This is a genomic window from Lelliottia amnigena (genome assembly GCF_019047465.1).
Classification (GTDB): Bacteria; Pseudomonadota; Gammaproteobacteria; order Enterobacterales; family Enterobacteriaceae; genus Enterobacter; species Enterobacter amnigenus.
The window spans coordinates 3,566,593-3,622,422 of the sequence record NZ_CP077236.1 but is presented as its reverse complement, the minus strand read 5'-3'; the positions used below and the strand labels follow the sequence as shown (position 1 = coordinate 3,622,422).

Here is a 55,830-nt window from a genome sequence, read left to right as displayed (position 1 = left end):
TATCTGAGATGAGTTTAATCAGCTCGTCGCGGGTCGGTGGCGTATCGAGATAGTAAATAATGGTCGGTTCGTTACCGCTGTTACGGATCATCTCCAGCGTGTTGCGCGAGGTGCCGCAGGCCGGGTTGTGGTAGAGAGTAATATTGCTCATATCAGTATCTCATTACAAAGTGACAGAGAGCCGCCACGTCAGCGCGGCCAGTGTGACAAACAGCACGGGTAGGGTCATGATAATCCCGGTGCGGAAGTAATATCCCCAGGTGATGGTCATGTTTTTCTGAGCCAGCACGTGAAGCCACAGCAGAGTGGCCAGACTGCCAATCGGGGTGATTTTTGGGCCTAAATCGCAACCAATCACATTGGCATAAATCATCCCCTCTTTGACGATGCCGGTCGCAGCACTCCCGTCAATCGACAGTGCGCCAATCAGCACCGTCGGCATGTTGTTCATCACCGACGACATAAACGCCGTCAGGAAGCCGGTGCCAAACGTGGCAGCCCATAGACCTCTCTCTGCCAGCCTATTAAGCACGTCAGAAAGAGACTCAGTGAGTCCGGCATTGCGCAGGCCGTAGACGACCAGGTACATCCCCAGCGAGAAAATAACGATCTGCCAGGGCGCACCGCGCAGCACTTTCCCGGTATTAATGGCATGGCCTCTCTTTGCCACCACGAACAGCACGGCTGCGCCAGCTGCCGCTATCGCACTGACGGGGATCCCCAGCGGCTCCAGAACAAAGAACCCGAGCAGCAGGAGCAGCAGAACAATCCAGCCGGCTCTGAACGTCGCCGGATCTTTAATCGCACTGGCAGGCACTTTCAGCAATGAAACATCATATGTCGCCGGAATATCCCGACGGAAGAAGAGATGCAGCATGAGCAGCGTGGCGGCAATGGCTGCCAGATTCACGGGGACCATCACGGAGGCGTACCGCGTAAAGCTCAGGCCAAAGAAATCCGCCGAGACAATATTCACCAGGTTAGAGACGATGAGCGGCAGACTGGCGGTATCGGCAATGAATCCCGCAGCCATGACAAAGGCCAGCGTCGTGCTCTGGCTGAACCCCAGCGCCAGCAGCATCGCAATCACAATTGGCGTCAGGATCAGCGCTGCACCGTCGTTAGCAAAGAGCGCAGCAACAGCGGCACCGAGCAGAATTATCCAGGTAAACAGCAGGCGTCCACGTCCGTTACCCCAGTGGGCGATATGCAGCGCGGCCCATTCAAAGAAACCGGACTCATCGAGCAGCAGGCTGATGATGATCACCGCAATGAATGCCGCTGTCGCATTCCAGACGATATTCCAGACCACGGGGATATCACCCATGTGGATGACCCCGGTTCCCAGCGCCAGTAAGGCCCCGATACTTGCACTCCAGCCAATATTGAGGCCTCCTGGCTGCCAAATGACCAGAACCAGCGTCAGTAAAAAGATACTCCCTGCCAGTAACATTTCAGACTCCAATATATATGTTTATATGTATGTGATTAAATCTGTCAACAGGAACTACAGGCAGATTTTTCCAGCCATTTACGGACATCTTCGCGCAGGCACTGCCATGACGTCGTAATCGTCTCAGCCGCCCATGCCGGCATGTGGGGTGACAGACGATAATAGACCCATTTGCCTTCCCGACGGTCCAGCACCAGTTCAGCCCCGCGCAGGATAGCCATGTGGCGAGAAATCTTGGGCTGCGATTCGGAGGTGGCCGCGCAGATATCGCACACACACAGTTCGCCGGACTCACGGAGAAGCATGATAATGGCGAGGCGGGTTTCATCCGACAGAATTTTAAAAAGCTGAACAGGCTTTAGCATTTATCACTCCATTCCTTTAGAATATACATATGCTATATCATATGTATTGAATTTAAAAATCATAAAAACCGCCCGGAGTAGAAAAATGGAAGAGTTCCCTGCCCTGAACACGGATTGCTTTGATCGGCAAATTGCTGAACGCCTGCCTTTACAGGAACCGCCGCGCATTCTGATTCTGTATGGCTCGGTAAGAGAGCGTTCTTACAGTCGTTTTGCAGCAGAAGAAGCGGGTCGCCTGCTGACGGCGATGGGAGCTGAGGTGAAATTTTTTAACCCTTCCGGTTTACCCCTGCCGGATGATGCTCCGGATACGCACCCAAAAGTCATCGCGCTGCGCGAGCTGGTCAGATGGTGCGACGGGATGGTGTGGAGCTCCCCTGAGCGGCACGGGGCAATGAGCGCAGTGATGAAGGCGCAGATAGACTGGATACCCTTAAGCGAAGGTGCCGTTCGTCCTTCGCAGGGCAAAACCCTTGCGGTGATGCAGGTCTGTGGCGGCTCTCAGTCCTTCAATGCCGTGAACCAGATGCGCATTCTGGGTAGGTGGATGCGGATGTTCACTATACCTAATCAGTCTTCAGTGGCCAAAGCCTGGCAGGAATTCGATGAGAATGGACGAATGAAACCCTCACCCTGGTATGATCGTATCGTCGATGTCGCCGAGGAGCTGTTTAAAATCACGCTACTGCTTAAGGGACAAAGCGGTTATCTGGCCGATCGCTACAGTGAAAGAAAGGAAAGCCATCAGGAACTGTCATCCCGTGTTAATCAGGAAAAAATATAGCGGTCCTCTCTTGATAACTTCAAACCGAGTTCAGTTAACAAGGTCCTCTGTTGGCACAGCGAGGACCAGGATATCCTGCAGCACTCATCGCTCCTAAGAAGATCAGCCTATAGTGTGGTACCGCGAGCGGGAGCATTTCACGCTTCATCTGCCAGTGTTGCTGTATGTCTTGTCCCGCGAAGTACAGCATCCCTTTCCTCTTTCGGTATTCTACTCATCCAGAATATGCATCAGCGACTCGCTGTCTTTACGCGGCGCGTTCTCATCGAATAATGACGAAAAAACAAAATTCACGACCTCAATCGTGTTCGAGGACGCTCGAATACCAAACCTGATATATACACGTTGCACCATTCACCTCTTCAGGATTATTTATGATGTGCATACGCGTTTTTTGTTTATTGTCTGTGTTCCTTTACGGGATACACGTGCAGGCATCGCCAGGCTTTCGTCAGATAACGTTATCAGACCCGACGCGTGACAATCTCAATGTGGCTGTGTGGTATCCAACGGCTTCTGAGGGAAAAGCAGTTGATGTGGGCAGTAATCCCGCTTTTGTTGGTGTGACGGTGATCCCCGATGCGCCGCCATTGCCTGGCGTTCACCCTCTCCTGGTTATTTCACACGGATACCACGGAAACTGGCGGAATCTCTCCTGGATTGCTACGGCGATGGCTGCAGAGGGGTATATTGTTGCCGCCCCGGATCATCCAGGCACGACGACGTTTGATCAGAATCCGAGAGAGGCTAAAAAGTTGTGGCGACGTCCGCAGGATATTTCTCGGGTTATTGATTTCGTCATAGCGTCCCCTACTCTGTTCGGGGCAACGGACAAGGGCCGTATTGCCGCTTTAGGGCATTCTCTTGGCGGGTGGACAGTCATGTCGCTAGCGGGTGCGCGATTTCAGCCTTCTTTGTTCATCCGTGATTGTCAAAACCATTCCAGACGGGGCGACTGCCGGTTAATAGAAAAACTTGGCATCAATGACACGCTTTCCCTGGAAAAAATATCCGCAAATCACCGTGATGCACGAATCCGGGCTGTCGTCTCTCTTGATACAGGATTAGCCCCTGGTTTTACGCCTCAGAGTCTGAATGCTATTAACATTCCAGTCCTGATTTTAGCGGCACAGGCGGACGGACCGGGAGAATTACCCGCGGATCAGGAGTCTGGATACATTGCTGCCGAAATGAATCCCGACTGGAGGCAATACGAGAGGGTTGAAGGCGCGACACATTTCAGTTTCATGCAGCTTTGTAAACCTGGCGCTGAAATTCTGCTAAACGAAGACTCACCTGGCGACGATATTGTTTGCCAGGATGGCCCCCGAGCAAAGCGAGTGGCTATTCATCAACGCCTGATTCGTAAAATCAGTGCATTTCTGAATTCCTCGCTTGATTACCCTGCATCTTCTGCCGGAACAAGGTAGGTGACACGCCGGAAATTCGCAGAAACTCACGGTTAAAATTGGATTTGGTGGTGAATCCAGACTCCAGCATGATATCCGTCACGGGCAACGGGGTGTTTGACAGCAGTTCCTTTGCCCGGTCAATTCTGAAGCCATTGATCCACTGCGATACATTGCACTGACTCACTGAATTCACTGCACCTGAAAGGTGTCGAGCTGGTATGCCGGTTTTTCTGGCCAGGATACTCAGTGTGAGGTCGGGATTAAGATAAATTTGTGTTTCACGAACGTGATTCTCGAGTCTGCGATAAATCCCCTCAAACTCTCCCGCGGGCACCACAACACACTCGGGAGGCGTTTCTTCACGGTGATCATTTCCTGATACCGTTGTCCGTCCCGCACTGACAATGGCCGCGGCGATGAGAGGAAGCAGTATCATCTGGAAAATGACAACCATATCCGGGGCTTGTTTCCCACCGCTGATGCTGAAGTCAAGCGTAACCGCAAGGTCTGTCAGTGCAGATAGACACAGAAAGCAGCCTGCGAAAAATGCCATTTTTACAGTATGTGTTGACTCTGCCAGTCGACTCAGCGTGAAGCTACGCTCTCCCTGCCATGCAAGACGAATGAGGCCACATCCGTATCCTGTAAACAGGATGAAGAGGATGAAATCCGTCGCAACCGGCCAAAACATCCGGGTAACTAATGCAATGGCTGGGGGTAAAGTGAGCAATAATGCGCGACGCTGCATATTAGCATCTGTCATCGTGATAAAACTGTGCCATGCGAGCGGGGGCAGAAGTATTGCTAAGACGGATTGAATATTCCTGAGCATGGCTGAATCGTATTCCCAGCGCAGCGTACCTAGCGTTAGCAGGACGGTGCAGGCGATGAGAAAACGCAGCGTCCCACTGTGGCGATTTTTTTCGGGGAATAGCGCCATGACGATTAAAACCAATAGCGCAAACAGAGTAATAACAGGAAAGGGAACAGAAAACATAACCGCAGAACCCTCATAAATATTTACGAGGAATAGTTGCACAGATGAAGGCAACCTGTCTTCTTAAACACAACAAAACAGTCTAACAATCCGTTAAGACACGATTTATCTCAACGCGACTCCCCCTCCCCTTTTTACCGTATCGTCTGGCCCTCGTGCTTAAGGGACAGCGGCCTGAGCCCGTTAATTAATACATCGTGGTATGAATCGTACCCCGTTGTGATACCCCTTGCGAACTTCCGCTCCTCACTCAGAGCAGACTGTATTCTGTCGCAGTCTGCTCCGTGCCAGAAGCGGAAATTGGCTTTACGAGCCGCCCTGCATACGGCGCTCATTTCGAGCTCATTTCTAAGAATCAAAGCGCCAGCCAGCGGCAGTTGACAGCGTCACAAACGGACCCGCCAGCGTCATATTGTGATGACCTATGATCTCTTTTGCTGACAAGTGTCCATTATCCATCGTTGTATGCGCATCAGAAATCAGTACGGTTCTGAATCCCAGTTCCGGTGCTGCGCGGCAGGTGGAGTCCACACAAAACTCAGTTTTCATCCCGGCAATAACCAGTTGCGTTATACCGCGTTTGATAAGTTGATGCCGCAGGTCGGTATCCCGAAAACAATTGGGATACTTTTTAATAAACACGATATCCCGCTGAGCGTTCACGTTTAGTTCAGACAGGAGTTGTGTTAACGGACTTTGCTCGGAGAATGGGGAATCATCAGGTCCGGTGTGGCGGGCAAAAAATACGGGCACATGAGCCTGCCTCGCTTTAGCAATCAGCTCGCAAACATTAGACAGAACGGCTTCTGCTGAATGTGGAGAGGCCGGGCCGCGGAAAAGACCTTCCTGCATATCAATGATTAACAGTGCGCTTTCAGGTAATGACATCAAATTTCTCCATTCAAATTATCATGAACGGAGAACAGGTCCCCGTCCGGTTTGGCGGGGAGCGTAGCGCTGTTTTGTCAGGTGCCGGTCACAGATACGCTCACGCCGCCGCAGAAAGCGGTGGTTGCACGTGTCGTGGTAGCAGGGACTGACATACGCATTTTATGACCTAGATTGTTTTTATCTGGAATCAAAATTAGCACACCTCCCGATAAAAAACCTTTTAAATTATACAGCTGTACACGGCCGAATACTGGCTTCGCACCCTTAAGATGGTGCATGAAAATGCACCGAGGGTTTAGCGCCCGGCCTTTAAGAGTAGCCAGATAAATACAGGTGCGCCCAGCGTCGCCGTCACGACGCCGATGGGCAACTCCGCTGCGGTCAGTGCAAGACGGGCAATAATGTCGGCGATGAGCAGCGTTGCGGCACCGGCAACAGCGGATGCGGGTAATAATGTACGGTGGTCGGTCATTCCGCCGAGGCGCAGCATATGCGGGATGACAAGGCCGATAAATCCAATCGCCCCCGCCAGGGCAACGCTTACGCCGACCATCCAGCCGAGTGCGATGACCAGTATTTTGCGCCATAAGTCGATCGACAGGCCCAGTTGACGGGCCGAGGTTTCGCCTAAGGCCAGCATGTTCAATGGCGCTGACTGACATGATGCCCAGACAATAATGGGCAACAGCAGCAGCATTAACCAGCCCTGACGCCAGTCTACGCCACCAAACCCTCCCATCATCCAGTACATCAGTTGGCGCAGATCAAACGATGTTGAGAAATACACCGCCCATGTCATCAGGGCGCTACAAATAATCCCCAGCGCGACGCCGGCCAGTAACAATCGGCTGGTCGACAGATTTCGTCTGGCAAAACGAAGCAAAATCACCGTGATCAGCAATGCCCCGGCGATAGCGCTGATGCTGACGATCCAGCCTGACAGCGCCCCTGCGCCAAGCATCACTGCCGCGATAAGCCCGACGCCTGCGCCATTCGAGACCCCAAGCAATCCCGGCTCTGCCAGTGGGTTCTCAAACAAAGCCTGCATCATCGTCCCGCACAAGGCCAGCGCGGCACCTACCAGTATCACCGCCACTGTGCGCGGCAAACGAATTTGCCAGACAAAAAGTTGGCCCTGCTCGCTCATCCAGTTTTCTGGCCCAATCCACTGGTCGCCCGCACAAAGGCTGACCGTCATAGCCACGACGAGTAATGCCAGGAGCACGAGTAACCCGCGCAGATCGGAGCGATGTTGACGAGAGGCATAATCATGCATGGGTATTGTTTTCATGTGGGAGATGTCATTGATTTTACGGCGGGTACGCGGGAGAGCAAAGAAAAAAGGCCGCATCAGCGGCCTTTTTAGGTAGTTCAATTACTCTGCTTTAGGCGTTGCGTTTTCGACACGGCTTTTTAACTTCTGTCCGGGTCTGAAGGTCACCACGCGGCGGGCTGTAATGGGAATATCTTCCCCCGTCTTCGGGTTACGGCCCGGACGTTGGTTTTTGTCTCGCAAATCAAAATTGCCGAAACCGGACAGTTTAACCTGCTCACCGTTTTCCAGAGCACGACGGATCTCTTCGAAAAACAGCTCTACCAGTTCTTTGGCATCCCGTTTGCTAAGCCCAAGCTTATCAAACAGATATTCTGACATTTCAGCTTTTGTAAGCGCCATAGGTTCAATCCCTCAATGATGCCTGGAATCGCTCTTTTAATGCCTCTACACATTTGGCGACGGTAGCGGCAATCTCCTCTTCTTCGAGTGTACGGCTGGTATCCTGAAGGATAAGGCTAATAGCGAGGCTCTTAAAACCTTCTGCTACGCCCTTGCCGCGGTACACGTCAAATAAGTTTACGCCAACTACCTGATTTACGCCAACTTTCTTACATTCGGCCAAAATATCTGCTGCGGGCACGTTTTCAGCCACCACAACGGCGATATCACGACGGTTCGCCGGGAAGCGAGAAACGTCCTGAGCCTGAGGAATGACGCGGTCTGCGACCTTGTTCCACTCCAGCTCGAACACCATAGTGCGGCCGTTCAGATCCAGTTTGCGTTCCAGCTCAGGGTGAACAACACCAATGAAACCAATGCGTTCACCTTGTAAATAAATGGCAGCACTTTGGCCCGGATGCAAGCCCTGGCAGGCTTCAGCACGGAATTCAATTTCAGATAATTTACCGGTCAGATCGAGAACGGACTCCAGATCGCCTTTCACATCGTAAAAATCAACGCTGTTTTTCGTCAGATCCCAATGCTCTTCGTAGCGATTGCCGCAGATAGCACCTGCCAGCATCAGATCCTGGCGAATCCCGAGATTAGCCTGCGTATCAGGAACAAAACGCAGACCGGTTTCGAAGATACGGACACGGCTCTGCTGACGGTTCTGATTATAAACGATAGTACCGAGCAGACCGGTCAACAGGGAAAGTCGCATCGCAGACATTTCGCTGGAGATCGGATTTGGCAGAATCAGGGCTTCATGACCCGGATGCACCAGCTGCTGCAGTTTGGGATCAACGAAGCTATAGGTAATCACTTCCTGATAGCCTTTGTCGTTAAGCATGGTTTTCACACGCTTCAACGACAGATCGGCTTCTCGGTGAGTCCCCATGATCAAACCTGCTTGCACTGGCTCATCGGGAATATTGTTGTAGCCGTATACACGCGCCACTTCTTCTACCAGATCTTCTTCGATTGAAATATCGAAACGCCAGCTCGGCGCAATGGCCTGCCACTGATCCTGACCTTCTGTGACGTCACAGCCCAGGCGACGCAGAATGTCGCTGACCTGCGCATCGGCAATATGATGACCAATCAGGCGATCCAGTTTACTGCGACGCAGCGTGATGGTTGCGCATTTTGGCAGCATTGCTTCGTTGGTCACATCGATGACCGGACCTGCTTCACCGCCGCAGATGTCGATCAGCAGGCGCGTTGCACGCTCCATCGCTTTGTACTGCAGAGCCGGATCAACACCGCGTTCATAACGGTGAGAGGCATCGGTATGCAAACCATGACGACGCGCGCGACCGGTGATAGACAGCGGGCTGAAGAATGCGCATTCCAGCAGCACATTCTGGGTTTCGTCATTTACGCCCGAATGTTCACCACCAAAGATGCCGCCCATTGCCAGCGCTTTGTTGTGATCGGCAATAACCAGAGTGTCTGCGCTGAGCTTCGCTTCGCTACCGTCGAGCAGAACCAGAGTTTCCCCCTCTTCCGCCATACGCACCACAATCCCGCCTTCGATACGATCTTTATCGAAAGCATGCATCGGCTGGCCCAGTTCGAGCAGCACGAAGTTGGTGACGTCAACAACCGCGTCGATTGAACGGATGCCACAGCGACGCAGCTTCTCTTTCATCCACAGCGGTGTAGGCGCTTTAACGTTGATGCCTTTCACTACGCGGCCCAGGTAACGCGGACACGCATCAGCGGCCTCAACCTGAATCGGCAGCGTGTCGGCAATGGTTGCCGCTACAGGCGCAATCTCTGGCGTGTTCAGCTCGGTTTGATTTATCACGGCCACATCGCGGGCCACGCCGATAATACCTAAGCAGTCGGCACGGTTCGGGGTGACGCTGATTTCAATCGTGTTGTCATCAAGCTTGAGGTACTCGCGAATATCGGTGCCAATCGGTGCATCGACAGGAAGTTCGATGATGCCGTTATGGTCGTCGGAAATCCCGAGTTCAGAGAAGGAGCACAGCATCCCCTCTGATGGCTCGCCACGCAGTTTGGCGGCTTTGATTTTGAAATCGCCCGGCAGAACCGCGCCCACAGTGGCTACGGCCACTTTCAGCCCTTGACGGCAATTTGGCGCACCGCAGACGATATCCAACAGGCGTTCGCCACCGACGTTAACCTTTGTGACGCGCAGCTTGTCAGCATTCGGGTGCTGGCCGCACTCGACCACTTCACCCACAACCACGCCGTTAAATGCGCCGGAAACGGGTTCCACGCCATCGACTTCCAGACCGGCCATAGTGATCTGGTTAGAAAGTGCTTCACTGTCGAGCGTCGTGTTTACCCATTCGCGTAACCACAGTTCACTGAATTTCATTGTTCTGTCCTGCCCTTATTTAAACTGTTTGAGGAAACGCAGATCGTTTTCGAAGAATGCGCGCAAATCGGTTACGCCATAACGCAGCATCGTCAGACGCTCCATGCCCATACCGAAGGCAAAGCCGGAATAAATTTCCGGATCAATACCCACGTTGCGCAGTACGTTCGGATGAACCATGCCGCAGCCCAGAACTTCGAGCCATTTGCCATTTTTACCCATCACGTCAACTTCCGCAGACGGTTCAGTGAACGGGAAATAGGACGGACGGAAACGAACCTGCAAATCTTCCTCAAAGAAGTTGTTCAGGAAGTCATGAAGCGTGCCTTTCAGATTGGTAAAGCTGATGTTTTTATCAACGATCAGGCCTTCCATTTGATGGAACATTGGCGTGTGGGTCTGATCGTAATCGTTACGGTACACGCGACCCGGCGCGATGATGCGGATCGGCGGCGCTTGTTCCTTCATGGTACGGATCTGCACGCCAGAGGTCTGGGTACGCAGCAAACGCGTGGCATCAAACCAGAACGTGTCGTGGTCAGCGCGTGCCGGATGATGGCCAGGAATATTGAGGGCATCGAAGTTATGGTAGTCATCTTCGATTTCCGGGCCAGTCGCCACGGTAAAGCCGAGCTCACCGAAGAAACTTTCAATGCGATCGATGGTGCGAGTCACCGGATGTAGACCGCCGTTCTCGATACGACGTCCCGGCAAGGAAACATCAATCGTTTCTTCAGCCAGCCGCGCGTTCAATGCGGCGCTTTCCAGGTCAGATTTACGCGCGTTTAACGCTTGCTGAACCTGTTCTTTCGCTTCGTTGATGACTGCACCTGCAGCCGGGCGCTCTTCAGGCGGCAGCTCCCGCAGGGTGGTCATTTGAAGGGTCAAATGCCCTTTTTTACCCAGATATTCGACGCGGACATTGTCTAGTGCGGCAACATCTGAGGCTTGATTAATGGCGGCCGTTGCATTGGCAACCAGCTCTGCGAGATGTGACATGTTTTTCCTCGTTATGTGGCGATATTCATCAGCGACAGAAACAAAAAAAGCCTCCATCAGGAGGCTTTCCGGCGCTGTTTTTCGTTTCATCTTTCACGCGCAAGCCTCCTGAAATCAGGTGCTAAAGTAAAAGAAGAAGCGGAAAATAGCAGCATTCATGCTTGCGTTACCTTGTGTGGTACATGCCGTAAGGCCTTATTGAAAAGGCTAGACGGAGAATTGTCAATTATTTGATAGCCTTGTGAAACAAAAGAGGGAGCAAAGCCCCCTCTTTCAACTGGCTTATGCCAGTGCTGCTTTCGCTTTTTCGACCAGAGCTGTGAACGCTAATTTGTCGAATACTGCGATGTCAGCCAGAATCTTACGGTCGATTTCAACAGAGGCTTTTTTCAGGCCGTTGATGAATTTGCTGTAAGAAATACCGTTCTGACGTGCTGCTGCGTTGATACGCGCAATCCACAGTTGACGGAACTGACGCTTACGTTGACGACGGTCACGGTAAGCATACTGACCAGCTTTGATAACAGCCTGGAAGGCAACGCGGTATACGCGTGAACGCGCACCGTAGTAGCCTTTGGCTTGTTTCAAAATTTTCTTGTGACGTGCACGGGCAACTACACCACGTTTTACGCGAGCCATATGTGCTCTCCTGTATCTATTCTAATTAAAAAGTTAAAAAAACGTTAACGACTTATGCGTACGGCAGGCACGCGATAACCAGACCCAAATCGCCTTTAGAAACCATGGCTTTTGGACGCAGGTGACGTTTACGCTTGGTAGCTTTTTTAGTCAGAATGTGACGCAGGTTAGCACGCTTGTGTTTAAATCCACCTTTACCGGTTTTTTTAAAACGCTTAGCAGCACCGCGTACGGTCTTAATTTTTGGCATTTTAATAACTTCCACTTCGCATTGTTAATAAACGAAACATAGGCGAACAAAATCTGCGAAGCCCGTAGGCTCCACAGATCTTGCTACTTGAAGGCCTTACTGTTTCTTCTTAGGAGCGAGCACCATGATCATCTGGCGGCCTTCGATCTTCGATGGGAAGGATTCGACCACTGCCAGTTCACTCAGATCGTCACGGACGCGATTAAGCACTTCCATACCGATCTGCTGGTGAGCCATCTCACGACCGCGGAAACGCAGCGTGATCTTAGCTTTATCACCCTCTTCCAGAAAGCGTACCAGGCTGCGGAGTTTTACCTGGTAATCGCCATCGTCTGTGCCAGGTCGGAATTTAATTTCCTTAACCTGAATAACTTTTTGCTTTTTCTTCTGTTCCTTAGAAGACTTGCTCTTTTCATAGAGGAACTTGCCGTAATCCATGATACGACAAACTGGCGGCTCGGCGTTAGGGCTGATTTCGACTAAGTCTACTCCGGACTCTTCTGCTTTTTCCAGAGCTTCTCTCAGACTCACAATACCAAGCTGCTCGCCTTCCAGACCTGTTAAGCGAACTTCTTGCGCGCGAATTTCGCTATTAATACGATTCGGGCGCGCCGTTTGAACTCGTTTTCCGCCTTTAATACCTTATACCTCCAGTTGTTGAAGACTGCGGCTGCGAATCTCTAGTCGCAGCTTCTCAATCACTTCATTTACGTCCAGGCTGCCCAAGTCTTTACCACGGCGGGTGCGAACGGCAACTTTGCCTGATTCCACCTCTTTATCACCGCAGACCAACATGTAAGGGACACGACGTAATGTGTGCTCACGGATTTTAAAGCCAATCTTCTCATTTCTCAAGTCCGCTTTTACGCGAATGCCCGCATTTTGTAGTTTCTGCGTCAATTCTTTAACGTAATCAGCCTGAGAATCGGTAATATTCATCACCACGACCTGCACTGGCGCAAGCCAGGTTGGGAAGAAGCCTGCGAATTCTTCGGTAAGAATACCGATAAAGCGTTCAATAGAACCCAGAATCGCACGGTGAATCATAACCGGAATCTGACGCTCGTTGTCTTCGCCAACATAAGAGGCGCTTAAACGCTGCGGCAGAGAGAAGTCCAGCTGCACCGTACCGCACTGCCAGGCGCGGTCGAGACAGTCATACAGTGTAAATTCGATTTTCGGACCGTAGAATGCGCCTTCACCCAGTTGATACTCAAATGGAATGTTATTTTCTTCAAGCGCAACTGCCAGATCCGCCTCAGCACGATCCCAGGTCTCGTCACTGCCGATACGTTTTTCCGGACGAGTTGAGAGTTTGACAACGATTTTCTCGAAGCCAAAAGTGCTATACATATCGTAGACCATACGAATACAGGCGTTAACTTCCTCTCGCACCTGACCTTCAGTACAGAAGATATGCGCGTCATCCTGAGTAAAGCCGCGTACACGCATCAGACCATGCAATGCACCTGATGGTTCATTACGATGACAGCTACCGAACTCCGCCATACGCAGCGGCAGATCGCGATAAGATTTCAGACCCTGATTAAAGATCTGAACGTGGCCAGGACAGTTCATCGGCTTGATGCAGTATTCGCGGTTCTCTGAAGACGTCGTGAACATCGCATCTTTATAGTTGTCCCAGTGGCCGGTTTTCTCCCACAGCACACGGTCCATCATGAACGGGCCTTTCACTTCCTGATACTGATATTCTTTCAACTTAGAGCGTACGAAAGTTTCCAGTTCACGGAAGATAGTCCAGCCATCGTTATGCCAGAAGACCATACCCGGCGCCTCTTCCTGCATATGATACAGGTCGAGTTGTTTACCGATTTTACGGTGGTCACGCTTCGCTGCTTCTTCCAGACGAACCAGATAAGCATTCAGGGCTTTTTTGTCTGCCCAAGCGGTACCATAAATACGCTGCAACATCTTATTGTTGCTGTCGCCACGCCAGTACGCACCGGCAATCTTCATCAATTTGAAGTGGTGACAGAAACGCATGTTCGGCACGTGCGGTCCACGACACATGTCGACATATTCTTCGTGATGATACAAGCCGGGCTTGTCATCATGCGAAATGTTTTCATCAAGAATAGAAACTTTGTAGTTTTCGCCACGCTTCACGAAGGTTTCACGCGCTTCGTGCCAGCTGACATTCTTCTTGATGACATCGTAGTTAGTTTCGGCGAGCTCGTGCATACGTTTTTCGAGCGCGTCGATGTCTTCCTGAGTCAGAGTATGGTCAAGATCAACGTCATAGTAGAAGCCGTTATCAATAACCGGGCCAATCGCCATTTTGGTATTCGGCCACAGCTGCTTAATAGCATGGCCCAACAGGTGCGCGCAGGAGTGACGAATGATCTCAAGACCTTCGGCATCCTTGGCGGTAATGATGGAAAGCTGTGCGTCGTTTTCAATCAGATCAGAAGCATCAACCAACTCACCGTTTACACGACCAGCGATGGTGGCTTTAGCCAGGCCAGGACCAATGTCCAGGGCAACATCCATCGGGCTTACGGCACGGTCAAAATGGCGTTGACTGCCATCAGGAAGAGTAATTACAGGCATTTTATATCCTTATTTGCAGTGATGCCCCACACATAAGAGCATATACAAAGAAAATAATCGTGTTTTGACAATGGATTACGACACCATCTGACCAACAATCGTCAAATTGGCTCGCCATCCGATACATAACCGTAATCAGACAAACTCCGATTTACGATCTGTTCCCAGATGGTAACACTAACAAAAGGGGGAATGCACTCCCTGCACCGAGATTACTGCATCTACAACTTGCGTATGAGTTGAGTAAGTTTTGCGTTGCGGCGCTCGCGATCTACATTTGCTGGGCTACGCTTTTACAAGGCCTTACAACGAAGGGAGGGCATACTATGAATGTTTCCAGCAGAACGGTTGTCATATTGAATATTCTCTCTGCCGCGGGACTGGTCATGCTGCTTGCGAACAAGTTTAACTGGTTTTGACTCTGCGGGTAGGCTATACATCCTGTATATTGATAAAGAGATGTAAGCTAAACACAAGGAAGGACCATGCCATCAAAACGCTTTGCGAAAAAACACTGGAAAATGGTGGTGGTATTAATCGCTATCTGCGCAGCGATGTTATTATTACGTTGGGCGGCAATGTTGTGGGGCTAAAGAAACGACTCAACATTACGTATGTTAATACATAATGTATCCCGCCTAATACGAATGGGTGATTATACGCTTACAAAGATAAAACATTAATTCGTAAATCTTTAAATAAATTTACGCCTTATCCCATGTTAAAAACCGGTACGTCAGAATCCGGTTTTTACAGGGTGGAATGATGCCAATAATGTCATGCAAAGTCATGACCCGTTAAGATCAAGACCACTCACCCGCCACAAGTTTATGTACATCAAATGCGTCATTCATTGACTGTCCGGTGGATTGTGAACCCGGCGCAATGTTTGAGCCCGCTTCAACATCAGAAGCGCGAGTAATACCGATTTGAGTTGAGGCGTCACTGGTAGACTGTGTAGCTGAATCAGCGGCAAATACACCAAATGAAAGTGTTGAAAGCACCATTGCTGCTGCAGCGGTTTTGAATTTATTCATAATGTTTTTCTCTGTCTTAATTAATGCAAAATAACTTGAGACAAATAAATGCCTGTGTTGTTAGTGTAGATCTGGATCACACTTTTGCATAGTCAATTTATTTATCAAAAAGTGTCAAATAAACTGAAGACTTATCAAGAGAGACAATTATGAAGAAATTATGGAGATAGCGAATAAATAGATTATTTAAAACGCTGTTTACGTTTTAATAGCACGCTTTGTTAAAATAAAAATGGGCCGTAAATATTTCGGCCCGAGAGAATTACATTTTGTAACCTAAGGAAATCGTGGTTCTACGATCTGTATGTTCCGGAGCAGAAGCCGGTGGTTCAGAGTTCCAGGTGACGTTATAAGCGACTTTCAAACCAAAGTGTTCGTTAATCGCCACATTCAGCGCAGTCTCTGAGTTCAGTGTCGTATCATCAGCACCAAATACGGAGACACCCTGAGTGAATTTGGCGTTATCAGTGAACTGCCAGGCATAGGTGCCAGACGCGTAACCCAGCGGTTGCGTTTTGGTATCGCCATCTGTGTATTCGTCATAACGCACACCAGGACCGAATTCAAAACGGAAACTGTGTACTGGCCCGTTCAGGAACTGACGACCATAACCCGCAGTGAACACATCACGCTGACGGTAGCCGTTGTAGCGGTCTGTTAACCAGCTTGCCTGTCCGAAGAGATAATCCGTATCGGTCATGTTGTAACGGCTACGACCGCCAACCGCATACTTCTCAGAAGAGCGCTCGTCGTTAGAGGAGGTGTTACTCGCATTACCCCACAGTGACCAGGCTGTGCTATTTCCATACCACGTCATGGTGGTATCAGCCGTCAGGGAAGAGCTTTTAGTGTTACCCGATTGCGCCAGATAACCAGCGTTAAGGTTGCCTTCAAACGGTTTCTGCGCAGTGGAGGGGTCATCCATGACAGTAAAAACGGTATCATCAGCGGCTGCATACATCGAGGCAAACACGCCTCCCGCCAGCATCATTGCAGCGGGTACTGTCTTCAAAAGCTTCATTTTTAAGGGAGTCCGTACAACAAAAAAAGAGACCATCACGGTCTCGGAAACTTTCTTGAGGATCAATGAGAAGGCATCCGTAGAAAGGTAACAAATTATAAAAAGGCTCATATAACATAGCAATGATTTCTTATTTCATTTTTTGAATAAGAACGATCTTAAACCGACTTTTATTACATAATAAAAAGACGCTATCGCTTTAAACATTTATATTAAAAATCATACTGTTATTTACTTTCTTTTCTGCATAATGAGTGCCAGGCTTAAAGAAGCCATTCTAAAAGGAGGTCATAATGGTACAGATTTACACTCTGACGCTCTCCCCTTCTCTCGACAGTGCCACCCTAACACCACAGATCTACCCTGAGGGCAAACTACGCTGTAGCGCTCCCGTCTTTGAACCCGGCGGTGGAGGCATCAACGTTGCGCGCGCCATTACTCATCTTGGCGGTAAAGCTACCGCCATATTTCCCGCCGGAGGTGCCACCGGTGAACATCTGGTGGCATTACTGGCAGACGAACAGGTCGCCGTTGACACTGTTCAGGCCAAAGACTGGACGCGGCAAAATTTGCACGTTCACGTCGAATCCAGCGGTGAGCAGTATCGTTTCGTGATGCCCGGCGCCATGCTGACTGACGATGAATTCCGTCAGCTGGAAGAGAAAGTCATGGCGATTGAAAGCGGATCGATACTCGTGATCAGCGGCAGTCTGCCACCCGGCGTTAAAACCGAAAAACTCACGCAACTGATCCATGCTGCTCAAAAACAGGGCCTGCGCTGCGTTGTTGATAGTTCAGGCGACGCACTTACGGCAGCGCTGGAATCCGGCGGTCTGGAGCTTATCAAGCCAAACCAAAAAGAGTTGAGCGCGCTGGTGAATCGCGCATTAACGCAGCCCGACGATGTGCGTGCCGCAGCTCAGGAACTGGTACGCAGCGGGAAATCACGCCGCGTGGTGGTATCACTTGGACCGCAGGGTGCGCTCGCCGTTGACGAGTCGGGTTACGTACAGGTCGTTCCCCCGCCGATGAAAAGCCAGAGCACCGTTGGTGCGGGTGACAGTATGGTCGGCGCGATGACGTTAAAACTTGCGCAAGGCGCATCCTTACTGGAGATGACGCGTCATGGCGTTGCGGCAGGCAGCGCCGCCACCATCAACAAAGGGACGCGGCTCTGTTCGCTCGCCGATACGCAAAAAATCGTCGACTATCTCACTCAACAGTAACCCTTGCTTCCCCCTAAACCCTGGGGGAAGTGTGCATAAAGTCGCCAAAATGGCACAATCAACTATGCTAAAAAAACTTTCATAATAACAACGAGGTGAAATATGAGCAGTGGTGATATCACCCGCTACGTGGTAATCGTAAAAATTCATGAAGATTCGCTGACCGAGCTCAACGAAATCACCAATCATTTCTCGCGAGGCGGTTTTTTGCTCACGATGGCGGATGATGAAGGAAACATTCATGACCTGGGCATCAACACTTTTGGGCTGATCAGCACCCTCAGTGCCGATGAAGTCAAAACGCTGGCCAATGGGCTCGTCGAAAGCGCGACAGGCAAAGAAGCCGACATCCAGGTTAACACCTGGGAAGCGTGGCAAAAAAGCGAACAATAAGTGCCCTGTATACATCCAAACGGCTCAGGTGTGCGTTAGCTCGTATTATTTAACGGCGGTTCTGCGCTAACTTTATGATCTGGCGGACAACATGGGAGAATCATCATGTGGCAGGCTATCAATTATCTGTTAAATGAACAGCTGGGCGAAGGGGAAATTGAGCTGCGTAACGAGTTGCCGGGCGGAGAAATCCACGCCGCATGGCATCTGCGGTTTGCCGGACGCGATCTCTTCGTGAAATGTGATGAGCGGGAACTTCTTCCTATCTTCACCGCCGAAGCCGATCAGCTCGAGTTATTGTCGCGCAGCAAAACCGTCTCGGTGCCAAAAGTTTGGGCGCTGGGCAGCGATCGTGACTACAGCTTCCTGGTGATGGATTATCTCCCTGCCCGCCCTCTGGATGCTCACAACGCCTTTTTGTTGGGTCAGCAGATTGCGCGGCTGCACGCGTGGAGCGATCAACCGCAGTTTGGTCTCGATTTTGATAACGATCTCTCGACCACACCGCAGCCCAATGCCTGGCAGCGCCGCTGGTCCACCTTTTTTGCGGAACAACGCATCGGCTGGCAGCTGGAACTTGCTGCGGAAAAAGGTCTCTCATTTGGCAACATTGATGCGATTGTCGACCACGTTCATCAGCGGCTCGCGTCGCACCAGCCGCAACCGTCGTTGCTCCACGGTGACTTATGGTCTGAAAACTGTGCATTAGGACCAAACGGCCCGTATATTTTTGACCCGGCCTGCTACTGGGGCGACCGGGAATGCGATCTGGCGATGTTACCGCTGCATCCTGAACAACCGCCGCAAATCTATGACGGCTATCAGGCTGTTTCACCGCTGCCCCCCGACTTTCTCGATCGACAACCGATCTATCAGCTCTACACGCTGTTTAACCGGGCAATTTTGTTTGGAGGGGAGCATCTGGTCAATGCCCAACGCGCGTTGGACAGGGTTTTAGCGGCATAGGCTCAGAAATAGCCATAAAAAGGGGTGGTCAACACCACCCTGTTTCGCTTTACAGAAATCCCAGCAATGAGAAGAAGAAATACCCACAGACGATAACAATCACCGGCAAAACGTACAGCGGGAATATCTGCAGGAAAATGGTGTGATGCGGCACTACAATGCGTGATTCAATCTGCTCTCGGGTTAAGCCATCAACACCCTTCGCTTGTTCAAGAATCAGTTGATCTTCAACGCCTTCACGCAGAAAACGGGTCTGGCGACTCATGCGTGCCCCCGATGCTTGCAGCGCAAGCGCGATAAAGATCAGTGCAAAGATTATCCAAAACACAATGTTCAATTGCTGCTGAAAATGAGGGGTGGGTGAGTTGTACCAAAAGAAATTCAAAAAAGGCGTATTAAAGCGCATCATCTCAATCATAACATGTGCAAAATCAAGCATAACCGCATTAATACCCGCCTGTTTTTCACTGCGCTCATACATGAATTTCAGCACTGAAATCAGCGTGGAAATCACCGCTGGGATGAAAATTACCCATCCGGCCACGCGTTTTAACACTGCTATGCGTCCAGCTTGTTGATACGTCATCAGTTCCCCTTGATAAAGACGCTCTGTTTGAGCCTAAGTTTACCTTCAGGTGGCGAATTTCGCCTGATATTTAAAAGCGATATGGTAAATTGCTTCTGAGTTCCTGTTTTAACCTTCCGCTGTACCCCTACGAAAGGAGATGTTGTCATGTCGACCCCGCACCAAATTGTTGCTGCCATTTTCGATATGGATGGATTACTGATCGATTCTGAACCTTTGTGGGATCGTGCTGAACTGGATGTGATGGCAAGTATCGGGGTGGACATCAGCCGCCGCGCAGAACTTCCCGATACGCTGGGCCTGCGCATTGATATGGTCGTCGAGCTTTGGTTCGCGCATCAACCGTGGAACGGTCCGAGCCGTGAAGAGGTCACCGCCCGCGTGATCGATAGAGCCATTTCCCTTGTTGAAGAAAAACGTCCCCTGTTGCCTGGCGCCCGCGACGCCATTGCGCTGTGCAAATCTCAGGGGCTAAAAATCGGTCTGGCCTCCGCCTCCCCGCTGCATATGCTGGAAAAAGTACTGGAAATGTTTGATCTGCGCGACAGCTTTGACGCTCTGGCCTCGGCAGAAAAACTGCCGTACAGCAAACCGCATCCGCAGGTGTACATGGACTGTGCCGCAAAACTTGGTGTTGATCCCTTGGCCTGCGTGGCGCTGGAAGATTCCGTGAACGGCATGATCGCCTCTAAAGCGGCACGCATGCGCTCGATTGTCGTTCCGGCCGAAGAAGGCCAGCACGATCCCCGCTTTGCGCTGGCAAATGCGAAGCTGACGTCACTCGTCGATTTAACCCCCGCTCACCTTTTCGGCCAATAGCATCGCGTTTCGGGCAACATGGGGTTGCCCGAAAACATGACCGCCATAATATTTTTAAAACATCATTTCATTTTAATTTGTGTTTCCCCGTAACGGCTTCTATTCTTACCTTCAGAACGACAATAACCCTACACTCTGAGGTACATATGATACTGGATGCCTTTAATCTTTCGGGAAAAGTCGCCATCGTGACAGGATGCGATACGGGCTTAGGCCAGGGAATGACGCTGGGGCTCGCGCAAGCGGGATGCGATATTGTGGGTGTAAACCGCAAAATTCCCGAAGAGACGGCAGCCAAAGTCATCGCCTTAGGTCGACGTTTTATGGCGATACAGGCCGATCTCAGCAAGCAAGACGCCATAGATGACATCGTCAGCAAAACCGCCGCTGAAATGGGTCGCGTCGATATTCTGGTCAATAATGCAGGCACCATCCGCCGGGAAGACGCGCTGACCTTCAGTGAAAAAGACTGGGATGACGTGATCAACCTGAATCTGAAATCGGTGTTCTTCCTTTCCCAGGCCGTCGCACGCCAGTTCATCGCGCAAGGTGAAGGCGGGAAAATCATTAACATCGCCTCAATGCTCTCATTCCAGGGCGGGATTCGTGTGCCTTCGTATACGGCGTCCAAAAGCGGGGTATTAGGAATCACGCGCCTGCTGGCGAACGAGTGGGCAACGCACAATATCAACGTCAACGCCATTGCACCCGGCTACATGGCGACCAACAACACTCAGCAATTGCGCGATGACGAGCAGCGCAGCAAAGAGATTCTCGATCGCATCCCCGCCGCGCGCTGGGGTACGCCTGAAGATCTGCAAGGCCCGGTGGTCTTCCTGGCGTCAGCCGCGTCGGATTACATTAGCGGGTATACCCTCGCCGTTGATGGAGGCTGGCTGGCGCGTTAGCGCCGCTTTGTGACAAAGAGTTACACCGTAACCTCTTCCGCCTACTGTATAAAAACCCTATACTGTATGAATTGACAGTTTCGTGGATTTTATCATGACGGCGGAAGGCCACCTCCTTTTTTCAATTGCCTGCGCAGTGTTTGCCAAAAACGCTGAGCTGACCCCTGTGCTGGCGCAGGGCGACTGGTGGCATATCGTTCCGTCTGCGGTCCTCACCTGCTTGCTGCCAGATATTGATCATCCGAAGTCATTTTTGGGGCAACGGTTAAAATGGATAGCAAAACCTATCGCCCGGGCCTTTGGGCATCGCGGATTTACGCACAGCCTGCTGGCGGTATTTATCCTGCTGACCTGCTTTTACCTCAAAATTCCCGAAAGCTGGATTGTCCCCGCAGATGCCATTCAGGGTATGGTGCTCGGCTATTTGAGCCATATCCTCGCTGATATGCTCACGCCCGCCGGTGTTCCGCTGCTCTGGCCGTGTCGCTGGCGCTTCCGCTTTCCTATTCTGGCTCCGCAAAAAGGCAACCAGCTGGAACGCGTATTATGCATGGCGCTCTTCGCTTACGCGGTATGGATGCCCCAGACGCTGCCCGAAAATGGTGCAGTGCGCTGGTCCTCACAGATGATCAATACGCTGCAATTTCAGTTCAATCGTTTTATTAATCACCAGATTGAACATTAAACCAACAAAATAATCACATCTGTCATAAATCATTCCATTTGGATATAAGCGCCACATCACACTTCTGCTAACCTTGCGCCAACATGATCGGAATATACCGATCGGATAATAAATCAGGAGAACGGGGATGAATTTTCCACTAATCGCGAACATCGTGGTGTTCGTTGTCTTGCTATTGCTGCTGGCGCAGACGCGTCACAAGCAGTGGAGCCTGGCGAAAAAGGTACTCGTAGGTCTGGTCATGGGTGTGGTATTTGGTCTGGCATTGCAGGCGATTTACGGCTCCGATAACCCGGTTCTGAAAGATTCCATTCAGTGGTTTAACGTTGTTGGTAACGGCTACGTCCAACTGCTGCAAATGATCGTCATGCCGCTGGTCTTCGCCTCTATTCTGAGTGCGGTAGCGCGTCTGCATAATGCCTCACAGCTGGGTAAAATCAGCTTCCTGACGATTGGCACTCTGCTCTTCACTACGCTTATCTCTGCGCTGGTCGGTGTGCTGGTGACCAATGTCTTTGGCCTGACCGCTGAAGGTCTGGTGCAGGGCACTGCGGAAACCGCGCGTCTGACGGCTATCGAAACCAACTATGCAGGCAAAGTAGCGGACCTGAGCGTCCCGCAATTGCTGCTCTCTTTCGTGCCGAAAAACCCGTTTGCCGATCTGACTGGTGCAAATCCAACGTCCATTATTAGCGTGGTGATTTTTGCAGCCTTCCTGGGGGTAGCGGCGCTGAAACTGCTGAAAGACGATGCGCCAAAAGGCCAACGCGTTCTGACGGCCATTGACACGCTGCAAAGCTGGGTAATGAAACTGGTGCGTCTGGTTATGCAGTTAACGCCATACGGTGTTCTGGCGCTGATGACCAAAGTCGTCGCGGGTTCTAACCTGCAGGACATCATCAAACTGGGCAGCTTCGTTATTGCCTCTTACCTCGGTCTGGGCATCATGTTTGTCGTTCACGGCATCCTGCTGGGTGTGAACGGCGTCAGCCCGCTGAAATACTTCCGTAAGGTCTGGCCGGTGCTGACGTTCGCATTCACCAGCCGCTCCAGCGCTGCGTCTATTCCGTTGAACGTTGAAGCACAAACGCGTCGTCTGGGTGTGCCGGAGTCGATCGCCAGCTTCTCAGCCTCTTTCGGTGCGACAATTGGCCAGAACGGTTGCGCGGGTCTGTATCCGGCCATGCTGGCCGTTATGGTTGCGCCAACGGTCGGCATCAACCCGCTTGATCCGGTATGGATCGCGACGCTGGTCGGCATCGTGACCGTCAGCTCTGCCGGCGTTGCAGGTGTGGGTGGCGGTGCAACGTTTGCCGCGCTGATCGTACTGCCTGCGATGGGTCTTCCGGTCACGCTGGTTGCACTGCTGATTTCCGTTGAGCCGCTGATCGACATGGGTCGTACCGCGCTGAACGTCAGCGGTTCTATGACCGCCGGGACGCTAACCAGCCAGTGGCTGAAGCAGACCGACAAAGAAATTATGGATAGTGACGAAAACGCCGAGCTGGCGCACCGTTAATCCCGCCAAAGTAAAAGACCACCTTCTTAGAAGGTGGCTTTTGAGAATGCCCCCTGTAAGGGGGGCGATTATCACCTTCTGTTCCTACTCTAGCATTTCCATCTGCTGTTCATGCGTTTGTTCCGTTTTCTCCTGATGCCGCACGTATCGTCTGATAATTTCTTCATTCACCCCAACCGTATCGACAAAATACCCACGGGACCAAAAATGGTTTCCCCATAATTTTTTCCTGATGTGTGGAAAACGGTTGTAGAGCCTGATTGCACTACGCCCTTTCAGATGCCCCATCAGAGTGGATATTGAGATTTTGGGTGGAACGATTACGACAAGATGTACATGATCTGGCTGAATATTTAGCTCAAGGACCTCACAATCTTTTATTCCGCAGAGAATATAGATCGTCCTATACAGTTCCTTGCCAGGCTTATCTTTCAGGATCCTGAAACGGTACTTTGGCGTCCACACTATGTGGTATTTGCAACGCCAATATACATGTGATGAACTCCTGTAAAGCCCCATGTCGGTTTGTCTCCTTTTACTTGTGGTGAGTAAGCAGAGATATTCCGACATGGGCATTCTTCAGGCTATAGCCTTACAGGATCAATCACCACCTCCCTAGGAGGTGGTTTAGGGGTGACAACAAAAAACCGCCCTCGGGCGGTTTTTTTATGTCTGTTATTCCTGAATATCTTGATCCTGACGGATTTGCATCGCCCAGCGTTGGGCAGCTTCCGGCTCACTGAAGGCTGGGGAGCGACGGAAATGTTCACTCATCAGGACAAACGCCACATATTTTCCCCGTAACTGCCAGACATCGCGAAAGCCATCCACCTTCAGGGCGTGAGCGGGCGGCGCAGGTTCGACGCGAGGCACGTAGCTAATAACAGGACGGTTTTGTTGACGAAATGATTTCATAATCAGCTGGTTCACTAAAACAAATTCTGGAAACAGGAAATTCCTATCATAGCCGATTCCCACCCCGTGCGTCGCGCCCGGCATGCACCGCATGCCGCCTTTCGTTAAACGTCCTGTCTGAAAAGTCTCAGTTTGCCCGTCAACAAACTACATTGTTCTATAGTTAACAGGGTTTTTCGCAACAACGATCCACTTCAGCAATGAAAAAGGAGACGAGTGCAATGTCGCATAAAGATAAGAAACATCAACCTCAATCATCGCCCATCCATGGCACAGAGGAATCAAAACCGGGCATGGATTCGCTGGCACCTCAAGACGGCTCTCATAAAGCGACGCCTGAGCCCTCAGCCCCTGGCGAGCAACCAACTGCCTCGGGCAGCGTGAAATCGCCGGATACCGGCAACGATAAACTTAAGTCACTGGAGTCTCACCGCAAGGGCGGAGAAAATCATGCGCTGACGACGAATCAGGGCGTGCGCATCGCCGACGACCAAAACTCGCTACGCGCAGGGAATCGTGGCCCGACGCTGCTTGAAGACTTTATTCTGCGAGAAAAGATCACCCATTTTGACCACGAACGCATTCCGGAACGTATCGTTCATGCACGCGGTTCTGCTGCACACGGTTATTTTCAGCCGTATAAAAATCTCAGCGACATCACCAAAGCCGACTTCCTTTCCGACCCAGATAAAATCACGCCCGTGTTCGTGCGTTTTTCTACCGTTCAGGGCGGCGCGGGCTCTGCTGACACCGTGCGTGATATCCGTGGTTTTGCCACCAAGTTCTACACCGAAGAAGGGATTTTTGATCTCGTTGGCAATAACACACCGGTGTTCTTTATTCAGGATGCGCATAAATTCCCTGACTTTGTCCATGCAGTCAAACCGGAGCCTCACTGGGCAATTCCGCAGGGACAAAGCGCGCACGACACTTTCTGGGACTATATTTCGCTCCAGCCTGAGACGCTGCATAACGTCATGTGGGCCATGTCCGATCGCGGCATTCCGCGTAGCTACCGTACGATGGAAGGGTTTGGTATTCACACGTTCCGCATGATCAATGCTGAAGGGAAAGCCACGTTCGTCCGCTTCCACTGGAAACCGGTGGCGGGTAAAGCCTCGCTGGTGTGGGACGAGGCGCAAAAGCTGACCGGACGCGATCCCGATTTCCACCGTCGTGAGCTGTGGGAATCGATCGAGGCAGGCGATTATCCAGAATACGAGCTTGGGTTACAGCTGATTCCGGAAGAGGATGAGTTCAAATTTGATTTTGACTTGCTGGACCCCACCAAACTCATCCCTGAAGAGCTGGTTCCGGTACAACTGGTCGGTAAAATGGTGCTCAACCGCAACCCCGACAATTTCTTTGCCGAAAACGAACAGGTGGCGTTCCACCCGGGTCATATTGTTCCGGGACTGGACTTCACCAACGATCCGCTCCTGCAGGGCCGTCTGTTCTCTTATACCGATACGCAAATCAGCCGTCTCGGCGGGCCAAACTTCCACGAAATCCCGATCAATCGCCCAACCTGTCCGTACCATAATTTCCAGCGCGACGGGATGCACAGGCAGGATATCGATACCAATCCGGCGAATTATGAACCCAACTCTATCAACGACAACTGGCCGCGTGAAACGCCGCCGGCCCCTAAACGGGGTGGGTTTGAGTCTTATCAGGAACGCGTCGAAGGGACAAAAATCCGCGAGCGTAGCCCGTCGTTTGGCGAATATTACGCCCACCCTCGCCTGTTCTGGCAAAGCCAGACACCGATTGAGCAACAGCATATTATCGGTGCTTTCAGCTTTGAATTAAGCAAAGTGGTGCGCACCTATATTCGCGAGCGCGTCGTGGATCAGCTGGCACATATCGACGTCAAACTGGCGCAAAGCGTTGCCGATAATCTGGGTATTACGCTCAGCGACGAGCAGCGTCATCTTGCGCCACCGAAAGACGTTAACGGACTGAAAAAAGACGCGTCGCTGAGCCTTTACGCTGTGCCAGGCGGAACTATTAAAGGTCGTGTCGTCGCAGTATTGTTGAACGATAAAACCCGTTCCAGCGACGTACTGGCAATCCTGCAAGCGCTCAAAACTAAGGGCGTACACGCTAAACTGCTCTACTCACGAATGGGCGAGGTGACGACCGATGACGGCTCCGTTCTGCCGATTGCCGGAACGTTTGCGGGTGCGCCGTCGCTGACTGTCGATGCCGTTATCGTACCCTGCGGTGATATTAAGAGTCTTCTTGGCAACGGTGACGCCGCCTATTATCTGCTTGAGGCGTACAAGCACCTGAAACCGATCGCACTGGCTGGCGATGCGCGTAAGTTCAAATCGCTGTTGAAAGTGGCCGATAAGGGCGAGGAAGGCCTCGTTGAAGGTGACGGCGCTGACGATCAGTTTATGGATCAGCTATTCGACCAAATGGCCGCACACCGCGTGTGGTCCAGAAGCAGCAAAATCGCCAGTATTCCGGCGTAAACATATCGCCAGTATTCCGGCGTAAACATATTGCCGGGTAGACACTACCCGGCGATATTTCACGTTATAAATCCAGGAACGACCCCAGACGATAGCCGCGTTCTGCAATCGCATATTTCAGCGAGGGCGACGTCAGCACGTCAAGTTCCACAAGGCGCGGCCAGCAATAGGCACTTTTACGCACCGTGTTATCGACAAACGCGGGATGCGTCATCATCTCAAACGACCGTTCACCACGTGAAGCAGAAGCATCCAGAACCTGCAAGAACAGCGCTTCGCTGACTTCATCGCCATAAAAATCGCTGCTGTATCCTTCGCTGGTTGGCGCACGACTCAACGTCAAATCGTGAGCAGTTTGCACCTGACGGTCCACGCGCATTGCCACCCCTTTTCGCGCTGCAAACTCGGCGACCAGCGGGAAAATTGCCGGGATCATATGCACATGATGATGGCTGTCAATATGGGTCGGTTCACGTCCGAAAAGATCGACAAAACGATTAAACTGACAATCCAGTTCACGCACAATTTCGTCGAGCGGCAACGTCTCCTGCTCCGCCATCTGCCAAATCCATTTTCCCAGTTGCCCGCTGCGCGTCAGTCCTGGCATCGACGACAGCGGCATTCCGAGCGTCAACACAAAATGCATCCCCACGCCCAGACCCGGCCATTCGCGCGCTAGCGCGGCGGCATGTTCAACCGCTTCGCCGTTGACCAGCGCTGTGGTGGACGTCACCACTCCGTGACGACAGGCTTCAACGATGCCGTAGTTTTGCCCCTTCGACAGGCCAAAATCATCGGCGTTTACGATCAGCAACTTGTCCATTTTTGTCCCTCTTAGCGTTGTTCGCGTTTGAGTTTCTCAACCGTCGCCGCAAAATTAGGCAACCATTTTTCATGCGCCAGGATCATTTCACGAGCCAGCAATTCCGCATCACGATCGGAATGCACCAGCGGGCTGAGATTCAGCGCCAACAACACATCATTCAATTCGCCACTCAGCGCGGCATGGCTGGCAGCCACTTCAAAGCCTTTGATAGTGTGAATCAAGCCCATGACTTTCTCATCAAAATGGGTGATACGCGCATGTGGCGTCGCGCCATCGCGGCCCAAAATGCAGGTCATTTCAACCGCCCAGTCTGCCGGGATATTATCAATATGGCCGTGATGCGGCACGTTCACGTAATGTTCAGCTTGCTTATCATTGTAAATCGCGTTGATCACTTCACAGGCGGCGTCGGAATAGTACGCTCCACCGCGCAGCTCAAGCTCTTTAGGTTTGACGTTCAACTCTGGATCTTTATACAAATCAAACAGCTGTTTCTCGACTTTCTGCACCACCTGCGCACGTGCGCCGCCTTTGTAGTACTCGCCCATTTCAATCGCCAGCATCTCTTTCTGCTTAAAGTAATAGAGCAAGTAAGAGCACGGCAGCAGATTCAGGGAACGAATCAGCCCTTCACTGAACGGCAGATCGAAGATATTTTTCACTGAACCGGCCGTCAGACGTCCCGACGCAACGCCGTCCAGCAGCTCAGCGAAGCGCGATTCGCCGTTGACCAACACGTCTTTGATAAAGACCATGTGGTTGAGACCAAAAAGTTCAATGGAAAGATCGTCACTGTCAGACAGCACCAGCACGTCACGAATAAACATTTTCATGCCGATTGGAATGTTGCACACGCCGATAAAACGTTTAAAACCGGTATGGCGATACACCGCTTCCGTCACCATCCCGGCCGGGTTGGTGAAGTTAATAACCCACGCCTGCGGGCAAATCTCTTCCACATCTTTAATAATGTCAAAAATCACCGGAATGGTGCGCAGGCCTTTAAAAAGCCCTCCAGCTCCATTCGTTTCCTGACCTAAGTAACCGTGGCTCAACGGGATACGCTCGTCGAGTTCACGCGCTTTTAGTTGGCCAACGCGCAGCTGTGTTGTGACAAAATCAGCATCTTTTAACGCCAGACGACGATCGAGCGTTTTATGAATGGTTAACGGAACGCCGGCTTTTTTCACCATGCGCTGGCACAGGTCGAAAATAATATCGAGTTTCTCCTGCCCTTCTTCAACATCCACCAGCCATAATTCGCTCACAGGCAACTCGTGATAACGTTTCAGAAAACCTTCGAGCAATTCTGGGGTATAACTGCTGCCGCCGCCGATAGTCACGACTTTTAATTTCTGTTGCATAATATCTCCCTTAGCGTAATCAGGATAACTGCCTGCAAAGTATAGCGTGTCATTCCCGCTATAATATGGGCAAGCAATTACGTCAATATTGATGGCGATTCACACCGCCCAAATTTAATTGATGACCGTTAAACTTTTACGATAACTACTTGGTGTAAAAGAGGTGAATTTTTTAAAGGTTTTAATAAACAGACTCGGACTGCTATATCCCGACTCATATGCGATATCGGTGATAGAATAGTTGGTGATTTCGAGCTGTTTTTTGGCAAAATTAATGCGAATGCCGTTAATAATTTGCACCGGCGTTTTTTGATAATAACGCTGCGTGGCGCGGGTAAGATACTCTTGCGATTTACCCGACAGGGCGATCATATTTTCCAGCGCGTTATCGCCAAACTGCATTTTGTCATGCATTAATTCAACGGTACCACGGAGCCATTGCGGAATGTCATCGGCAATCTGCTGTTCATCACGATGATGGCGCAATCGGTTCATCACATAAAAGGTGACCGTCTCGATAAATTCGTCAAATTCATTGTCACGGAAATTCAATGATGCAATTACCGTTTCAATCCACGTCAGGAATTCATTTTTGACGCGATAAACCTGCGAGGCAACAAAGCAGAATGGCACCAGCGGTAAATAATGTTTTTCGAAGAAGCGTCGGCTTACGCCAACATTGAGAATACGCGTGGCACCAAATTCATAAAAACTCTGGTGATACGATCCCATCGGCAGGAAAACAAAGTCACCACGCTCCAGCAGCACCCGCTTGCCGTTGATTTCCTGATAGTAACGACCGGTCAGAACAATGGTGAATTCGTAGTAATCATGCTGGTGCAGGCCGCTGACGCTTTCCGTTTTATTGTAGATAACCACGTGAAAATTCTTGCCATTAAACAACTGCTGCTCAAGTGCGGTTTTAATTTCCATCGTGTTTACCTCCTGCGGCCTGACTTATTTCATCTTCTCGTGAAGCTCGATCAACTCTGCGACAAGTTCGCGTGCCAGCATTGACGTCATCAGATGATCCTGGGCGTGAACTAACACCAGACTGACTTTCATTTTACCTTCGCCCTGGTCGCTTTCAATCAGCTTTGTTTGCACCAGATGCGCTTCGTTAAGCGCGGTACGCGACTGCGCCATCATGGTTTTCGCGGCCTCGAAATCGCCCTGTTTCGCCTGCTTCAGCGCAGCGTATGCCAGGCTACGTGCTTGTCCAGAATTGATGATAAGACCCATCACCACTTCTTCGAGGTCGTTTTCGGCGGCTTCTTCTGCCACGATAGTATCCAAATCAAACATCTTCATCTCCTTTTACCGCCGCGGGTTGCCCCGCGGCCTGACAATCTTAGAATTTCAGTGCGTTAGCAATATCTTCTTCACTTTCCTGCTCATCAATCACCGCCTGAGCCTTATTAGATACCGCCACGAACGGCAGGTAGACCAGCGTTGAAACACCCAGGTTGAACAAGGCCACACAGAGTGCGGCAACACTGCCGTTACTGTTGAAGAAGGCGCCAAGACCGGTTGGCATTGTCCACGGCGCGAGGTTGGTCACGGGTGGGATTATCCCCATCGAGTAGGCAGCCAGGGTAATGGCGGCCAAAATCGGCTGAACCAGCACGAAAGGAATAAACATCACCGGGTTCATAATAATCGGTAAACCAAACAGTATCGGCTCGTTAATCTGGAAGATGCCTGATGGCAGCGCCAGCTTCGCAACCTGACGATGATCCGCGCGGCGTGAACCGATAAAGATGGCGATAATCAGTCCCAGCGTTGCCCCGGAGCCACCCAGCAGAATATAGGAATCCAGCATCGGTTTAGCCCAGAAGTGGAACTCTTTCCCTGCGGCAATTGCAGCTTCAACAGAACCATACTGGTTATAGAGGGCGATATTCTCCAGCGCCCACGGGGTCATGATGCCGTTGTCCAGCGCGGTGAGTGCCAGCGAGCCGTGTACGCCGAAGAACCACAACAGTGAGTTAAAGATGACATAGGCCCACCCCACCACACTGCCCATCGACGCCAGCGGTCTGGAGACAGAATCCATGATGATCTGGTGGAAGTTATTTCCGTGGTTGGCTAATAGCCAGGAGATAATACCGAATACGGATAAGATCAAAAAACCGGGAATTAAGGCTGAGAAAGAGCGTGATACTGACGCAGGCACGCTATCAGGCAAAGTAATGACCCAATTGCGACGAATAACAAAGGTAAACATCTCCGCAACGATCAGGCCAATGATCATCCCGGAAATAATATTCTGACCCCCCAGCCAGTTTGCACCGACAGCATAAGCTTCACCGACACTGTATGGCGTCACGGTCATAAAAGCCGCCACGGCTAACAGACCCGCCGCCATCGGGTCAACTTTGCGTTCCTCTGCTAATGCTGAACCAATGAAAAATGGTGCCATCAGCGACATAATGCCTAACGTACCGTTATATACGTTACCACCAATAGCTTTAAAACCGTTCAGCGTTTCAATGGTAGAGGCATCCAGACGAATGCCCATAGAATAGAAAAACGAACCTTCACCAAAACTTAAAAAGACGTTATTGATTAAAACGAACATGGCCCCAGCCAGGGTCAGCGGCATTAATTTAATAAAACCATTTTTAATCGCATTAATATGAGGCTGCTTCCCTATTCTTACAGCAAAAGGAAGAAGTACCTTTTCAAGAGAGCCAATAAAATTACTCATAGAATTGCCCTTAAAAGCCGCAATAAATTATTGCGGCGTAAGTGTGTGAAATAACTCTTTGACGGGAAAATAAAATATTTTAATTAGCGGCAGCTTTTTTAATGGATGCAACTGCAGCTTTAAGAACACCCAGACCATCGATTTTGCCGTACAGCGCAGAATCGATCACTTCAACAGGTTTATTCGGCAATAAACGCTGAATTTCTGGCAGCATATAGGCAATTTGTGGTCCCAGTAGGATGACATCCGCAGCCGGGCCTTTTTCACCTGCCAGCGTTTCAGGAAACGCTTCAATCACCACAGGAACATCGTACTTTTCAGCTTGCGCGCGCATTTTTGACACCAGTAACGACGTTGACATGCCCGCAGAGCAAAACAGATAGATATGTTTCTTTTCCATAGCCACTTCCCTCTTGTATGACCACCCACTATCACCAGATTGACACCTGCGGGCGTTACACTTGTTTGTCATTGAAATCGAGTATACGGCAAGGCGGGGTGAGGTGATAATTCGCGGTTAATCAAAATTGTCTCTCCTTGACCTGTCGTTTTGACTGCCCTCACAGTTTATGTAAATAATTCGCGCAAATAAATAAGATTCGTCAATGCATAAAAAAACCGGCCAGTTGGCCGGTTTGTTCAGATGCTCAGGCTAAAACGTTATTTTGCTTTCGGTGCCTGTGGATCGGTATCATACTCAGCACAGGTCTGATAACCCGAGTTGATCACGTGTCCAGTATCATCCAACGCGACAAAATAGGTTTCTGCTTTACCGTCACGTTGACCCAGAATGTAAGTCTGGCAAGTCCCACGCGCATGAATCATGGTCACTTCTGAAGAAGGTTTACCCGCTACCTGCATCACCTGCGCGCGGCTCATGCCTTTTTTCACATCTTTAACGACCGGCTGTGTAAATTGATCGGATGTACGATCATAAGCTGTACAACCTGCCAGCATAGTCAATACCGCCGCTGCACCTAAAATTCCCGCTACGTTCTTGTTCATATTCTTCCGTCCTCTTGTTTATCAGCGCTTGTTAATCAGCGTGTTATCTAAGCATGGGATAAAAATGTCTATTCATCAACTTTACGAGCGAAGCAGAGTGTTTTTCGGAAAATTCTAATAAAACAACGATAAGCGACAAAATCGTCTTAATTTGCCCCTCTCGAAACTGTGATCCTTGTCGTTTTCCGCCCAAAGGGTTAATTTTGACACATCACACAGTGTGCTTTTTTGCTAATGGAGGGCGTAATGGCTCTGCAACAAGAAATTATTCAGGCGCTTGGCGTCAAGCCTGCCATTGATGCCGATGCGGAAATTCGTCGCAGCATCGATTTTTTGAAAGCCTATTTGAAAACAAACTCGTTTCTGAAAACGCTGGTGTTAGGCATCAGCGGCGGTCAGGACTCTACGCTTGCCGGTAAACTTTGCCAGCAGGCTATTTCGGAATTGCGCCAGGAAACAGGTGATGCGTCGCTGCAGTTTATCGCGGTGCGACTGCCTTACGGTGTCCAGGCCGACGAGCAGGATTGTCAGGACGCCATCGCTTTTATTCAGCCGGATCGCGTGCTAACCGTGAACATCAAAGGTTCCGTGCTTGCCAGCGAGCAAGCGCTACGCGAAGCGGGCCTTGAACTCAGCGATTTCGTGCGCGGCAATGAAAAAGCGCGTGAGCGAATGAAAGCGCAATACAGCATCGCCGGGATGACCAAAGGCGTAGTGGTAGGCACCGATCACGCAGCGGAAGCCGTAACGGGCTTTTTCACCAAATATGGTGACGGCGGTACCGACATTAACCCGCTTTTCCGCCTCAACAAGCGCCAGGGAAAACAGTTACTGGCCGCGCTTGGCTGCCCGGAACACCTTTACCTGAAAGCCCCTACCGCCGATCTGGAGGACGACCGCCCTTCTCTACCGGATGAAGCCGCGCTTGGCGTCACGTATGAAAATATCGATGATTATCTGGAAGGGAAAACGTTGGATGAGACCATCGCCCGTACGATCGAGGGCTGGTATCTGAAAACCGAGCATAAGCGTCGCCCACCGATTACGGTCTTCGACGACTTCTGGAAACGTTAAACACCATTAAGAGGCGGCCATTGCCGCCTCTTTTTTAACCACTCGCAACCTGCTACACTGTATAGCTGAACAGTATACGGAGTTTTTTGTGAGCAGGCGTCAATCTGCCCCGCGACTTGAGTTTGAAGCGGCGGCCATCTACGAATACCCAGAACATCTTCGCCCCTGGCTTGAGGCGCTTCCAAAACAGCCCGGCGTCTATTTCTTTCATGGCGAGAGCGACGCCATGCCGCTCTATATCGGCAAAAGTATAAATATCCGCAGTCGGGTGTTATCGCATCTGCGTACGCCTGACGAGGCCGCGATGCTGCGCCAGTCGCGGCGAATTACCTGGATGCAAACTGCGGGCGAGTTGGGTGCATTACTGCTTGAAGCGCGTCTGATCAAAGAGCAGCAGCCGCTGTTCAATAAACGCTTGCGTCGCAATCGCCAGCTGTGCTCACTGCAAATCACCGGTGGGAAACCGCAGGTGGTTTATGCCCGAGACGTGGATTTCTCCCACGCACCGGGCCTGCATGGCCTGTTTGCCAATCGCCGTGCTGCATTGCAAGCGCTGCAAACGCTCGCCGATGCGCAGCAACTTTGCTATGGCGTGCTGGGGCTGGAATCACTCACTCGCGGGCGAGCCTGTTTCCGCTTTGCGCTTAAGCGATGTGCAGGTGCATGCTGCGGTAAAGAAAGTATTGAACAACACGATGCGAGATTAAGGGAAGGTCTGGCGGCGCTGAGCGTCACCTGCTGGCCATGGCAAGGCGCCATTGCGCTGAAAGAAACCCGCGATGATATGACGCATTATCACATCATTCATAACTGGTTCTGGCTGGGTGCCGTCGACACATTAGATGATGCGACGGCACTCCTGCGCGCCCCAGCCGGGTTTGATCACGATGGTTATAAAATCCTGTGCAAACCGCTGCTCGCCGGTGGGTATGAAATCATTGAACTCAGTGTCCCGGAAGCCAGGTAATTTCGCTAAACAACAGCGTCCCTTCAGATTCCAGTAAACGTAGCGTGTGCGTTCCGTCCTGCCAGCTCGCGCCCTGATCGGCTGTCAGGAGTTTGTCCCCTAACTGCCACGCGCCACTCAGCACAAACGCCACGCCCCCGCGTGAGGCAAACGTCGTAAAGGTGCGATCGGCGACGCGCACTTTTGCCCGGCAACAGTCGCGCTTCGTCATGATATTGAAATCCATTGACATCCGCCCTTCGGTGAGATTCGCCTTCACCGGATGGTCACCCGCAAAGCTAAACGGCTGGTGCCGTTTCAGGGTATGGCAGAACGCATGCCCCGCATCCAGCGTCACTTCGCCACCTTCAAGAAGTGTGATAACCCGATCGACACCTGGAAAAAGAGAGAATTCGCCGTTGCTGGCGATAGAAGCAATACTGGCACGCCAGTGAAAATCACGCGTCGCAGATGGAAAACAGCAAATCTCGCGCGTCTCGCCAGCCCCGTTTCGCCAGAGATTAACCGGCATTTTACGGATATCAAAAAAATCCATCACCACTCCTGAAAGGCGCAACTCGCACCAGGGCGACACTGCGTGAATGTCGCTATCTTGATTGTTATCGTTGGGTCATTACAGATGCATTATCGGCAGCAATGCAAGGAGGCCTTAGTGTGGCGCTAAAAAAAACACTAACGCCATGACTCTCTTAAACATTATCCAAACCGTTTACAGGAGCATACCGTGCTGGTGGCGCGTGACAAGAGGGTGAGAAAGAAAAAACCGCCGGACCTGTCCACCGCGATTACGCTTTTGTGAACAGGATTCCGGCGGTCTTATATGTGTTGAGCTGATTATTCAGCTGGCGGAGCCATTTTACCTTCTGGCGCAGGACGTTCTGTCAGACGCTTCTCAAAATTGGCATTGAATTGTTTTTTCTGTTCCGGGGTCAGAATGTTGTAAATCTTATTCTGCGTTTCCATACGGGCCAACATGCCGGCTTTGTGCTGCTCAGCCATCTTGTCGATTTGCGCTTCCGCTTTTGCTTTGTCAAACGTATTGCTCGCAATGATATCGTGCATTGCGCGGCGCTCTTCCAGCGGAGGACGTTTCATCTGATCGCGCTGGCTTTTCATGATCTCGCGGACCTGCTGTTTCTGCGCATCCGTCAGGTTCAGATCTTTAAACATCATGTCGTGATGCATACCCGGCTTGCCTTTATGGTGCATCATCTTGCTATCAGCGGGTGCGGCGGTTGTCGTCGCGGTGTCTGCGGCGAACGCCATGCTGGTAGCGCCCAGAGCCAGGGTAGAAGCAACAAACAGTGCAGTTAATTTACGCATAATTTTTTGTCCTTACTTTCAGTTATTCTTCGGCGCTATGCCGTGTTGACGAGATTAACTTTACGGGGTTTATCGTCAATAAATCAGAGCAACGGTAAAACAATGAAAGTGTAAAAAACAAATTATAGCCAAATGTGGAGGAATTAAGGATAAAGCGTGGAGAGTTGAAACAAAAATAGGCAAATAGCTGACTTTAAAGAGATTATGGAGGAGTATACCGAGCTTCAGATTAATAATAAAGCGATTAACCAGGAATAATCTGTAAATAGTGTTAGTGAGAGGGAGATTTACGCAAACAGTGTGGGCAACGATGATTTTCTGGCATCCCCATAGATTTCGATACACGAAGAGAAGAAGACCCTCTTCAGGACACTCATAACGTAAGTACATTGCGATGGACGTCTAAATAAATTGATTTAACAACGCCTTAAATGAAGGCAACGTAGTTGACTTGATATTGTTATTATTATGATAGGTAAAGCAGCGTATATATGAACGGCCAATCACCTCAATATCAATGCCCTCTAGTCGTACAAAATTAGCTAACTTTTCAGTTGAAAGTATCATTCCTTTGCCTTCCCGAATAAAAGACAACAAAGAAAATAAATCATGATTATGTTCAATAAAATCCGGTTCAATGTCCGTAAAGCTTAAGATCTCTTTAATTCTTGACTTATGATAATGCGTATACTGATCTTTCCAGACAAAGAATTTGTTGTTATAACAATTATCATTAGATGTTCTATGCAGAATAACGTGGTGGCATCCATGCCAGGAATCACAGAGAGATCTATTTTCAGTCTCGAGTTGCCGAAAGGAGATTATCGCAGCGTTGTGCTTGCAATTAATTGAGAGCAGATCCTCAGAAGTAACCACCTCCCTTTTTATTTGAAACTTGAGGTTTTCTGAGTGAACAATCCTTTGCATATAATGGAAAAAACTATAAGGCACTGACATATCGAAATGAATGGAGGTGTACGAATCCTGCGCTAATTTTGTGAACTCCTCTTCAAAAGCCATTAATCTTTGATACGCTGGCAAACAACGATTGTAGCAGTCCCAGGCAAGCGCGGTAGGATCTAATCCATTATATTTTCTGATAAATAACTTCCCGCCTAATGAATACTCAAGCTCTGACAACACCTTGCTAAGCGGGGATTTTGTTATGCACAATGCCTCAGCCGCACGTCCAAAATTTTTTGTTTCCATGATAACCATAAAGTAACGCATTTTTTTCGACAAAAATATACCCATGCCAAGCCTCATAAAAATGCAATATCATTGCGCCGATTATTATTTCAGATGTAACAATAACCGCGCCCTCATTAAAAAACCATTCACCCGATTCACTTTTTATTATCAAAGTAATCAACCTGAGCATTATCGGTTAAAAAATCTGTAAGCATCATAGAGTTAATGGCTTTAAAAGCTACCGCTAGTGTAGCCAAACCGTCATTTCATGCAAATACTTATTTTGTAAAAAATAAATATTTTCAAAGAGTACCATTGCCTGTCACCTTTCGGGAAATGCCTCCGATACATAAAACACCATTAAAACCATTAAAACCATTAAAACCATTAAAACCATTAACGCCATCAAAATAAACATTCACCAATAATAAAAAGATGAACAGTTGAATATAATTTACCTTACAGTCATTCCCCTGCATGTTCAAAAAGCATCCTCCCCAACCCTTACCCCTTATATTTATAGTGTTATTTAGATCGTTTCCAAAAATGAAACGTGTATTGTAAAAAATGACAAATCCACGCCTGAAATCGGAGGCAAGATAAAGCTCTCAACACAAATTTTTATTCCTGTTGGGAAATGCAAAATGGATCAATATTTTACGCAAGAAACTAATTCTCTAATAAATAAGGACTAGATTATGAAAAATTCAGCTCAAGCCGTCATTGCTTATGCAACATGGGAGTCAGGCGAAACGCCAACCCCGTACTATGACAACTGCATTATTACGCTTTATAACATGACCACAGCCGACATTATTGATCCAGAAATTAGTTTTGTTCTGGCTGATAACCAGCAACCCAGTCAGAATCGCAACTTTATATATACACAAGATGGTAACACCATTTCCGGAACACTGACGGATCAAAACACAATTCCAGCGAACCAGGGAAGCGTGAGCTTTACGATAGGCATCAACGGCGGTGACCCTTTAGGCCCACTCCCCTCTCACTTTATTATCAACGGCGCTTCCGCAGATGTTCCTGCAGACTCGCAAGCGCCTTCAATTCCACAGAACGTCACCGTGATTAACACCGGCGCGAAAAACGCCTCACTAACGTGGGCAGCATCAACGGATGATACCTTAGTGGTGGGTTATTTAATCGAATACTCTGATGGAAAAAATCCGCAGAAAATCTCGGTTGACACCACCAGCGGAACCATTACCGGATTAACGGAAAGCACACAATTCACCGCCAGTGTAAAATCTGTTGATATCGCGGGTAACCAATCAGACGCCTCCGCAACCGTTTCATTCACGACTCAAGATCCCGTCCCTGATGCCGGAGAATATAGTTTCTCTGTTGCCCCTTATATTGACTATATGGCGTGGCCTCAATTAACAACAGGGGCCTGTTATGACGCATCGGGTATAAAAAATTATACGCTAGCCTTTATCGTGACGGGGAAAAATAGCGTTGATGGTTCTTTGATGCCTTCATGGGGCGGTCAAAGTGAACCACAATATGATGCAAGGACGAGTAGCATTGCACTGGATGATATCAGTACGCTCAGGGCGAATGGCGGTGATGTTGCAATCTCATTTGGCGGTGCTGCCGGTGTTATTCTTGAGCAATCTGTTGAAGATATCGGAACACTTATCAGCTGGTATCAACAAATCATTGATAATTACGCGTTAAAGCATATTGACTTCGATTTTGAAGGTTCAGCACTCGCTCAGACTGCAGCTTTATCCCGACATGTTGTGGTGATTGAGGCAATTATGCGCGCAAACCCCGCGTTGCAGGTTTCCTATACCCTCCCGGTGGATGGGCAGACGGACCCGGCAAGTCAGGGGTTAAGCTCCTACGGTCTGGATTTTATTAATATGCTTACCAACGAAGGCATCTTACCCTCAATGGTCAATGGCATGACGATGGACTTCGGTCAGGGCGCACCAGCGGATATGTTCACTGGAGTAAAATATGCCCTTGATGCACTGAATAGCCAGGTCGTACAGACCTGGCCGCAGCTGACAATAGAACAAGCATGGCGCCGAATGGGTGCGACGCCAATGTTCGGCGATAATGATGTTCAGGGGCAAACCTTTACGACCGCTAATCAATCACAGCTGCTGGATTATGCGCAACAGGTTAATCTTGGCATGCTCTCGGGCTGGAGCGAGAACCGTGACCACGATTTATTTGCATGGGCATATAGTCTACTTATCACAGGCTATCTTAACGCACGCTAATTGACGCATCATCCGTCATTTGATGTGTACGTCCTGGCCGCAACGTTGTGCGTTGCGGCCCGTTCTGAACACGTAATCTACAGCTCATCAGCTATGTCACTTCGCTATTATCGTACCCCGTCTATATTCTGGCACAGGCTGTAGCCTCTCTTTGTTTCCGCTTTTTTACGATAATTTCTCGAGCATCAACCCAGCCCGCAGGCCGAAGGCTACCGAGGGGTTAGGGAATAACACGTATTCCGTCGTTTTCTGCACTTCGTAGCGCTCGTCACCGTCTTGCGCTAATACGACGCCATGCCGAAAAGGGGTGAAGTTCAACGTATGCGCCGCCATGTGTAGCTGGAAGGCCTCGCTGCGGCGGGTGATCTGCTGCACGACCCGATAGCGCTCGACGGTTCCTGAATGATGTTCAGGCTCGTTTCCGGATAGCAGGGCACGCAGCGCCAGATGCGTTGGCGCAAAGCGTGAAAGATCGTTCTGCCCGAACGGCAGCGCTTTTCCCAGCTCCAGCGTACAGGCCAGCGCACCAAAATTCTCGCAGGTAAAATGGGTAAATGTCCCGCCAGGTGACTGATGGAAGACCAGCGCCTCAAGACCCGCATCCCCCAGCCAGCCAAGGAAAGACTCATCCCAGGGCTGGTTGCGCTGCGGCATAACGCCGAAACGCACGTGATAAGACGCACGAATGGCGGTATGCAGATCGAGATGCCAGCGATCAGGACCCGCCGTGGCAAAAAACTCGCGCACGCTGTTTTCAAGCTGAAGTGCCCGCGCAGGCTCATCACCAGGCGGAAACTGCGCCCCGCGTCCACCAAACATCCGGTTGATATCACTTTCCAGATAGCGCTTGTTTTGCGCCAGCGCCGGGGGATTCCCCAGCACCACCAGCACGCGGCAGCGCAAAGAAATGTCACCGTTAAAAAGTGCTCGCAGCAGTAAATCGACAATCTCAACCGGTGCGGTTTCATTGCCGTGAATCCCGGCTGAAAGCACTAAAGACCGCTCACAGGCGTCAAAAGGGATCAGTTCAAGTAACCCGCGCCCGGACCATATCCAGTGAAACGTCGGCCCCGCACCTTGCCGCGCAGCAGGCGTTTCATCCGCCAGCGTCAGCGCCAGTAAATTCTGCATAATCTCTCCTCAGCGCTGGAACGGGTAAACCGATCCGAGGTGCAGGATCGTCGTTAAGGCATCCAGCGCCTCACGCCCTTCGCGCAGCAGATGCGGATCGACCAAATCCGCCTGCGTTAAGCGATCGCGATAATAACGATCGACCCAGTCGTTGAGCGTATTGAATAAGGTATCGTTCATCAGTACCGCCGGATTGACGGCGCGGATTTCGTCCGGCGTCAGCACCACCCGCAGGCGTAAACATGCGGGGCCTCCGCCGTTCGCCATACTTTCGCGCAGATCGAACACGTTAAGCCCGCTGATGGGATTATCGCCCTTGACCAGCTCGCTGAGATAGCGCCATACGCCCTGATGATTTTGCGACTCCTGCGGGAGAACCAGCAGCATACTGCCATCCTCACGGCTCAGCAGCTGGCTGTTAAACAGATAGGTTTCCACCGCGTCCTGCACGCTGACGGCACTTGTCGGCACCTGAATTGGCGTAAAGCCCGGCACGCGCTCGGCCAGGGTAGCCAGTAATTTCTCCTGCTGGGCAAACGCCTGCTCGTGGCAAAACAACACCTGACGATTTGAAACCGCAATCACGTCGTTATGAAACACGCCCCGATCGATAACCTGTGGATTTTGCTGCGCAAACACCACCTGCCCCGGGTTGACCTGATTCAGACGCGCAACGGCCTGGCTCGCGGCCAGGGTCTGGCGCGCCGGATAACGGGACGGCGCGACGTGTCCATTATCATCGCGGCCATAAATAAAAAGCTGCGTGGAAGGTTCGCCGTAGTCCCCGCCCAGACGGTTATGGTTGGCTGCCCCTTCATCACCAAACATCGCCACCTGGGGCAGCGCTTCGTGCACGCTAAACCGCGCATCATCCTTGAAGATGGCGCGCAGCACCCGCTCGGTGGTGACCGCTTCAGTCGCGCGATGGAATTTATTGTTGAGGTTCGCCACGGTCAGATGCACTTTTCCGTCCAGCGTATCTGCCGATGGCGCAACGGTGGCTGCATTAGCCACCCACATTGACGATGCTGAACTGGCCGCCGAGAGCAGGTGCGGCGCTTGCGTTCCGGCTTTTTCGACGACCTGCTCATCGCTGCCGCTAAAACCGAGCTGGCGCAGCACCTCGACGTTTGGGCGTTCCTGCGGCGGGATCACCGCCTGCACAAAACCCGCGTCCGCCAGCGCTTTCATTTTTTGCAGCCCCTGCTTGGCCGCCAGCTTTGGATTCGAGACCTGGAATCGGTGTTTCGTCGAGGCTTCGTTGCCAAACGACAATCCGGCGTAATGGTGGGTCAGCCCCACCAGCCCGTCAAAGTTGACTTCACGCGCTTTCATGACGATTCCCCTGGGTAAAATCGAGTCCTGGGTTGAGCGTTTCCGGCAGCGTCAGAGCGGGTGTTTCCAGGCTGGCCATCGGCCACGCACAGTAATCGGCGGCATACCACGCGCTGGCGCGATGATTACCGGATGCGCCCACACCACCAAATGGCGCGGTGCTCGCGGCTCCGGTCAACGGTTTGTTCCAGTTCACAATCCCCGCGCGTGCTTCAATCAGCAGTTGATCAAACTTCTCGCGATCGGGTGAAATCAGGCCGCTCGACAGGCCATAGCGCGTGTTGTTTGCCATCGCGATTGCGCTGTCGAAATCATCGTAACGCCAGACACACAGCAGCGGGCCAAAGACCTCTTCATCCGGTACATCCCGTGCATCCGACATATCAATGATGCCCGGCGTTAACAGGGATGTTCCTGGTTGCATCAGCGTGGGTTCCAGCAGCGTTTTCGCGCCACGCGCCACGTGTTCGCGCCAGGCCTGAATGACGTTATTGGCAGCCTGTTCGGAAATCAGCCCGCCGATAAACGGCTGCGGCTCGGCGTCCCATGCGCCAGGCACCAGACGCGCGGTCACCTCAATGAGACGCGCCAGGAAAGCATCGCCCTGCGCGCCGTTTTTCACCAGCAGACGACGGGCGCACGTGCAGCGCTGTCCGGCGGTGACAAACGCCGACTGAATAGCCAGATGCACAGCGGCGTCAATATCATCAGGATCTTCAACAATCAGGGGATTATTGCCGCCCATTTCCAGCGCCAGAATTTTCTCCGGCTGGCCTGCCAGCTGGCGATGCAGCTGATATCCGGTTCCTGCGCTGCCTGTGAACAGCAAGCCGTCGAGATCGCCTAACGCGCTCAGCGCCTGGCCGGTTTCACGTCCACCCTGAACCAGATTGAGCACGCCCGGAGGAAGGCCAGCCTGTTCCCAGAGTTTCACAACCGCTTCACCGCTCCACGGCGTCAGTTCGCTCGGCTTAAAAATAACCGTATTCCCTGCCAGCAGCGCGGGCACAATATGGCCGTTGGGCAGATGCCCCGGGAAATTGTACGGGCCGAAGACCGCCAGCACGCCGTGCGGACGATGGCGAAGCGTTGCGGCGCCGTCGGCCATATCGGTATGCTGTTCGCCGGTGCGGGTGTGATAGGCCTTAACCGAAATAGCGATTTTATTGATCATCGCCGTGATTTCGGTCGTCGCCTCCCAGCGCGGCTTGCCGGTTTCGCGGGCAATAATGCTGGTCAGCTCTGCCTTATTCGCTTCCAGCAGCGTCGCGAATTTTTCGACGATCGCCTGACGCGCCGTAAATGGCAGTTTTGCCCATGCCGGAAAAGCTTTTCTGGCCGCCTGAGACGCCTGTGCTACCTGAGCCGGACTCGCATCAAACCCCTGCCAGAGCCCCTCGTTGCCAACCGGATTGGTCTTCACGCGTCGTTCACCTTCGCCCGTGACCCAGTCGCCATTGATCCATAAACTCATGCTGTTTTCTCCTCGGGGCAAAGTCGCACCAGACGAACGGTATCGCCTGCGTTACATTTCAGGGCGTCCAACTGGGCTGCGGTCAGCACCAGACGTTCACATTTCGGGTTGGTATGGATCAGCATCGCGCGAAACTGATCGTACTGCTCGTTCGCCACCAGACAAGCGGGCCATTCACCGGGGGCGGGCTGGCCTTCTGCCACCGTCACCAGACGGCTTTTACGGATGGCACGCACGCGGTCGACGTCGCATTCCAGCGTCGGGCCACCGTCAAAAATATCGACATAGTTATGGTAGCGAAAACCTTCTTTCTCCAGCACCGCGCGAGCGGGCGCGGTCTGCGGATGGACCTGGCCAATTACCGCCTGCGCTTCTGGACTTAAAAAGTCGGTGTAGATCGGATGTTTCGGCATTAATTCGGCGATAAACGCTTTCTGCCCTGTTCCGCACAAATAGTCGGCTCGGCTAAATTCCATCGAGAAGAAGCGTTCGCCCAGGCTTTCCCAGAACGGGGAGTAGCCCGTTTCATCAATAACGCCGCGCATTTCCGCCACCACTTTTTCGTTAAAGCGATCGCGAAACGCGGCCATGAACATAAAGCGGGATTTCGAGAGCAGATAGCCGTTGCCCTCTTTGCGCCAGTCGGGGTCAAGAAATAAAGTGCAGAGTTCGCTGCTGCCGGTGTGATCGTTGCTGAGGAAAAGCGTCGGCAGCGCGTTATAAACATTCAGCTCTTTCGATGCGTGAACCAGCGTGCCGACGCGGTAGTTGTACCACGGGTCATTAAGACCTACCGCCACCTCGATAGCGCAGATCCCGACCACGGTCCCGGTATCAGACTCTTCCAGAACAAAGACGTAGCCTTGTTCACTTTTTGGCAGCGTCCCTTGCCAGGTTTGCAGGGCGCGGTCGATACGAGACGACAGCGTTTTTTCATCGGCAGGAAGCGAGGTCAACCCGCCTCCCGTCTTACCGGCAAGCTGCATGAGTCCGGCGAGATCGCCGCGCTCAACGGGACGGATAACCATCATGATGACACCCCGGATTTCACCTGTTCACAGGCCAGTGCAAAACGGTCTAAACCGGTGGCGACCTCTTCTTCGCTGACGATTAACGCCGGTGCAAAACGCACCACGTTAGCTCCTGCGATGAGCACCATCACGCCCGCTTTTGCGGCTTCCTGTGAAATAAGTTTAGCTTTTCCGGCAAATTCAGCCGTCAGTTCGCAGCCGATCAGCAGCCCCAGACCACGAATTTCTTTGAACATACCGGTTTTACTGTTAATGGCGTTTAGACGCTCCACAAACCAGTCGTGGCGCTGCTTCACGCCCTTTAACACCTCTGGCGTATTGATGATATCCAGCACCTGTCCAGCCACCGCCGACGCCAGCGGGTTACCGCCGTACGTCGTGCCGTGCGTGCCCACGACCATCACGCTGGCACATTTGTTGGTCGTCAACATTGCCCCAATCGGGAATCCACCACCAAGTGCTTTGGCTGTCGACAGCACATCCGGCGTCACGCCGTAGTGCATATACGCATACAGCTCGCCGGTACGACCGACACCGGTCTGGACTTCATCAAAAATCAGCAGCGCATTGTGGCGATCGCACAGTTCGCGCAACCCTTGCAGGAACGCTTTATCGGCAGGCACCACGCCGCCCTCACCCTGCATCGGCTCGACGATCACCGCGCAGGTATTGTCATTTATCAGCTCAGCTGCAGAGGCCAGATCGTTATAAATGGCGTGACGAATGTCCGGCGGCAGCGGAGCAAAATCCTGTGAATAGGCCGGCTGACCGCCCGCGCTCACGGTAAACAGGGTGCGCCCGTGGAAGGCGTTTTTGAACGCCACAATTCCGCTTTTTTGCGCGCCAAAATGATCGTGAGCGTATTTACGTGCCAGCTTGAGCGCCGCTTCGTTGGCTTCGGCACCGGAGTTACAGAAAAAGATTTTTTCGGCAAAGGTCGCGTCGATCAGTTTTTTAGCCAGGCGCAGCGCAGGTTCGTTGGTATAGCCGTTGCCGGTATGCCAGAACTTCGCGGCCTGATCGTTCAACGCCTGACGCAGCGCCGGATGCGCATGCCCGAGGGCATTCACCGCAATCCCACCGGCAAAGTCGATATACTCTTTACCCTGCTGGTCCCACAGGCGTGAGCCTTCACCCCGTACCGGAATAAAAGCCGCCGGAGCGTAAACCGGCATCATCCATTCATCGAAATTTTCACGCGTAATTGACAGAGACATAGCGACCTCATCCGGTAAATTAAAAGTTATTCAAATGTTAAATAATTGAGTGCTTGCACTGTGAATGTAGATTGCAGAGTTCGTGCCAGCCAGCGATAAAATTGCATAAATGGGTTGGGAGGACGGAATATCAATAAGTTAAGCATTACCGCTATTCACTATTAATGCATAAAAAGTGAATATTTTTACAGCAAGCGGCGCTTTGCCGCAGGAAAAACAGAAATATTATTCACGAGCCAAATATTATTCTGGATTTGTGATCGCTCGCGAAATTTACCGACCGTTTGCGCCCTGTTTGAGGGCAAGGTGCGTCGAAATGGTGCAAATATTGCACCGTCGGGATTTTCTGTTGCAGTTATTGGTTGAACCCGATAACAGACGACGCAAATTCTGCTAACATCCATGCACTATTCACCTTGCACTGGCAGCGACTATGAAATTTGTCTCTTTTAATATCAACGGCCTGCGCGCCCGCCCTCACCAACTGGAAGCCATCGTTGAGCAACATCAGCCAGACGTGATCGGCCTGCAGGAGACAAAAGTTCACGACGACATGTTCCCCCTCGAAGACGTCGCCAAACTGGGCTACAACGTCTTTTATCACGGGCAGAAAGGCCACTATGGTGTGGCGCTGCTGACCAAACAGACGCCGGTTTCCGTACGTCGCGGCTTCCCCGGTGACGACGGTGAAGCGCAGCGCCGCATTATCATGGCGGAAATTCCCTCTCCGCTTGGGAACATCACCGTCATCAATGGTTATTTTCCGCAGGGCGAAAGCCGCGACCACCCGACAAAATTCCCGGCTAAGGCCAAGTTCTACCAGGATCTGCAGGATTATCTGACGACGGAACTGAACAAAGAGAATCCGGTGCTGATCATGGGTGACGTGAATATCAGCCCAACGGATCTGGATATCGGCATCGGCGAAGACAGCCGCAAGCGCTGGCTGCGGACCGGTAAATGCTCATTCCTGCCGGAAGAACGCGAGTGGATGCAGCGTCTGCAAAGCTGGGGCCTGGTGGATACGTTCCGTGCCGCAAACCCGGATACGCAGGACCGCTTCTCGTGGTTTGACTACCGCTCAAAAGGTTTTGATGACAACCGCGGCCTGCGCATCGACCTGCTGCTGGCCAGCGCACCGCTGGCAGAACGTTGCATCGAAACCGGCATCGATTACGACATTCGCGGCATGGAAAAGCCGTCCGATCACGCGCCAGTCTGGGCGAAGTTCAAACTGTAATCGCCGGTGAAACTGCAAAAAATTCTGTTGATATGCGCCCTGTTGGGCGCATTTTTCATGATTCAGACGCTGCTGCCCCCCGGTTTTCTTTCGCTCGAATCGATCAAAACGCATCAGCTCGCGCTACAGGACTATGTTGAACAGGCTCCCGCACGCAGTGCCGTGCTCTATTTCGCCGCCTACGTGGTGGTCTCTGCCCTGTCGATTCCGGGTGCGGCGCTGCTCACCCTGCTCGGGGGCACGCTGTTCCCGTTTTGGCAGGGCATTCTGCTGGTGTCGTTTGCCTCCACGCTGGGCGCGACGCTGGCGATGCTGACCAGCCGTTATCTTCTGCGCGATGGGGTTCAGCACCGCTTCAGCCATCAACTAAAAACGGTCAATGAGGGGATGGATCGCAACGGTGCATTTTATCTTTTCGCCCTGCGTGTGATGCCCCTTTTTCCGTTCTTCCTGGTCAATTTGCTCGCCGGTTTAACAAGCCTTAGCGTGCGTCGTTACTGGTGGATAAGCCAACTGGCGATGCTACCCGCCACGGTGATATTCCTGAATGCCGGACGCGAACTGGGCAAGTTAACGTCGCTGCGCGATATTCTGTCGCCGGGCATCCTTTTCGCCTTTACACTTTTAGGGTTATTGCCGCTCGTTTCACGCTGGCTGTTTTCTCGCTATTTCCATTCTTCTCATTAACAGGGAGGCATTATGCGCCGTGTGCGTTGCTGCGTATTTCTGACCGGACTGCTGCTGGCAGCCCCCACTATGGCTGATACCCGTTGGCAAACCGTGCAGAACGAAGCCAAAGGCCAGACCGTCTGGTTTAACGCCTGGGGCGGCGATCAGGCCGTCAACCGTTATCTCGATTGGGTGAGCGGCGAGATGAAAACCCATTACGCAATCACCCTCAAAATCGTGCATCTTGCCGATGCCGCCGATGCGGTCAAACGCATCCAGACGGAATCCGCCGCTGGGCGAAAAACCAACGGTTCTGTCGATTTACTGTGGGTGAACGGGGAGAATTTCCGCACGCTGAAAGAGGCAGGCTTGCTGCAAACGGGCTGGGCGCAAACGCTGCCGAACTGGCGCTATGTCGATACCGATAAACCGGTTACCGAAGATTTTGCCATCCCCACCGACGGCGCAGAATCCCCGTGGGGCGGCGCGCAGCTGACGTTTATTGCCCGCAAACAGAGTCTGCCGGTTCCGCTTGCCGATCCCGAAGCCTTACTCAACTATGCGCAAAACAATCCGGGCAAAATCACTTATCCGCGTCCGCCAGATTTCACCGGCACGGCGTGGCTGGAACAACTCCTGCTGACGCTTACGGCACATCCTGATGCGCTGCACGTCGCGCCGGATTCACATACGTTTAAGGCCGTGACGGCTCCGCTGTGGAATTATCTCGATAAACTGCATCCGCTGCTGTGGCGCGACGGCAAAGATTTTCCACCGAGTCCTGCACGAATGGATGCCCTGCTCGCCAGCGGTAATCTGAATATGTCTGTCACCTTTAATCCGGCCCACGCGCAGCAAAAAGTGGCCAGCGGCGAACTGCCTGCCGACAGCTACAGTTTTGGCTTTCGCGACGGCATGATAGGCAATGTGCATTTCGTGACGATCCCGGCAAACAGCAGCGCCAGCGCGGGTGCCAAAGTTGTCGCCAATTTCCTGCTGTCGCCCGGGGCGCAAATTCGCAAAGCCGACCCTAAAATCTGGGGCGACCCGAGCGTGTTGAGCCCGCAAAAACTCGCCTCCGAGCAGGCCGCCCAACTGCAACAATTTATCCCCGCCGGGTTACCGAAAACCTTGCCGGAACCGCACGCGGCGTGGGTTAGTGCGCTGGAGCAAGAATGGTTGCGTCGTTACGGCACCCGCTAGGCTGGCTGGTAGGGATAGCGATCGCCGTCATTTATGCGCCGCTGATCCCTGCCGCAGTAATGCTGGTGACACCGGCTTTTTCACTTGCCGGATGGCAGGCGCTGTTTAGCGATCCGCAGCTGCCGCAGGCGTTTATCGCCACGCTGGTTTCTACGCTTATCGCCACCGCAGGATCGCTTTTGATTGCCCTGTGCGTGGTCGCGGCGCTTTGGCCCGGCGAGCGCTGGCGGCGTTTGCATACCCGACTGCCGTGGCTGCTGGCCGTTCCGCACGTCGCCTTTGCCACCAGCGTGCTGCTGATGTTTGCGGAAGGCGGTGCGTTTTATCAATGGTGCAGCGCCTGTTCTCCCCTGCTTGATCGCTTCGGTATTGGCCTGGGGCTGACGCTGGCGGTGAAAGAGAGCGCATTTGTACTGTGGGCGATGTATGCGGTGCTGCCCGAAAAGACGCTGGCGCAACAGTGGGTGGTGCTGCGAACGCTCGGTTATTCGCGCATTCAAGGACTTTTCTGGCTGGTGCTGCCCGCCATCACGCCAGCGCTCGGCGCGGTAATGCTGGCGGTGGTCGCCTGGTCGCTGTCGGTGGTGGATGTCGCGATTATCCTTGGGCCGGGTAATCCGCCGACGCTGGCAGTGCTGGCCTGGCAGTGGTTGAGTCAGGGTGATGCCCAGCAGCAGATCAAAGGGACATTATTGTGCCTGCTGCTCCTTCTGCTGCTGGGGCTGTTTGCCGCCCTCGGTTTTATAATCTGGAGACGCTGGCACCGCCTGATTCCCGCCGCGTCGGGCGTTCGGCAGCCGTTGGGCGCGCCCGTTGTCGGCACAACGCTGGGATGGCTACTGCCGCTTTGCGGTGTTTTATGCGCAGCGGCGCTGGTGTTGCTGGCGGACGGAGACAGTTTTGATTTTGTGCCGTTTAGCACCAGTCTCTCGTTGGCCCTATTTTCTGGCCTGATCGCCCTGACGATTATTCTACTCTGGCTCGAGTGGGGACCGTCACGCGGATCGCGCTGGATCTGGCTTCCGCTGGCACTCCCCGCTCTGCCGCTGGTCGCGGGACAGTACCGTATCGCACTCTTCATGGGCATCGACGGAACCTATTTCGCGGTGCTGTGGGGGCATCTGCTGTGGGTGTTGCCGTGGATGCTGCTGGTGCTGCAACCCGCCTGGCGCAGGCTGGATCCGCGCGCGACAGTAATCGCGAGAACGCTTGGCATGCGGCGCAGTAAAATATTTTGGACGATCAAATGCCCGTTGCTGACCCGCCCTCTGCTTACCGCTTTTGCCACGGGCTTTTCCGTCAGCATGGCGCAATATTTGCCCACGCTGTGGCTGGGTGCGGGACGATTCCCGACGCTGACCACCGAGGCGGTCGCGCTTAGCAGCGGCGGCAGCACGGCCATTCTCGCGGGGCGCGCGCTGTGGTTACTGGCGCTGACGGCAGCCGCTTTTGGCCTCGCGGCAGGTTTATCCCGCCTGGCGGGACGTTTCAGACGAGGTCTACGTTAATGCTGATAGTTAAAAATCTGACGCTTGAACCGCTGTTACACCGCGTGAACTTTAGCGTGAATAAGGGCGAGATCGTCACGTTGATGGGTCCGTCGGGCAGTGGAAAATCCACGCTGTTCGCCTGGATGGTGGGTGCACTCTCCACGGATTTTAAAGCGTGTGGCGAGCTGTGGCTGAACGAAAGACAATGCGACGCGCTGCCCATCGAGAACCGTAAGATCGGTATTTTGTTCCAGGATGCACTGCTGTTCGACCACTTTAGCGTGGGGCAAAATCTGCTGCTGGCGCTACCTGCGCATATCAAAGGCCATGCTCGGCGTGAGCAGGTTGAGCACGCGCTGAAAAGTGCAGGTCTTGATGGGTTTTACGCAAGCGATCCGGCCACGCTCTCGGGTGGGGAGCGCGCCAGAGTCAGCCTGTTGCGCGCGCTTCTGGCGCAGCCGCACGCGCTGCTGCTGGATGAGCCGTTTAGTCGTCTCGACAAAGCGCTGCGCGTCACATTTCGGGAATGGGTGTTCGCGCAGGTTCGCGCGCTCAATATTCCCGTGGTGCTGGTCACGCACGATGAAGACGATATTCCGGCGGAGGGACGCGTGCTTCAGCTGTCCATGTGGCAATAATTTATGTTCTAACGCAAAGAACTCTGGCGAGCGGGGGACGAAAATGACACACCTTTTACCTGATATCAGATTTTTCGATGAAACGTGTTTCTCACCTGTCCACGCTCGCCATGATCCTGGGGCTCGCCACTTTCTCCACCGCTGCCGCTGATATGGCGCAATCACTGACGTTTGCGCAGCTGCAACAGCATCAGGGTACGGTTATCGACACCCGCGCCAGCGCGTTTTATAACGGCTGGCCGCAGACGCTGTCTGGCCCGTCCGGGCATGAACCTGCCGCGCTGAATCTCTCCGCCAGCTGGCTTAACGTGATGAGTGACGAACAGCTCGCAGGCTGGGCAAAACAGCACAACCTGACGCCAGCGTCCGTGATTGCCCTGTACGGCAGCGACGCAGACAATCAGGCCGTTAAAGCGCGCTTAAACAATGCCGGATATTCGACGGTTTCAACGCTGGGCGACGCGCTGCAAACCCCTGCTCGCCTGCAACGCCTGCCTCATTTTGAGCAGCTGGTTTATCCGCAGTGGATCCATCAGTTACAGCAGGGTAAAAAAGTGGCTGCCGCGCCGACAGGTGATTTTAAAATCATCGAAGCCGCCTGGGGCGCGCCCAAATTCTATCTTCTGAATCATATTCCTGGCGCGGATTACATTGATACCAATGAAGTTGAAAGCGAACCGCTGTGGAATAAAGTGTCAGATGACAAACTGAAAGCCATGCTGGCGAAGCACGGTATCCGTCACGACACGACCGTCATTCTGTATGGCCGTGACGTCTATGCTGCGGCACGCGTGGCGCAAATCATGCTGTACGCCGGTGTGAAGGACGTACGCATTCTGGACGGTGGCTGGAAAGCGTGGTCCGACGCGAATCTGCCGGTCGAGCGCGGGACACCTGCCAGGGTTAAACCGGCGAACGATTTCGGCGCGCCCATTCCTGGGCAGCCGCAGTTGATGGTGGATATGGAACAGGCGCGCGGTATGCTGCATCGCAAGGATGCCTCGCTGGTTAGCATTCGCTCGTGGCCGGAATTTATCGGTGAAACCAGCGGCTACAGCTACATCAAACCCAAAGGCGAAATCGCCGGGGCCCGCTGGGGTCATGCGGGCAGCGATGCCACCCATATGGAGGACTTCCACAATCCCGATGGAACCATGCGCAGCGCCGATGATATCGCGGCGATGTGGAAGCAGTGGAATATTCTGCCCGATCAGCATGTGGCGTTTTATTGCGGCACGGGCTGGCGCGCATCAGAAACCTTTATGTATGCGCGGGCGATGGGCTGGCAAAACGTCGCCGTGTACGACGGCGGCTGGTACGAATGGAGCGGTCACCCGCAAAACCCAGTCACAACCGGCCCACTGACGCCTGAAAGCACGCTTTAGCGGGCAAGCGCTTTAAGCGTTTGATACCCGCTCCAGACGCGCGTTGTGGTGGTGAGCCAGCACAACGCGCCAAAGATCCAGGCGAACAGCGCAAAGTGCATCGGGAACAAACAGCACAGCGCGAACAGCAGAATCGTCTCCGTCCCTTCCGTTAATCCCCCCAGATAATAAAACGACTTGTGCGCGTAGCCAGGATTATCAATATTATGCTTTGCAGCCAGCGCCGCAAACGCCAGAAAACTGCTCCCCGTACCGATAAACGCAAACAGCAGCCAGGCTGCCGCCAGGGCATTTTCCGCCGGAGCGGCCAGCGCAAAACCAAACGGCACCAGGGCGTAAAACAGGAAATCGAGCGCAATATCGAGAAAGCCACCGGCATCGGTTATGCCGCGCCGCCGCGCCAGCGCACCGTCGAGTCCGTCGAGCAAACGGTTCAACACGATGGCCACCAGCGCCGCCAGATACCAGCCCAGCGCCAGAAAAGGCAACGCCAGCACGCCGATGGCAAAGCCTACCAGCGTTAAGCCATCGGCGGTGATAGTCGGCCTATCAAGCCTCTCCACCAGACGGTTAAGCCCCGGTTTTATGCGCGGATGCACATGTCTGTCAAGCATGCGGTTTCCCTTTAAACGCGTCGCAGAGCCCCTGCGCCGGAATATCCAGCGCAGCGTTGAAACGCGCCGAAAGATTCTGAAACGCAATCAGGGCGGTCATTTCTGTTATGGCGGCGTCGCTGTAAAAGCGCTTTAGCTCGGTTTTTACGTCGTCACCAATCTGCGGCGGCGTGGCGGTTGTCGCCTCGGCATAGGCCAGCGCAGCCCGCTCATCCGCGCTGAATAACGTCGAATCGCGCCAGTGGCTGACGGCGTGCACTTTATCCAGCGCGCCGCAGCGCTCGGCCAGACGCAAGCTGTTGGCGTCAATACAAAATGCGCAGTGACAAAGTTGCGATACGCGGGTCATCAGCAGCGAGCGCAGCGTTGGACTGAGGCGCGCATGACGGCGCTCAAGAAAGCCGACAAACAGCGCCACCAGCCAGAACAAACGCGGCATTCGTCCCCACCAGCGGGTGGGATTAAGCACGGCGCCGAAATGCTTTTTCTGCATCGCAGCGATGGGTTTTAGGCTGACGGGAATTGATTTGACGGGGTGGACCCAGGCGGTTGTTTCTTTCACCGAACTCTCCTGATAGCTGGACTCTTTGAAAGGCGACGATAATATGTCGTTTTTCTCCCTCAATTATTGATGACCATGCTGAAAACTCTCGATGTTGTCGCCGCGATCCTTGAACAGGACGGCAAAATTTTGCTGGCGCAGCGCCCACCCCATGCCGATCAGCCCGGAATGTGGGAATTTGCCGGCGGTAAAGTCGAAGCGGGCGAAACGCAGCCCGACGCGCTGATTCGCGAGCTGCGCGAGGAGCTGGGCATCGAGGCGCAGCCTGCGCAGTATGTCGCCAGCCATGAGCGCGAAGTGTCGCAGCGGCCGATCGCGCTGCACGCATGGCACGTCCCGACGTTCAGCGGCGAGCTGATTGCCCATTATCACAGCGGGCTGGTGTGGTGTACGCCCGAGGAGGCGCTAACGTATCCGCTCGCGCCTGCCGACATTCCCTTGCTGGAAGCGTTTATTCTTTTACACGCCGCCAGACCAGCGGGTTCGTGCTGATGGTGCGTTCATCACGCTGGCACTGCAACAGCACGCCGTCGGCTTTCACGACCGCCCCTTCCGAATAGTTCTGATCCTGATAGATGCAGCATTGATTACACGGCTGCGCGCGCTGGCCGCCGGAGCTAAACACCTCTGCCGGAACGTTAACGTCGACATCCGGGCGAAAACGGTCAGCCTGAGCGCCTGTCGATAAAAGCGCAAACAGCGCGGTAATGATATAACGGTTCATAGACGTCTGTTCCTGTTGTGTCCTTGTTATGACTATAACGGTTAATCGGGCTGAACCTTTAATTTGTCAGCCCATCGTTTTTTGTTATGACTCGCGCCCGATAATTAATTTCCCTTTCGTCGCGAATTTTCGCTTGCCTCGCAAAGCGGTACGAGTGGTATAGTCGAAAACGACCAAAAATCACCCGCACAACACACAAAATATAAAAAATCATCATAAGAGGTTCTTATATCTATGGATCAGACACGCACTCTGGAATCGTTTCTTACCCATGTTCAAAGCCGCGACCCGCATCAGAGCGAGTTCGCGCAGGCCGTTCGTGAAGTCATGACCACGTTGTGGCCGTTTCTTGAAGAAAACCCGCGTTATCGTCAAATGTCCTTGCTTGAGCGCCTGGTTGAACCGGAGCGCGTCATTCAGTTCCGCGTGGTGTGGGTTGACGATCGGAATCAGGTGCAGGTTAACCGTGCATGGCGCGTCCAGTTTAACTCCGCTATCGGCCCGTTTAAGGGCGGGATGCGTTTCCACCCTTCAGTGAATTTATCGATTCTGAAATTCCTGGGCTTTGAGCAGACGCTCAAGAATGCGCTCACCACGCTGCCGATGGGCGGTGGGAAAGGCGGCAGCGATTTTGATCCGAAAGGCAAAAGCGAAGGCGAAGTGATGCGTTTCTGCCAGGCGCTGATGACCGAACTGTATCGCCATCTTGGGCCTGACACCGACGTACCGGCGGGCGATATCGGCGTGGGCGGGCGTGAAGTTGGCTTTATGGCCGGGATGATGAAAAAGCTCTCCAATAACAGCGCCTGCGTGTTCACGGGTAAAGGACTCTCCTTTGGCGGCAGCTTGATCCGTCCGGAAGCGACGGGCTATGGCCTGGTCTATTTCACCGAGGCGATGTTAAAACGCCACGGGTTGGGCTTTGAAGGGATGCGCGTGGCAGTGTCGGGGTCCGGGAACGTGGCGCAGTACGCGATTGAAAAAGCGATGCAGTTTGGCGCGCGCGTGATTACCGCCTCTGACTCCAGCGGCACGGTGGTGGATGAAGCGGGTTTCACCACAGAAAAACTGGCCCGACTGTGTGAAATCAAAGCCAGCCGCGACGGTCGCGTGGCGGACTATGCGCGTGAGTTTGGCCTGACCTATCTGGAAGGCAAACAGCCGTGGTCCGTGCCGGCAGATATCGCCCTGCCGTGTGCAACGCAAAACGAGCTGGACGTCGACGCGGCGCAGCAGCTCATCGCAAATGGCGTAAAAGCGGTTGCAGAAGGCGCGAACATGCCGACGACCATCGAAGCGACCGATTTGTTCCTGGAAGCAGGCGTGCTGTTTGCGCCAGGAAAAGCGGCGAACGCGGGCGGCGTGGCGACATCAGGTCTGGAAATGGCGCAGAACGCGGCGCGTCTGGGCTGGAAAGCTGAG

The 55,830-nt window shown here is 52.3% G+C and carries 61 protein-coding genes, 1 pseudogene and 1 other annotated feature (2 of these 63 cut by a window edge); of the genes and pseudogenes, 24 read left to right on the top strand and 38 right to left on the bottom strand.

Annotated features, from left to right (window positions below; translation table 11 throughout):
• The 3 genes in view from arsC to I6L74_RS17030 are tightly spaced (at most 44 nt apart) and all read right to left on the bottom strand, a layout consistent with a single transcriptional unit that may run on beyond the window.
• Nucleotides 1-151 carry the start of a glutaredoxin-dependent arsenate reductase gene (gene arsC, locus I6L74_RS17040; protein ID WP_059178188.1) on the bottom strand. The gene continues 275 nt to the left of window position 1, outside the view, so 151 of the gene's 426 nt are visible here — the first part of the coding sequence; the start codon lies at nt 149-151; the stop codon falls past the left edge of the window.
• Between the two features lie 12 nt (nt 152-163).
• Nucleotides 164-1,453, bottom strand: coding sequence for an arsenic transporter (locus tag I6L74_RS17035; protein ID WP_059178189.1), 1,290 nt, complete (start codon nt 1,451-1,453; stop codon nt 164-166).
• A gap of 44 nt (nt 1,454-1,497) precedes the next feature.
• Nucleotides 1,498-1,818 carry a transcriptional regulator gene (locus tag I6L74_RS17030; protein WP_059178190.1) on the bottom strand — a complete coding sequence of 107 codons (321 nt, stop codon included), beginning with the start codon at nt 1,816-1,818 and terminating at the stop codon, nt 1,498-1,500.
• Between the two features lie 85 nt (nt 1,819-1,903).
• Between I6L74_RS17030 and arsH the strand changes: the two genes are divergently transcribed.
• Together arsH and I6L74_RS17020 are read left to right on the top strand one after the other, a co-directional pair.
• Complete coding sequence (arsH, locus tag I6L74_RS17025; protein WP_059178191.1) at nt 1,904-2,602, top strand: arsenical resistance protein ArsH; 699 nt, start codon at nt 1,904-1,906, stop codon at nt 2,600-2,602.
• Between the two features lie 374 nt (nt 2,603-2,976).
• Nucleotides 2,977-4,032 (top strand): alpha/beta hydrolase family protein, encoded by a 1,056-nt coding sequence (locus I6L74_RS17020; RefSeq protein WP_059178192.1) that lies wholly within the window; start codon nt 2,977-2,979, stop codon nt 4,030-4,032.
• On the opposite strand, the gene I6L74_RS17015 is transcribed toward I6L74_RS17020, so the two are convergent.
• From I6L74_RS17015 to thrS, 11 genes are all read right to left on the bottom strand, one after another.
• Nucleotides 3,974-5,011 (bottom strand): helix-turn-helix domain-containing protein, encoded by a 1,038-nt coding sequence (locus I6L74_RS17015; protein ID WP_059178193.1) that lies wholly within the window; start codon nt 5,009-5,011, stop codon nt 3,974-3,976. The genes I6L74_RS17020 and I6L74_RS17015 overlap by 59 nt on opposite strands.
• A 348-nt stretch (nt 5,012-5,359) precedes the next feature.
• Complete coding sequence (locus I6L74_RS17010; protein WP_059178195.1) at nt 5,360-5,899, bottom strand: cysteine hydrolase family protein; 540 nt, start codon at nt 5,897-5,899, stop codon at nt 5,360-5,362.
• A 298-nt stretch (nt 5,900-6,197) separates the two neighbouring features.
• Nucleotides 6,198-7,178 (bottom strand): vitamin B12 ABC transporter permease BtuC, encoded by a 981-nt coding sequence (btuC, locus tag I6L74_RS17005; RefSeq protein ID WP_059178196.1) that lies wholly within the window; start codon nt 7,176-7,178, stop codon nt 6,198-6,200.
• Nucleotides 7,179-7,277: 99 nt separating this feature from the next.
• Nucleotides 7,278-7,577 carry an integration host factor subunit alpha gene (ihfA, locus tag I6L74_RS17000; protein ID WP_003857805.1) on the bottom strand — a complete coding sequence of 100 codons (300 nt, stop codon included), beginning with the start codon at nt 7,575-7,577 and terminating at the stop codon, nt 7,278-7,280.
• 4 nt (nt 7,578-7,581) lie between these two features.
• Nucleotides 7,582-9,969, bottom strand: a complete 2,388-nt coding sequence (gene pheT / locus I6L74_RS16995; protein ID WP_059178197.1) for a phenylalanine--tRNA ligase subunit beta — start codon at nt 9,967-9,969, stop codon at nt 7,582-7,584.
• A 15-nt stretch (nt 9,970-9,984) separates the two neighbouring features.
• Nucleotides 9,985-10,968: a phenylalanine--tRNA ligase subunit alpha gene (pheS, locus tag I6L74_RS16990; protein WP_012017123.1), complete on the bottom strand. Its 984-nt coding sequence runs from the start codon at nt 10,966-10,968 to the stop codon at nt 9,985-9,987.
• 40 nt (nt 10,969-11,008) lie between these two features.
• Nucleotides 11,009-11,132 (bottom strand) — a sequence feature (Phe leader region).
• Nucleotides 11,083-11,127, bottom strand: a complete 45-nt coding sequence (pheM, locus tag I6L74_RS16985) for a pheST operon leader peptide PheM (protein WP_001386830.1) — start codon at nt 11,125-11,127, stop codon at nt 11,083-11,085. (Overlaps the previous feature by 45 nt.)
• Before the next feature lie 118 nt (nt 11,133-11,250).
• On the bottom strand, nt 11,251-11,607 hold the full coding sequence (gene rplT, locus I6L74_RS16980) for a 50S ribosomal protein L20 (RefSeq protein ID WP_012017122.1): 357 nt from the start codon (nt 11,605-11,607) through the stop codon (nt 11,251-11,253).
• 52 nt (nt 11,608-11,659) lie between these two features.
• Nucleotides 11,660-11,857 (bottom strand): 50S ribosomal protein L35, encoded by a 198-nt coding sequence (gene rpmI / locus I6L74_RS16975; protein WP_012017121.1) that lies wholly within the window; start codon nt 11,855-11,857, stop codon nt 11,660-11,662.
• Between the two features lie 96 nt (nt 11,858-11,953).
• Nucleotides 11,954-12,496, bottom strand: coding sequence for a translation initiation factor IF-3 (infC, locus tag I6L74_RS16970; protein ID WP_071818735.1), 543 nt, complete (start codon nt 12,494-12,496; stop codon nt 11,954-11,956).
• 3 nt (nt 12,497-12,499) lie between these two features.
• Nucleotides 12,500-14,428, bottom strand: a complete 1,929-nt coding sequence (thrS, locus tag I6L74_RS16965; protein WP_059178198.1) for a threonine--tRNA ligase — start codon at nt 14,426-14,428, stop codon at nt 12,500-12,502.
• A 326-nt stretch (nt 14,429-14,754) separates the two neighbouring features.
• Here thrS and yncL point away from each other — a divergent pair, with 326 nt between their 5' ends.
• Nucleotides 14,755-14,847 (top strand): stress response membrane protein YncL, encoded by a 93-nt coding sequence (yncL, locus tag I6L74_RS16960; protein WP_072241782.1) that lies wholly within the window; start codon nt 14,755-14,757, stop codon nt 14,845-14,847.
• Nucleotides 14,848-14,913: 66 nt separating this feature from the next.
• A complete protein-coding gene (yniD, locus tag I6L74_RS16955; protein ID WP_096759519.1) occupies nt 14,914-15,021 on the top strand; it encodes a small membrane protein YniD in 108 nt (35 codons plus the stop codon).
• 210 nt (nt 15,022-15,231) lie between these two features.
• On the opposite strand, the gene I6L74_RS16950 is transcribed toward yniD, so the two are convergent.
• Nucleotides 15,232-15,465, bottom strand: a complete 234-nt coding sequence (locus I6L74_RS16950) for a YdgH/BhsA/McbA family protein (RefSeq protein ID WP_059178199.1) — start codon at nt 15,463-15,465, stop codon at nt 15,232-15,234.
• Nucleotides 15,466-15,727: 262 nt separating this feature from the next.
• Nucleotides 15,728-16,486 (bottom strand): DUF481 domain-containing protein, encoded by a 759-nt coding sequence (locus I6L74_RS16945; RefSeq protein ID WP_059178200.1) that lies wholly within the window; start codon nt 16,484-16,486, stop codon nt 15,728-15,730.
• A gap of 293 nt (nt 16,487-16,779) precedes the next feature.
• Between I6L74_RS16945 and pfkB the strand changes: the two genes are divergently transcribed.
• The 3 genes from pfkB to I6L74_RS16930 all read left to right on the top strand — a co-directional run bounded on the left by pfkB (nt 16,780) and on the right by I6L74_RS16930 (nt 19,071).
• A complete protein-coding gene (gene pfkB / locus I6L74_RS16940) occupies nt 16,780-17,712 on the top strand; it encodes a 6-phosphofructokinase II (RefSeq protein ID WP_059178201.1) in 933 nt (310 codons plus the stop codon).
• Between the two features lie 102 nt (nt 17,713-17,814).
• Nucleotides 17,815-18,105 (top strand): type V toxin-antitoxin system endoribonuclease antitoxin GhoS, encoded by a 291-nt coding sequence (ghoS, locus tag I6L74_RS16935; RefSeq protein WP_059178202.1) that lies wholly within the window; start codon nt 17,815-17,817, stop codon nt 18,103-18,105.
• Between the two features lie 105 nt (nt 18,106-18,210).
• On the top strand, nt 18,211-19,071 hold the full coding sequence (locus I6L74_RS16930) for a fructosamine kinase family protein (protein WP_059178203.1): 861 nt from the start codon (nt 18,211-18,213) through the stop codon (nt 19,069-19,071).
• Between the two features lie 49 nt (nt 19,072-19,120).
• Here the strand turns inward: I6L74_RS16930 and I6L74_RS16925 are convergent, their stop codons facing one another.
• On the bottom strand, nt 19,121-19,657 hold the full coding sequence (locus tag I6L74_RS16925) for a YniB family protein (protein WP_059178204.1): 537 nt from the start codon (nt 19,655-19,657) through the stop codon (nt 19,121-19,123).
• Between the two features lie 147 nt (nt 19,658-19,804).
• Here I6L74_RS16925 and hxpB point away from each other — a divergent pair, with 147 nt between their 5' ends.
• The 4 genes from hxpB (at nt 19,805) to I6L74_RS16905 (ending at nt 23,588) form a co-directional block, all read left to right on the top strand.
• Complete coding sequence (gene hxpB, locus I6L74_RS16920) at nt 19,805-20,476, top strand: hexitol phosphatase HxpB (RefSeq protein WP_059178205.1); 672 nt, start codon at nt 19,805-19,807, stop codon at nt 20,474-20,476.
• Nucleotides 20,477-20,622: 146 nt separating this feature from the next.
• Nucleotides 20,623-21,384, top strand: coding sequence for a 2-dehydro-3-deoxy-D-gluconate 5-dehydrogenase KduD (gene kduD / locus I6L74_RS16915; RefSeq protein ID WP_059178206.1), 762 nt, complete (start codon nt 20,623-20,625; stop codon nt 21,382-21,384).
• Between the two features lie 94 nt (nt 21,385-21,478).
• Nucleotides 21,479-22,069 carry a metal-dependent hydrolase gene (locus I6L74_RS16910; protein WP_059178207.1) on the top strand — a complete coding sequence of 197 codons (591 nt, stop codon included), beginning with the start codon at nt 21,479-21,481 and terminating at the stop codon, nt 22,067-22,069.
• Nucleotides 22,070-22,196: 127 nt separating this feature from the next.
• The gene (locus I6L74_RS16905) at nt 22,197-23,588 is read left to right on the top strand and encodes an L-cystine transporter (RefSeq protein ID WP_059178208.1); all 1,392 of its coding nucleotides are present in this window, start codon (nt 22,197-22,199) and stop codon (nt 23,586-23,588) included.
• 84 nt (nt 23,589-23,672) lie between these two features.
• Here the strand turns inward: I6L74_RS16905 and tnpA are convergent, their stop codons facing one another.
• Together tnpA and cedA are read right to left on the bottom strand one after the other, a co-directional pair.
• Nucleotides 23,673-24,107: an IS200/IS605 family transposase gene (gene tnpA, locus I6L74_RS16900; protein ID WP_059178209.1), complete on the bottom strand. Its 435-nt coding sequence runs from the start codon at nt 24,105-24,107 to the stop codon at nt 23,673-23,675.
• Nucleotides 24,108-24,263: 156 nt separating this feature from the next.
• Nucleotides 24,264-24,518 (bottom strand): cell division activator CedA, encoded by a 255-nt coding sequence (gene cedA, locus I6L74_RS16895; protein ID WP_255210202.1) that lies wholly within the window; start codon nt 24,516-24,518, stop codon nt 24,264-24,266.
• A gap of 206 nt (nt 24,519-24,724) precedes the next feature.
• On the opposite strand from cedA, the gene katE reads away from it, so the two are divergent.
• The gene (katE, locus tag I6L74_RS16890) at nt 24,725-26,983 is read left to right on the top strand and encodes a catalase HPII (RefSeq protein WP_059178210.1); all 2,259 of its coding nucleotides are present in this window, start codon (nt 24,725-24,727) and stop codon (nt 26,981-26,983) included.
• A gap of 64 nt (nt 26,984-27,047) precedes the next feature.
• Here katE and chbG read toward each other — a convergent pair whose 3' ends face one another.
• The 8 genes and pseudogenes from chbG to osmE form a co-directional block, all read right to left on the bottom strand.
• Nucleotides 27,048-27,806 carry a chitin disaccharide deacetylase gene (chbG, locus tag I6L74_RS16885; protein WP_059178211.1) on the bottom strand — a complete coding sequence of 253 codons (759 nt, stop codon included), beginning with the start codon at nt 27,804-27,806 and terminating at the stop codon, nt 27,048-27,050.
• Between the two features lie 11 nt (nt 27,807-27,817).
• Nucleotides 27,818-29,173, bottom strand: a complete 1,356-nt coding sequence (locus I6L74_RS16880; RefSeq protein WP_059178212.1) for a 6-phospho-beta-glucosidase — start codon at nt 29,171-29,173, stop codon at nt 27,818-27,820.
• A gap of 114 nt (nt 29,174-29,287) precedes the next feature.
• Nucleotides 29,288-30,106: a transcriptional regulator ChbR gene (chbR, locus tag I6L74_RS16875; RefSeq protein WP_059178213.1), complete on the bottom strand. Its 819-nt coding sequence runs from the start codon at nt 30,104-30,106 to the stop codon at nt 29,288-29,290.
• A 24-nt stretch (nt 30,107-30,130) separates the two neighbouring features.
• Entirely contained in the window at nt 30,131-30,478 is a 348-nt protein-coding gene (gene chbA, locus I6L74_RS16870) for a PTS N,N'-diacetylchitobiose transporter subunit IIA (protein ID WP_059178214.1), read from the bottom strand.
• Nucleotides 30,479-30,524: 46 nt separating this feature from the next.
• Entirely contained in the window at nt 30,525-31,883 is a 1,359-nt protein-coding gene (gene chbC / locus I6L74_RS16865; RefSeq protein WP_059178215.1) for a PTS N,N'-diacetylchitobiose transporter subunit IIC, read from the bottom strand.
• Nucleotides 31,884-31,893: 10 nt separating this feature from the next.
• Nucleotides 31,894-31,956, bottom strand: a pseudogene (locus I6L74_RS21475) (hypothetical protein); the annotation flags it as partial.
• A gap of 6 nt (nt 31,957-31,962) precedes the next feature.
• A complete protein-coding gene (locus tag I6L74_RS16860; protein ID WP_072241784.1) occupies nt 31,963-32,355 on the bottom strand; it encodes a PTS sugar transporter subunit IIB in 393 nt (130 codons plus the stop codon).
• Nucleotides 32,356-32,543: 188 nt separating this feature from the next.
• Nucleotides 32,544-32,888, bottom strand: a complete 345-nt coding sequence (gene osmE / locus I6L74_RS16855) for an osmotically-inducible lipoprotein OsmE (protein ID WP_059178217.1) — start codon at nt 32,886-32,888, stop codon at nt 32,544-32,546.
• A gap of 246 nt (nt 32,889-33,134) precedes the next feature.
• On the opposite strand from osmE, the gene nadE reads away from it, so the two are divergent.
• Together nadE and cho are read left to right on the top strand one after the other, a co-directional pair.
• Nucleotides 33,135-33,962 carry an NAD(+) synthase gene (nadE, locus tag I6L74_RS16850; RefSeq protein ID WP_059178218.1) on the top strand — a complete coding sequence of 276 codons (828 nt, stop codon included), beginning with the start codon at nt 33,135-33,137 and terminating at the stop codon, nt 33,960-33,962.
• 88 nt (nt 33,963-34,050) lie between these two features.
• Nucleotides 34,051-34,929 carry an excinuclease Cho gene (gene cho, locus I6L74_RS16845; RefSeq protein ID WP_059178219.1) on the top strand — a complete coding sequence of 293 codons (879 nt, stop codon included), beginning with the start codon at nt 34,051-34,053 and terminating at the stop codon, nt 34,927-34,929.
• Here the strand turns inward: cho and ves are convergent.
• The 3 genes from ves to I6L74_RS16830 all read right to left on the bottom strand — a co-directional run bounded on the left by ves (nt 34,907) and on the right by I6L74_RS16830 (nt 37,506).
• Nucleotides 34,907-35,464 (bottom strand): environmental stress-induced protein Ves, encoded by a 558-nt coding sequence (ves, locus tag I6L74_RS16840; RefSeq protein ID WP_059178220.1) that lies wholly within the window; start codon nt 35,462-35,464, stop codon nt 34,907-34,909. The genes cho and ves overlap by 23 nt on opposite strands.
• 299 nt (nt 35,465-35,763) lie before the next feature.
• On the bottom strand, nt 35,764-36,252 hold the full coding sequence (gene spy / locus I6L74_RS16835; RefSeq protein WP_059178221.1) for an ATP-independent periplasmic protein-refolding chaperone Spy: 489 nt from the start codon (nt 36,250-36,252) through the stop codon (nt 35,764-35,766).
• Between the two features lie 402 nt (nt 36,253-36,654).
• Nucleotides 36,655-37,506, bottom strand: coding sequence for a LysR family transcriptional regulator (locus I6L74_RS16830; protein WP_164841572.1), 852 nt, complete (start codon nt 37,504-37,506; stop codon nt 36,655-36,657).
• Between the two features lie 162 nt (nt 37,507-37,668).
• On the opposite strand from I6L74_RS16830, the gene I6L74_RS16825 reads away from it, so the two are divergent.
• Together I6L74_RS16825 and I6L74_RS16820 are read left to right on the top strand one after the other, a co-directional pair.
• Nucleotides 37,669-37,857 (top strand): hypothetical protein, encoded by a 189-nt coding sequence (locus I6L74_RS16825; RefSeq protein ID WP_156421713.1) that lies wholly within the window; start codon nt 37,669-37,671, stop codon nt 37,855-37,857.
• A gap of 284 nt (nt 37,858-38,141) precedes the next feature.
• Nucleotides 38,142-39,695, top strand: coding sequence for a fibronectin type III domain-containing protein (locus I6L74_RS16820; RefSeq protein WP_059178223.1), 1,554 nt, complete (start codon nt 38,142-38,144; stop codon nt 39,693-39,695).
• Nucleotides 39,696-39,860: 165 nt separating this feature from the next.
• Here the strand turns inward: I6L74_RS16820 and astE are convergent, their stop codons facing one another.
• From astE to astC, 5 genes are read right to left on the bottom strand one after another with little or no spacing between them, the layout of a single operon-like run.
• Nucleotides 39,861-40,826, bottom strand: a complete 966-nt coding sequence (gene astE, locus I6L74_RS16815; RefSeq protein WP_059178224.1) for a succinylglutamate desuccinylase — start codon at nt 40,824-40,826, stop codon at nt 39,861-39,863.
• A 9-nt stretch (nt 40,827-40,835) separates the two neighbouring features.
• Nucleotides 40,836-42,161 carry an N-succinylarginine dihydrolase gene (gene astB, locus I6L74_RS16810; protein WP_059178225.1) on the bottom strand — a complete coding sequence of 442 codons (1,326 nt, stop codon included), beginning with the start codon at nt 42,159-42,161 and terminating at the stop codon, nt 40,836-40,838.
• Nucleotides 42,148-43,635 carry a succinylglutamate-semialdehyde dehydrogenase gene (gene astD / locus I6L74_RS16805; RefSeq protein WP_059178226.1) on the bottom strand — a complete coding sequence of 496 codons (1,488 nt, stop codon included), beginning with the start codon at nt 43,633-43,635 and terminating at the stop codon, nt 42,148-42,150. The genes astB and astD overlap by 14 nt, the downstream gene beginning before the upstream one ends.
• Nucleotides 43,632-44,666 carry an arginine N-succinyltransferase gene (astA, locus tag I6L74_RS16800; RefSeq protein ID WP_059178227.1) on the bottom strand — a complete coding sequence of 345 codons (1,035 nt, stop codon included), beginning with the start codon at nt 44,664-44,666 and terminating at the stop codon, nt 43,632-43,634. Before astA ends, astD begins: the two co-directional genes overlap by 4 nt.
• A complete protein-coding gene (gene astC / locus I6L74_RS16795) occupies nt 44,663-45,883 on the bottom strand; it encodes a succinylornithine/acetylornithine transaminase (RefSeq protein WP_059178228.1) in 1,221 nt (406 codons plus the stop codon). The genes astA and astC overlap by 4 nt, the downstream gene beginning before the upstream one ends.
• A 433-nt stretch (nt 45,884-46,316) precedes the next feature.
• Here astC and xthA point away from each other — a divergent pair, with 433 nt between their 5' ends.
• The 6 genes from xthA to I6L74_RS16765 all read left to right on the top strand — a co-directional run bounded on the left by xthA (nt 46,317) and on the right by I6L74_RS16765 (nt 52,508).
• A complete protein-coding gene (gene xthA, locus I6L74_RS16790) occupies nt 46,317-47,123 on the top strand; it encodes an exodeoxyribonuclease III (protein ID WP_059178229.1) in 807 nt (268 codons plus the stop codon).
• A 57-nt stretch (nt 47,124-47,180) separates the two neighbouring features.
• Complete coding sequence (locus tag I6L74_RS16785) at nt 47,181-47,810, top strand: TVP38/TMEM64 family protein (RefSeq protein ID WP_237730761.1); 630 nt, start codon at nt 47,181-47,183, stop codon at nt 47,808-47,810.
• Between the two features lie 21 nt (nt 47,811-47,831).
• Nucleotides 47,832-48,995, top strand: coding sequence for an ABC transporter substrate-binding protein (locus I6L74_RS16780; RefSeq protein WP_096759579.1), 1,164 nt, complete (start codon nt 47,832-47,834; stop codon nt 48,993-48,995).
• The gene (locus I6L74_RS16775; protein WP_059178231.1) at nt 48,968-50,503 is read left to right on the top strand and encodes an ABC transporter permease family protein; all 1,536 of its coding nucleotides are present in this window, start codon (nt 48,968-48,970) and stop codon (nt 50,501-50,503) included. Before I6L74_RS16780 ends, I6L74_RS16775 begins: the two co-directional genes overlap by 28 nt.
• Entirely contained in the window at nt 50,503-51,123 is a 621-nt protein-coding gene (locus I6L74_RS16770; protein ID WP_059178232.1) for an ATP-binding cassette domain-containing protein, read from the top strand. The genes I6L74_RS16775 and I6L74_RS16770 overlap by 1 nt, the downstream gene beginning before the upstream one ends.
• A 77-nt stretch (nt 51,124-51,200) precedes the next feature.
• Entirely contained in the window at nt 51,201-52,508 is a 1,308-nt protein-coding gene (locus I6L74_RS16765; protein ID WP_059178233.1) for a sulfurtransferase, read from the top strand.
• On the opposite strand, the gene I6L74_RS16760 is transcribed toward I6L74_RS16765, so the two are convergent.
• Nucleotides 52,505-53,122 (bottom strand): CDP-alcohol phosphatidyltransferase family protein, encoded by a 618-nt coding sequence (locus I6L74_RS16760; protein ID WP_059178234.1) that lies wholly within the window; start codon nt 53,120-53,122, stop codon nt 52,505-52,507. The genes I6L74_RS16765 and I6L74_RS16760 overlap by 4 nt on opposite strands.
• Nucleotides 53,115-53,684, bottom strand: coding sequence for a carboxymuconolactone decarboxylase family protein (locus tag I6L74_RS16755; protein WP_059178235.1), 570 nt, complete (start codon nt 53,682-53,684; stop codon nt 53,115-53,117). The genes I6L74_RS16760 and I6L74_RS16755 overlap by 8 nt, the downstream gene beginning before the upstream one ends.
• Nucleotides 53,685-53,759: 75 nt before the next feature.
• Here I6L74_RS16755 and I6L74_RS16750 point away from each other — a divergent pair, with 75 nt between their 5' ends.
• On the top strand, nt 53,760-54,176 hold the full coding sequence (locus I6L74_RS16750; RefSeq protein ID WP_072241816.1) for a pyrimidine (deoxy)nucleoside triphosphate diphosphatase: 417 nt from the start codon (nt 53,760-53,762) through the stop codon (nt 54,174-54,176).
• Here I6L74_RS16750 and I6L74_RS16745 read toward each other — a convergent pair.
• Nucleotides 54,136-54,408 (bottom strand): YnjH family protein, encoded by a 273-nt coding sequence (locus I6L74_RS16745; RefSeq protein WP_059178237.1) that lies wholly within the window; start codon nt 54,406-54,408, stop codon nt 54,136-54,138. The two genes, I6L74_RS16750 and I6L74_RS16745, sit on opposite strands and share 41 nt — an antisense overlap.
• A gap of 234 nt (nt 54,409-54,642) precedes the next feature.
• Here I6L74_RS16745 and gdhA point away from each other — a divergent pair, with 234 nt between their 5' ends.
• A protein-coding gene (gene gdhA, locus I6L74_RS16740; RefSeq protein ID WP_059178238.1) for an NADP-specific glutamate dehydrogenase crosses the window boundary here: on the top strand, nt 54,643-55,830 show its 5' portion. 156 nt of this gene lie beyond the right edge of the window; the window shows 1,188 of its 1,344 coding nt (coding positions 1-1,188); the start codon lies at nt 54,643-54,645; its stop codon lies off the right edge, out of view.

Bases quoted from the DNA above. Each gene is read 5' to 3' on its own strand.
- I6L74_RS17035 (WP_059178189.1), bottom strand. From the start codon at position 1,453: ATGTTACTGGCAGGGAGTATCTTTTTACTGACGCTGGTTCTGGTCATT.
- I6L74_RS17030 (WP_059178190.1), bottom strand. From the start codon at position 1,818: ATGCTAAAGCCTGTTCAGCTTTTTAAAATTCTGTCGGATGAAACCCGC.
- arsH (WP_059178191.1), top strand. From the start codon at position 1,904: ATGGAAGAGTTCCCTGCCCTGAACACGGATTGCTTTGATCGGCAAATT.
- I6L74_RS17020 (WP_059178192.1), top strand. From the start codon at position 2,977: ATGATGTGCATACGCGTTTTTTGTTTATTGTCTGTGTTCCTTTACGGG.
- I6L74_RS17015 (WP_059178193.1), bottom strand. From the start codon at position 5,011: ATGTTTTCTGTTCCCTTTCCTGTTATTACTCTGTTTGCGCTATTGGTT.
- I6L74_RS17010 (WP_059178195.1), bottom strand. From the start codon at position 5,899: ATGTCATTACCTGAAAGCGCACTGTTAATCATTGATATGCAGGAAGGT.
- btuC (WP_059178196.1), bottom strand. From the start codon at position 7,178: ATGCATGATTATGCCTCTCGTCAACATCGCTCCGATCTGCGCGGGTTA.
- ihfA (WP_003857805.1), bottom strand. From the start codon at position 7,577: ATGGCGCTTACAAAAGCTGAAATGTCAGAATATCTGTTTGATAAGCTT.
- pheT (WP_059178197.1), bottom strand. From the start codon at position 9,969: ATGAAATTCAGTGAACTGTGGTTACGCGAATGGGTAAACACGACGCTC.
- pheS (WP_012017123.1), bottom strand. From the start codon at position 10,968: ATGTCACATCTCGCAGAGCTGGTTGCCAATGCAACGGCCGCCATTAAT.
- rplT (WP_012017122.1), bottom strand. From the start codon at position 11,607: ATGGCTCGCGTAAAACGTGGTGTAGTTGCCCGTGCACGTCACAAGAAA.
- rpmI (WP_012017121.1), bottom strand. From the start codon at position 11,857: ATGCCAAAAATTAAGACCGTACGCGGTGCTGCTAAGCGTTTTAAAAAA.
- thrS (WP_059178198.1), bottom strand. From the start codon at position 14,428: ATGCCTGTAATTACTCTTCCTGATGGCAGTCAACGCCATTTTGACCGT.
- yncL (WP_072241782.1), top strand. From the start codon at position 14,755: ATGAATGTTTCCAGCAGAACGGTTGTCATATTGAATATTCTCTCTGCC.
- yniD (WP_096759519.1), top strand. From the start codon at position 14,914: ATGCCATCAAAACGCTTTGCGAAAAAACACTGGAAAATGGTGGTGGTA.
- I6L74_RS16950 (WP_059178199.1), bottom strand. From the start codon at position 15,465: ATGAATAAATTCAAAACCGCTGCAGCAGCAATGGTGCTTTCAACACTT.
- I6L74_RS16945 (WP_059178200.1), bottom strand. From the start codon at position 16,486: ATGAAGCTTTTGAAGACAGTACCCGCTGCAATGATGCTGGCGGGAGGC.
- pfkB (WP_059178201.1), top strand. From the start codon at position 16,780: ATGGTACAGATTTACACTCTGACGCTCTCCCCTTCTCTCGACAGTGCC.
- ghoS (WP_059178202.1), top strand. From the start codon at position 17,815: ATGAGCAGTGGTGATATCACCCGCTACGTGGTAATCGTAAAAATTCAT.
- I6L74_RS16930 (WP_059178203.1), top strand. From the start codon at position 18,211: ATGTGGCAGGCTATCAATTATCTGTTAAATGAACAGCTGGGCGAAGGG.
- I6L74_RS16925 (WP_059178204.1), bottom strand. From the start codon at position 19,657: ATGACGTATCAACAAGCTGGACGCATAGCAGTGTTAAAACGCGTGGCC.
- hxpB (WP_059178205.1), top strand. From the start codon at position 19,805: ATGTCGACCCCGCACCAAATTGTTGCTGCCATTTTCGATATGGATGGA.
- kduD (WP_059178206.1), top strand. From the start codon at position 20,623: ATGATACTGGATGCCTTTAATCTTTCGGGAAAAGTCGCCATCGTGACA.
- I6L74_RS16910 (WP_059178207.1), top strand. From the start codon at position 21,479: ATGACGGCGGAAGGCCACCTCCTTTTTTCAATTGCCTGCGCAGTGTTT.
- I6L74_RS16905 (WP_059178208.1), top strand. From the start codon at position 22,197: ATGAATTTTCCACTAATCGCGAACATCGTGGTGTTCGTTGTCTTGCTA.
- tnpA (WP_059178209.1), bottom strand. From the start codon at position 24,107: ATGGGGCTTTACAGGAGTTCATCACATGTATATTGGCGTTGCAAATAC.
- katE (WP_059178210.1), top strand. From the start codon at position 24,725: ATGTCGCATAAAGATAAGAAACATCAACCTCAATCATCGCCCATCCAT.
- chbG (WP_059178211.1), bottom strand. From the start codon at position 27,806: ATGGACAAGTTGCTGATCGTAAACGCCGATGATTTTGGCCTGTCGAAG.
- I6L74_RS16880 (WP_059178212.1), bottom strand. From the start codon at position 29,173: ATGCAACAGAAATTAAAAGTCGTGACTATCGGCGGCGGCAGCAGTTAT.
- chbR (WP_059178213.1), bottom strand. From the start codon at position 30,106: ATGGAAATTAAAACCGCACTTGAGCAGCAGTTGTTTAATGGCAAGAAT.
- chbA (WP_059178214.1), bottom strand. From the start codon at position 30,478: ATGTTTGATTTGGATACTATCGTGGCAGAAGAAGCCGCCGAAAACGAC.
- chbC (WP_059178215.1), bottom strand. From the start codon at position 31,883: ATGAGTAATTTTATTGGCTCTCTTGAAAAGGTACTTCTTCCTTTTGCT.
- I6L74_RS16860 (WP_072241784.1), bottom strand. From the start codon at position 32,355: ATGACAAACAAGTGTAACGCCCGCAGGTGTCAATCTGGTGATAGTGGG.
- osmE (WP_059178217.1), bottom strand. From the start codon at position 32,888: ATGAACAAGAACGTAGCGGGAATTTTAGGTGCAGCGGCGGTATTGACT.
- nadE (WP_059178218.1), top strand. From the start codon at position 33,135: ATGGCTCTGCAACAAGAAATTATTCAGGCGCTTGGCGTCAAGCCTGCC.
- ves (WP_059178220.1), bottom strand. From the start codon at position 35,464: ATGGATTTTTTTGATATCCGTAAAATGCCGGTTAATCTCTGGCGAAAC.
- spy (WP_059178221.1), bottom strand. From the start codon at position 36,252: ATGCGTAAATTAACTGCACTGTTTGTTGCTTCTACCCTGGCTCTGGGC.
- I6L74_RS16830 (WP_164841572.1), bottom strand. From the start codon at position 37,506: ATGGGTATATTTTTGTCGAAAAAAATGCGTTACTTTATGGTTATCATG.
- I6L74_RS16825 (WP_156421713.1), top strand. From the start codon at position 37,669: ATGGCTTTAAAAGCTACCGCTAGTGTAGCCAAACCGTCATTTCATGCA.
- I6L74_RS16820 (WP_059178223.1), top strand. From the start codon at position 38,142: ATGAAAAATTCAGCTCAAGCCGTCATTGCTTATGCAACATGGGAGTCA.
- astE (WP_059178224.1), bottom strand. From the start codon at position 40,826: ATGCAGAATTTACTGGCGCTGACGCTGGCGGATGAAACGCCTGCTGCG.
- astB (WP_059178225.1), bottom strand. From the start codon at position 42,161: ATGAAAGCGCGTGAAGTCAACTTTGACGGGCTGGTGGGGCTGACCCAC.
- astD (WP_059178226.1), bottom strand. From the start codon at position 43,635: ATGAGTTTATGGATCAATGGCGACTGGGTCACGGGCGAAGGTGAACGA.
- astA (WP_059178227.1), bottom strand. From the start codon at position 44,666: ATGATGGTTATCCGTCCCGTTGAGCGCGGCGATCTCGCCGGACTCATG.
- astC (WP_059178228.1), bottom strand. From the start codon at position 45,883: ATGTCTCTGTCAATTACGCGTGAAAATTTCGATGAATGGATGATGCCG.
- xthA (WP_059178229.1), top strand. From the start codon at position 46,317: ATGAAATTTGTCTCTTTTAATATCAACGGCCTGCGCGCCCGCCCTCAC.
- I6L74_RS16785 (WP_237730761.1), top strand. From the start codon at position 47,181: ATGATTCAGACGCTGCTGCCCCCCGGTTTTCTTTCGCTCGAATCGATC.
- I6L74_RS16775 (WP_059178231.1), top strand. From the start codon at position 48,968: ATGGTTGCGTCGTTACGGCACCCGCTAGGCTGGCTGGTAGGGATAGCG.
- I6L74_RS16770 (WP_059178232.1), top strand. From the start codon at position 50,503: ATGCTGATAGTTAAAAATCTGACGCTTGAACCGCTGTTACACCGCGTG.
- I6L74_RS16765 (WP_059178233.1), top strand. From the start codon at position 51,201: ATGAAACGTGTTTCTCACCTGTCCACGCTCGCCATGATCCTGGGGCTC.
- I6L74_RS16760 (WP_059178234.1), bottom strand. From the start codon at position 53,122: ATGCTTGACAGACATGTGCATCCGCGCATAAAACCGGGGCTTAACCGT.
- I6L74_RS16750 (WP_072241816.1), top strand. From the start codon at position 53,760: ATGCTGAAAACTCTCGATGTTGTCGCCGCGATCCTTGAACAGGACGGC.
- I6L74_RS16745 (WP_059178237.1), bottom strand. From the start codon at position 54,408: ATGAACCGTTATATCATTACCGCGCTGTTTGCGCTTTTATCGACAGGC.